Raw genomic sequence first — 57671 nt, forward strand, 5'->3', positions numbered from 1 at the left:
GCGCGATCCCGTTGCGACCACACGCGCAGCGCGCGCTCGGTCGACTCCGCCATCACCGCCCCGTCACGATCACTGCGCCAGAACGCCGCCCCCGCCCGCAACCAACGCCGTTCCACTGCCGGGGCGGGATGACGAAAGCGGTTCAAGTGGCCGGCCTGCGCAATCGCATGGCTGGCCTTTACCGCCATCACCCAATCACGGCCGGATGACGACGCCGAGCCATGGTGCGGGGCCAGGACGACGTCGGTAGGCGGTACGCCGCGGGCGACCAGTTGCCGCTCTTGGGCCACGCCAATGTCACCCGTCAACAGTAGCGAGTGGCTGGCGCCCTGCACGCGCAGCACGCAGCTATCGGCATTGCGGTCTGCCGGTGCGCCACTGCCGCCATCGGCCGGATGCAGAAATGTGAACCGCACGCCGTCGACTTCCCAAGCGTCATCGCGACGGCAGCGCAGCATGCGATCGGGCAACGTGGCTTGCGTGCCGGGCGAGGCCTTACCTGGCTCCGGCCACACGCTGGCGTCCCGCCGCACAAACGCCGCAACATCAAACGAGGCGTAGCTGCGCTGCACCGGCACTGCCGCCAGCACCGCACGCGCGCCGCCCACGTGGTCCTGGTCAGCGTGTGACAACACCAGCACGTCCAGCGCCCCAATGCCGCGTGCTTGCAGGAACGGCGCGACAACGCGCTCGCCTGCGTCGCTGCCGCCGTAATGCCGTGGCCCAGCATCAAACAGCAAGGTCTGGCTGGCGGTCTCAACCAGAATCGCGCTGCCCTGCCCCACATCCAACGCGCTCATCCGCCAATGGCCGGGTTCAGGACGGTCGGGCCGCCAGCACAACAAGGGCAGCATGCACACCCAGCCCAGGTGCCGCGCCGGCCAGCCCCGCACCTGCAACGCCCAGACCATGCCCGCCACCGCCCACAGCAGCCACGGCCAGGGCGCCGCCGCGACGGATACGCTTGCCCACTGCGCGCTGCCTACCCACGCGACCGGCACCATTGTGTAATCAAACGCCGCCAGCCCAATTTGCCCCACCCAGCCCGCAACGGCTTGCGCGCCCGGCACCACGGATAACGCCGCGCACAACAAGGCCAGCGGCGTCACGATGAACGTCACGGACGGAATCGCCACCGCGTTCGCCAGCGGCGACCCAACCGACACCTGATGCACCAGAAACGCCAGCAATGGCGTCAGCCCCAACGTGACGATCAACTGCAAACGCGTGGCCTGTTCCAAGCGGCTGGCCCAGCGCCTGTGCCAAGGGGCCTCGGCATCGAACGGCATGTCGGCAATGCGCAGCAGAATCGCCACCGCGCCGAACGACAACCAGAACCCCGGCGACATCGGCGCCCAGGGGTCCAGCGCCACCACCGCCGCCCCCGCACCCGCCAGCACCCTGCCCGCCGTCAACGGCAAGCGCGATAGCGCCGCCGCCAACACCACCGACAACATGAAAAACGTACGCCGCGCCGGCACGCCCCACCCCGCCAGCAGGCAATACAGCAAGGCCACCACGGCCGCCGCCGCGCCGCCCGCAATGCGCGACGGCGCAAACTCCGCCAACCCCGCGCCCCGCCATCGCGCCCGCCGCCACAACGCCGCCACCAGCACGCCCGCGATGCCCGCGATGGACGTCACGTGCATACCACTGATCGAGACCAAATGCGTAATGCCGCTGCGGTTGAAGATGCGCCAGTCATCGCGCGCCACCCCTGCCTGATCCCCGATCGCCAACGCAATCAACACCGGCGCATAGCGGTGTTCTCCCAAGGCCTTACGCAAACCCGCCCGCACATGATGCCGCGCGCGTTCGATGGCGATGCCCGCCGACGCCCAGGGCTGATCACCCAACAAGCGCGGTTGCCCCCGCACGGTGCCCACCGCACGCAGCCCACGCGCAAACATTCGCGCTTCGGCGTCCGGCCCTGCCGGGTTCAACACCCCGTGCGGCCGCCGCAACACCACGGCCATGCGCCAGACCTGACCCGGAACCAAAGCCGGCATGGCGGACGATGCGCCGGGCGGCGTCTGCCACGTGACTTGCACGCGCGAAGGAATGCCCGCGCGCGGCGGCTCCGCAAGTTCGCCGACGAAACGCTGATGCCGGTCATCGCCATCAGGCAGCTCCGCCACGCGCAGAATCAAGCGGGACACCTGGTCTTGATGCAAGTCTGACAACGCGTCATTCAGGCGAACATGTGCTTGAACACTGGCGTTGAGCGTGCTGCTGCTAAGACCCAGCAACAAAGAACAAAAGATGCGAACGGTGTCGCGGCTGCTGCGGACCCAAACCACGCACGCAACAGCACCTGAGCCGGTAATTAACAGCAAAGAAAAAAACCCAGGCAACGCCGGCAAGCACTGCACACCCGCCGCGCCCGCCACTAGCCCTAAGCAAAATGAACGGCCGGTGATGTCCTTCTCCTAAAGCCAGGAGCGTAGGACGAGGACAGGGCGAGCGGGTCATCCAGTGAATGGAATTGTCCACCTCGGCAAGCCGCAAGCGGGCCGAGCATTCCAATGATTCCCTAACCGCTCAGCCACGTTCGTCGATCAGCACTTCCCAAAAGGCCGCAGGTGCTCCCATCCAATGCCAGAAGCCACAACCGGGGAAACTGCCTTCCTTCACCAACCGGAGAAATTCACGAGCACGTTCGGCGCAGGCGGATGCCGACTGGCATCCCCCTCCTTCCCCGATCCACGCTGCACCGACGGGATAAAACGGCGCCTTCACATGCCGATTGGCAGTAATGGCGCGGCCTAAACGATGCTGCACGCTCGGACTCGAACCGTAGTAAACCTGGGGCGCATTCGTGTTCGCCGACGCGACAAACGAGTCAAAAGGATAGTTCGGAAAATTAGTCGGAATATCGTTTCCGCACATAGCTAATCCGACGCCCATATCGCGCAGCATTTTGGACAATTGCTCGGCATAAGCGACGGCTACGTCCACGCCTCCCGAGAAGAAGCCATCACCGCCTTCCGCATCCATCAGCAGGCCATCCAGTTTCAAGTCGCTAGCCAGTCGTACGCAAAGATCGGCTTCCGCGCGCGCATTGGCCACGCTTGCTCCATATGGCACGTGCCACCCCCAAACATCGATGCCCTGCTCGCGTAGCGCATCGCGAACGCTGAGAAACTCGGCCCGCTTAGCACCACGGACATTTTCGAATTCGGATTTGCCGTCGGCCACTTTGATCCACACGCTCGTCAATCCTGCCGCCTTTGCTTTATTGGCCATGGCTGCGGCGCCCAACTCTGCCTTAACAACTGGCGAGAGACGCCAGACAAACATGCTCCGACCTGTCAGCGTCTTCATGTCGCTCTCCTGGATAAGGCGAGCCCACACGCTACCGAATCGGCCTGCCCGCATCCATACTAAATATGAAGTATGTCCGCGGATTTAGATGCATCCGATACTTAGGCCCCCGTGGTTGTCTGAATCTCTATAGAAAAGCCAAAGGCGCGGACAATGACAGATCAACAAGACACATTGGATCATCTCGTCAATCACCGACGTGAGCAGCTTCGACAACTTGAGGCCGAGTCGGTTGATCAAGCGTCCGGCCTCCGTGACTTCCCCAGCGGCAGCGACCGAAAATGGGGCTTGGCGCTTTCGGGGGGCGGCATTCGTAGCGCCACCTTTAGCTTTGGAGTGCTACGCGCGTTGGCCGCGAACCGCCTTTTGCTGCACTTTGATCTACTCTCCACCGTATCGGGCGGCGGATATATAGGGGGCATGCTGGGGCGCCTGTTCGATCGCACCAACGCGCCCGCCGACGCAGTGAATGTACAAACCGCCATGGCGCGCGGCGAGTCAACATGGTTTGGCTGGTGGTTGCGCTCCAATGGAAACTACCTCGCGCCGGCAGGTGCAAAAGATCGTTTGTTTGCTATCGCACTGTACTTGCGTAATCTCATTGGCGTGCATTTTGAGTTTGCCTTGATTGGCCTGCTAGTAGGTCTGGTACTTGCCGCATTCAACCTACTGGTTTGGCAACGCCTCATGATTCTGGGATACCGTTACCCAGAAGAGCTGGATCTGATCGAAGTGATTGAACCTTGGTTTGCAACGCCTTGGATTCTCGCTCCATTAGTGCTGCTGTTCACGGCGAACTATGGTTTTGCATATTGGCAATTGCCTTGGGCAAGGTCCGCGAGTTTGCCCAAGGTCATTGTGCAGGCCATCGTCACCGCCGCGCTTCCTTGCGCTACGGCTCTGATCATCTGGAAATTCAACGGCGACGCAACGCCGATCGGGCAACCCACACGGAATCTCGTCGCGATCTCCACCGCAGCAATCGGTCTACTCATCTTCACCTCAACTTGGACAKCAAGGCGCGCGACCACAACATCGTCGACGCAGGAAACGCCCCAAAGCGCTCCGAAACGTTTGCATATCGATGAGGAAAGAAATCGATTGACCCGACGCTTGGCAGCGTCCCTACGCTGGCTGGCCATCGTGTTGGCTGCCGGCGCGATAGATCGTATCGCCTGGTGGATTGCGTTTGAATCCTTTGCCACACTCGACGTCGGCATCACGTTGGGCGTGACCGTCGCCGTACTTCGTACTGTCTTATCTATCGGTGCCACCACTCAATCTCCCAATTCCAAAACGGCGGCAAAGCTTATCGAAGCCGCCGCAAGATGGACCGGTATCGCGCTGACCATCATCCTGATCGTCTGGTGGGTAGCCGTCGTACAGAAGGTGGTGCTCGGCTCCATATTCATTCAAAAAATTGCTTCGACCGGTCCAACCCCGCTCGCTCGAGAATTGTTATTTGGCAATGCGTGGGTCTACCTGGGGGGTTTGGCGATTCCAATCCTGATCTATGCCCTGTGGACAGGGCGAAACCTGGAATTTCTTAACTTATCCTCGCTACACGCGTTCTATCGGGCACGGCTGGTACGAGCGTACCTGGGGGCAGCCAACGGGGGTCGCGTCGATCCCTGTGTCAACGCCCTCGACGATATTCCGCCTTCCGCACACACAACGACCAAGATCAAGAACGTCGGCGCAGTGCACCCAGACGACGATGTGCTGCTTTCTGATTACCAGCCACACAAACATGGAGGCCCTGTACACATCATCAACACCTGCGTGAATCAAACTGCCGACCCCGAAGGCAGGCTGTTCAATCGAGACAGGAAAGGGCTACTTCTCAGCGTCGTGGGCACTGGCATATCGCAGCTTAGTCAAGAAGGCTGGCGAAAAATATCAGGGATAGGCAAGCGCAGTCTGGGCACATGGCTAGCCGCCTCAGGCGCCGCCGTGGCTCCCGGGCTCGGCTATAAAACACAGCGGGGCCTTTCCTCTTTGCTCACGTTTGCCGGCATTCGATTGGGGTTTTGGTTGACCCAATCGGCACGTGACGAAACACCCGCTCCGTTGCTCAGCGTGGATAAGTCCAAGGGCCTTCTTGCCGAGACACTGGGCATTTTCAATGCAGACCGCGATAGCGATTGGTTCATCTCGGACGGGGGCCACTTCGAGAATACCGGCGCCTACGCTCTGCTTGCGGCTCGTTGCGAATTTATGGTCGTCGTGGATTGCGGTGCAGACCCCGACTATGAGTTTGGAGATATCGAGAATCTTGTGCGCAAGGCCAGAGTCGATCTCGGTACCGAAATCCGCTTTGAAAAGCCCATCCGAGCGGCCTGTGAGGTTTGGCACGATGTTCTGCAGTACTTTGGCGCGCTAAGTGAATTGGCCTCTACGGATCGCAATGCGTGTATTGCACTTGCCCGGGTAGCCTACCCCGGAGACACCAATGCGTCGGGTGTGATGGTCATAATCAAGCCAAACGTCTGCCAAGCACTACCAATGGACGTCAACAGCTACCGCCAGGAATATCCTGATTTTCCTCAGCAAAGCACGGCGAACCAGTTCTTCTCCGAGGCGCAGTGGGAAAGCTACTTTCAACTCGGCAAATTCCTCGCAGACAAACTGGCGCCCGACTTTATTCAGGCTGTGTTGAAACGCCCTGAAAAATACTTTGAAGTGGACACGCGCGCCTTCACGTCCTCCCCTGCTGCGCAGGCATCCCAGACGACACAAGCCAGACCGACGCGCATTCCTGCACGATTAGGCGTCGCTGCGGTCGGAGCAACGCTCGGCGCAGGCGCGGTCGCCACGATCGGGGTAACCGTATGGCAAGCGGCCGAAAGCGCGCGCGCGGCGGTGTCTGCTCGCCAGAAAGGCGAACGGGAGGGTATGAAAGAACTCGCCGATATCTGGGCAAAGGTTCCTCCCATTTTGGATACCGTAGATATGGGTCAACCTGGTCAGCAGGGGCAGGAACTAGAAGCCAATCTGCCGGAAGCGGACAGGGATTCAATTTCGACCCTGGCCGCGGCTCTCGTTCGTAACGCAGACAATCTATGTGGTAATGGCGATGCGCGATGGCTGCAAGAGTCACCGCTCGGCCTACGTATTGTTGGCGACACCCTAAAACTATGTCGACTGCAAGGCAAAAATCTGAGCTCGGCCTGCTTCGTGCTGCTTGCCTCCAACATCGGTCCCGTGCCAGCACCTTATATGTCGTGCCTCGCATCGCGCACCAAACTTCAGGATGCGCGCTACTGGGGCTACAACTATTCACCTGAAGGTACTTGGCAGAATCTTCATCCCTGCTCGTCTGGAAGAGCCAGGATGCTCAACCAAGAGAGAGTATTCTTGGCGACGGCGAAACAGGCATCCCAAGCAACGATCAATGAATCTTCGCTAAAAGATATTCGCGACACCGGTATGGGTTGTCGCTCAAACGAAGACGCCCGCCCCCGTGTCGAGGTCAGCAATCCGATAGGTAGCCCGAAGTCAGCTGAAGATTCCTCTTCGCCAACATTGACGCCCTCGATCGATTCCACTGCCACGCTGCCCAACGCCCCACTAAAGCGACTGAATCTGGACGAGCAGGTCGATACCCGGTCACTGGAGGAGGCAAAAAAAGAGGAAATATGCCGTGGCAAAACAGTCTTCATTCAGGTCTACGAATCGGCCGACCGGGACATAGCACGCTCCTTCCGCGCAGGATGGCGCAGTTTGGGTGCGAGCGTTCCGCCCATCGAAGACGTCATGGACACGGCGCGACGATCCGGTCGTGCGACTCCCATTCCCGTTCGTTCGAGCGTACTCCGTTACCACGACCCGGGAAGTGAAGCGTGCGCGCGACAGTTAGCTGCAAGCATTACAAAGGAATTCGGCGGTTCCTCGAATGAGACGTGGAAAGTCGAACCCCTTGCGGCTGGCTTACGAGGCAGCCGCGGGACAATTGAAGTTTGGTTAAGCCCATCTGATCCGCTGCTAAAAGAGCTCAAAGCGCAGCGGAAAATCAGCAGCACACACTGAGAAATCCGCTACAGGAGCATGATGTTATGGCCAGCATCAAATTCATTCCCAGCGCAGACGCGTCCGTCGTCAGCGAGCACTCCCGTTCAATCCTGAGTTCAATCCTGGATTCCGCCGGGCTGCCATCCTGCGTCATCACCAGCACCGTGCGCACGCCTGCTAGCCAAGCCCGCGCCATGTTCGTGAACATCGAGGCCGCAAGCATTCAGAAGCAGCTCGACCTGTACGGCCCCGCCGGGCAGACCGTCATTCGCGAATACCAGCGCCTGAAACCGTTGGGCCATGGCAGACAAGTGATACTCGGCGCGATGGAAGCAAAAATTCTTGAGCTCGGTCCAGGCAAGGTCAGCCGGCATTGTGCGGACCCGTCTGCACTGAACGTGATCGATATCGCCCCTTCGTCCATTGCCAATCGAACGCGCTTTCTCAATGCGCTTGAAAAGGCAAAGGCCGCGGGCGACATCTCGAAGTTCTATTCTCCCGCCAATGGCGACCCTGCGTTTCACATCGAAATCCCGCAATCACCGCAGGCATAGTCAGCGCGGCACTCACACAAGCGCCACCACGCCCCCGCCTTAAACCGGAAGCCAGGTCTTGCGGCTCAACGTGCGTGAATGCAGCGGTTCAAGCTGATTTTCCGCGAAGAAAGAAAACGACACATGCTTGTTGTCGATGTCGACAAGGCCGTAGTTTCTGCACGTTTGGCCTACCGTCACGGCGTCCTTCACCGCCACGCCCGACGACGTGGCCTCATGCAGGGGCCACCCGCCCGTGAAAAAGGCATCCGACTCATTGCGATGGATATCGCCGCTGAGCACCAGGGTTTTGCTCACGGCGGCCCTGCCGAGCAGCCAGCTCCAGTCTGCCGCGTACCCGATTTTGTAGTCGGCACAGACCGAGCCGCTTGCAAAGAGATGGACCGCATTTGGCTCCGCATCCATCGCCGCATCGAACGCAGCGCGTTGTGGGGCACCCAACAAGGTGCATATTTTCTTCGGCACGAGCCACGTGCCGGTGCGCCAGGTGCGAACATCCGCAAGATGCAGCATCACGTCATCCGATAGCCAGACGCTGGGCGTTTCCAGAACCGGCTGATTGACGTTCCAAAGCTCGGGCGCGGCATAGGATTCAGGAAACGAACCGGCGGCCAACCCTAGCCCTAGCGTCCGTCGATACGCCTCATGCAAAGCGGTGCTCATGCGAATCTTTGGCGCATGCTGGGGGTTCGCCGCGGCGACCGCTCCCAAGGCGTCATTCCAAAGAAAGTCATGGTCGTCCCACGTGGCCCAGACCGACCCTTTCGGCAAAGATTTCACCAGCGCTGAAAACTGGGGTTGGCTAAGCAATTCCCGGTATCGGCCAAAGGCATGTTTGGCAAAGTCGTTTTCGCTCATGTCTTTGGGATGCCCTGCCTGCTCGACGTGGATTCCAGGTACATACTGTCGCCCAGCAGAATCAAATGATCGGGTGCGTGCGCACCAATCCATTCCCAGACGGGTTGATCGCTGAACACATTGGTGGCGATACAGGATGCAAACGCGATGCGCATAACAGGTCCTTAAGGTGGCTGGTGCAAGGGCGGCCATGATCTTGCCCATACGGCCCTTGAAAGGCCCATACCCCATCTGGGGTATGGATGATTCGCGCACGGTATCTACCTGCCAAGCTAGACTGAAACTTCCGGGGACACCCAACACCTCAATGGAGTTTTCATGAAAAAGTCCATCTTCCCCTGTGCCGTTTCCTTACTCCCTTCGTTACTGCTTTACGGTGTTATTGCCACGGCGCAGACCGTGACGCCGATGAAAGGCCAATCGCCCGAAATGACTCAACAAGACGTGGCGGCATGCCAATCGCAGTCGGGCGTCACCAGCACCCCCAGCGAGCCCCAATCCGGCGGGCGCGCCCGGGGCGCCGCAACGGGTGCAGTGGCCGGGGCGGCCGTCGCCGGCGCGCGCACTAATCAACACGACGAGATCTCTGACCGCGTCGACGATGACCGCAAGCAGGACTACCGGCAAGACAAGGCGAAAAATGCCGCCGTGGCGGGCGCTGTGGTAGGCGGCTCCCGGCAGCGCCAGGATCGGCGCGAAGACGCAAAGACGAATGCAAACGCGTCGTCGGCTTACACCAGCTGCATGCAACAACGTGGCTACCAGGTCACGCAGTGAGTCACGGTAAATGACAGGCGACGCCCACACATAGACCGTAGCGCCGCATCCCGGGCGAAAGCCGCCATCTTGGGGCCACGCTCCCTCCGTTCCCACAGCGAAAGCCGTTCATGGAAAGGAATGGCCCAGTAGCCAGAAAGCGATACCATCTTGAACACCGCCAGGAGCCGGAGCACGAGATGGGAACAAGCAAGACGCGCCAACTGGGCGTGTTCATGACCGCTATTGACGAAGCCGCGTTCTTCCGTGCGCTTCAAGCGCGGTTGCCAGCCATACGCTGCATTGATGTTTCGCAACAGACGCACTCGGCAACACCCCGCTATCAGACGGATATTGCCGAGTGCGCGGGCCGCCTCGTCACGTTCGTCGATTCGAATCTGATTTCAGAACCCACCTTCCACGCAAGGTACGTGGTGCGCCACCCTGGCGGCGAGCAGTGGATATACGCCATGGTGGGCAGCGGGCTGATCAGTCTGCTGCGCGGCGTACGGGCAAACTATGCGCCGGATTGCCTGTTGAATGGAGAACTCCGCGCTTCCATCCCGACTGCCGACACCGCTTGCGCTGCGTTTGCGGACCTGGCTTTCGACACGGCGGCGCAGGCGCGCAAGGTGTATGCCGTGGACCGTGCCAGCGGCGAAACCGCACGCCGGGCCGAACGCAAACTGATTGCGTGGCCGGATGCCGCCGCACGCTTCGATGGCATCAATGGCCGCTATCTGACGAACCACACCGAAGCGTGGTTTGTGGCGCGTGCGGCAGGCTAGAGCACCGCGCGTGTGCCCCCTTCGTTTGACAAGCTCCGGCGCGCGCCAGAACATACACCAATCCTCCGGCGCGCGACGCCAAGACGCCTACATTCCAACGCATGACTGACGCTTCCACCGAACTCGCCCCCCGCGCCCAAGCCTCGCAAGACCTCTACGCCACCGTGCGCCGTGATGCGCCGCTGGTGCAGTGCCTGACGAATTTTGTGTCCATGAACATTGCCGCCAATGTGCTGCTGGCCATGGGTGCATCCCCCGCCATGGTGCATGCCACGGACGAAGCGCCGGAGTTCGCGCGCCTGGCCGGTGCGGTCGTGATCAACATCGGCACGTTGTCCGCGCCCTGGCTGGAAAGCATGTTGCTGACCGCCGCATCGGCCAACCAGGCCGGCATCCCCTGGGTGCTCGACCCGGTGGCTCATCACGCCACGGCCTTTCGCCGCAACGCCGTGCAGCAGTTGCTGGCGCTGCGCCCCGCCATCATCCGTGGCAACGCCTCGGAAATCATCGCGCTTTCCGGCGGCCAAAGCAGTGGCCGCGGCGTGGATGCGCGCGACGCGGTGGCGCAGGCGGAACAATCGGCCGACATCATTGCACGCGCTCATGGCACGGTCGTGGCCGTGACGGGTGAAACGGATTACGTCACCGACGGCACGCGTGGTGTGCACATCACAGGCGGGTCGGCGCTGATGCCGCGCGTGACCGCCACCGGCTGCGCGCTGACCGCATTGGTCGGCGCGTTTGCGGCGGTGGCGAAGGATGACCCATTCACCGCCGCTGTCGCCGCCCTGTCCTGCTTTGCGATTGCAGGCGAGCGCGCCGGCATGCTGGCCCAAGGCCCGGGATCATTCGCATGGCGATTCCTGGATGCGCTGGCGGCGCTGGAAGTGGAAAGCCTGACGCGGGAATCGCCGCTGCGCTAAGGCATCGACGCGTCGATGCAGGAATGCGTCGATGCGCTGATGCACCGCGCTGCGCTAAGGCATGGATCGCGGCAGCGGCTCCGCACTGCGGCCGTGTCACGCCCAGGTCACACACTGTCCCCAAAATCGATTTCCTTCATGACACGGAAGGAAAGACAGTGAAGCCACACGTACGAAAACTGTTTGCGGTATCCGCCAGCGTGCTGCTCCTGACCGGCCTGGCCGGTTGCGGCAACGATGATGATGACGATGACGACTCCGGCGCGGTCACGCCGCCCGCGGCCAGCGTGCCGCAAGGCGCGGCATTGGACGTTGCGATTCTGGCCACGACAGACCTGCACGCCAACGTGCTGGGGTACGACTACTACAAGCTGGCCGAAGACAAGAGCTACGGCGTGGATCGCACCGCGACGCTGATCGCCAACGCCCGCAAGCAGCACGCCAACACGCTGCTGTTTGACAACGGCGACACCATCCAAGGCACCGCGCTGTCCGACTACCAGGCGCTGGTCTCGCCCGTGCAGTGCTCGGACATGATTGCCGTCTATAAGCAGATGAAGCTGCTGGCCTATGACGCCGGCACGATGGGCAATCACGAATTCAATTACGGCCTGCCCTTTTTGTCGCAGATCACGAACGTGGACTTCGGCCTAGCCGGCATTGGCAAAGGCACGGCGCAGACCAACCCCGCAGGCGCGCGCGATTGCGCGGCGCCGGGCTTTCCGTTCGTGTCGGCCAACGTGGTGTCGGCCGCCAGCAAGCAACCCATCTTCAAACCCTGGGTGGTGCTGGACAAGACGTTCAAGGCCACGGACGCCAGCGGCAAGACCATCGATGTGCCGTTGAAGGTGGGCGTCATTGGCTTTGCGCCGCCGCCCATTCTGCAATGGGACAAGGCCAATCTGGAAGGCCATGTCGAGGTCACGGGCTGGAAGGAAACCGCGCAACGCTATGTGCCCGACATGAAGGCCGCGGGCGCGGACATCATCGTGGCGCTGGCGCATGGCGGCATCGACATGAAGACGGCGTATAGCCCGTCGATGGAAAACGGCGCGGGCTACCTGAGCCAGGTGCCGGGCATCGATGCACTGATCACCGGCCACCAGCACTTGCTGTTTCCCGACACCAGCACGACGTCTCAATTCGCGGGCCAGCCGGGCATTGATCTGGCCAAGGGCCTGATCAACGGCGTGCCTGCCGTGCAGGCCGGCCAATGGGGCAACAACCTGGGCCAGATCACGCTGAAGCTGGCGTATGACAAGGGCTGGCAGGTGCAGAAGGACGCCACGACGGTCGCGCGCATCTCGACGCGCCTGACCGCGCAAAGCGGCACCACGCCGGCCACCTACGTGGCGCCCGACGCCGCCGTGCAGCAGCTGGTGCAGGCCGAACACGCCGCCACCATCAACTACGTGAAGACGCCCATCGGCCAAAGCCAGTTCGACATGGCGACTTACTACGCGTTGACGGGCGATGTGTCGGCGTTGCAGATCGTGAACATGGCGCAGATCGACTACCTGACGGATTACATCGCGAAGAACAATCCGTCGTACGCCAACCTGCCTATTCTGTCGGCCGCCGCTCCTTTCAAGGGCGGGCGTAACGGCCCGGGCGACTTCACGTTCGTGAAGCAAGGCAATGTGGCGATCAACAATGCTGCCGACCTCTATCTGTATCCCAACACGCTGCAAGTGGTGCGCGTCACGGGCGACACCGTGCGCCAGTGGCTGGAGAAGACGGCTGAACAGTTCAAGCAGATCGACCCCGCCCAGGTCGCGCCGCAAGATCTGGTGGACACAAGCTTTCCCACGTTCAACTTCGACGTGCTGTACGCCGCGGGCAATGCGCTGAAGTACGAGATAGACGTCAGCCAACCCAAGGGCTCGCGCATTTCGGGGCTGACGTACCAAGGCGCACCGCTGGACCCGGCCGCGCAGTTCCTGGTCGTGACCAACAACTACCGCGCAAGCGGCGGCGGCGACTTCCCCGGCCTGGCCGGTGGCAAGGGCGACATCGTGCTGCAAGCGCCCGACGCCAGCCGTGATGTGCTGATCAGCTACATCAAGAAGAACCCGACGCTGGATCTGGCCACCTATGGCTTAGACCGCAGCTGGCGCTTCAAGCCGCTTGCCACGTTGGCCGGCCCGGTGGTGTTCTGGTCGGTGCCTGGCACCGTGGCGATGGCCGCCGCGCATGGCGTGACGAACGTGTCCGTGTACGACGCCACGCCGGACGCGACCACGCAGTTGTCGCGCTACGCGGTGGATCTCAGCCGGTAGCCCGACCTATCGGCGGGGCGGCGAGGAAGGCGGGGCGTTGCGGACAGGGCGTTGCGGGCTGCCCCCCTTCGCGGTCGAGGCGCCCCGCCCCGCCTTATGACCCAAGCTTGTAAGCATGGTCAATGCCGACACAGACAAATGACAGCTTTCGGTGCTTACAATAGCGCTGTTGCGCCGCAACATCCGCCGAATCTCCCCTAGTCCATTCATGTCTCACCCCTCTTCTACGCAGCACCGGCCCGCGCTGGTGCTGCTTGCTCTGGCTGTCGGCAGTTTCGCCATCGGAACCACCGAGTTCGCCACGATGAGCCTGCTGCCCTATTTCTCTCAATCGCTGGGCATTGATGCGCCCACCGCGGGCCACGTCATCAGCGCCTATGCGTTGGGGGTGGTCGTTGGCGCGCCCATTCTTGCTGTGCTGGGCGCCAGAATGCCGCGCCGCCGCTTGCTGATTGCGCTGATGGCGCTGTTCGCCGTCGGCAACGGCTTAAGCGCCATCGCCCCCAATTACCACTGGATGCTGTTCTTCCGCTTTCTTAGCGGCTTGCCGCATGGCGCGTACTTCGGCATTGCATCGCTGGTGGCCAGTTCGCTCGTGCCCGCCAACCGGCGCACGATGGCCGTGGGCCGGGTGTTTCTGGGGCTGACCGTCGCCACCATCGTGGGCGTGCCGCTGGCCAACTGGCTGGGCCAGGTGATTGGCTGGCGCTGGAGCTTCGGCCTCGTGTCGCTGCTGGCGGTGCTGACGATGATCAGCGTGGCCATCTACGCGCCCGACACGCCCGCCGACCACAAGGCCAGCCCGCTGCGCGAGCTGAGCGCCCTGGGCCGCGGCCAGGTCTGGATCACGCTGGCGATCGGCGCCGTGGGTTTTGGCGGCTTGTTCTCGGTCTACACGTATCTGGCCGACACGCTCACCGCCGTCACGCAGGTGTCGCCGTCGGTGGTGCCGTTCGTGCTCAGCGCGTTTGGCGTGGGCCTGACCGTGGGCAATATGGTGGTGCCGATCTTTGCCGATCGCGCCGTCATGCGCACGGCCGGCCTGCTGCTGGTGTGGTCGGCCGTGGTGCTGGCGCTGTTCCCGCTGATGGCGCACAACGTCTGGCTGATCACGCTGAACGTGTTCCTGGTGGGGGTGGGCGGCGCATTGGGCACCGTGCTGCAAACCCGGCTGATGGACGTCGCGGGCGATGCGCAAGGCCTGGCCGCGGCCCTGAACCACTCGGCCTTCAACACCGCCAACGCGTTGGGCCCGTTACTGGGCGGCCTGGCGATTGCCGCGGGCTATGGCTGGACGTCGACCGGCTGGGTCGGCAGCCTGCTGGCGCTGGCCAGCTTGCCCTTGTGGCTGTGGGCCGTCTTGCTGGAACGCCAGCATCGCGCCGCGCGTCGCAGCGGGCTGGTCGCCAGCACGGAATCGGCGCGCTGAGTTTGCGCGCAGTCTTAACACCCTGGCGGAACGCGCTGCCTGAGCGCGCTGCCTGAGCGCACTGCGCTCACGATCCCGCGGGGTGGGCTACGCCCGCCCTGCCCCCTACCGGTAATACACGCAGATCCGCTTGCCGCAGATCTCGTGCACGTCGATGGGCAATTCATACAAGGGGCTCAGCACCTCGGGCCGGATCAGTGCTTCCGGCGTGCCTTGATGCGCGATCTTGCCTTGCCGCATCGCCACGATGCGGTCGGCGTAGGTGGACGCAAAATTGATGTCGTGCAGCACCAGCACCACCGTCTTGCCCAGCTCATCCGCCGCGCGGCGCAGGGTGCCCATCATGGCCACCGCGTGCTTCATGTCCAGGCTGTTCAGCGGTTCGTCCAGCAGCACGTAGCGCGTGTCCTGGCATAGCACCATCGCCACAAACGCGCGCTGACGCTGTCCACCCGACATCTCATCCAGATAGCGGTCTGCCAGCGGTTCCAGGTTCAAATAAGCAATGGCGCGGTCGATATGGGTCTTGTCGTCCAGCGTGAGCCGGCCGCCCGTGTGCGGGTAGCGGCCAAACGCGACCAAGTCCTTCACCGTCAGCCGCAAGGGAAGATGGTTGTCTTGCCGCAAGATGGACAGGCGGCGTGCAAGCTCGCGGCTGTCGGCCTTCGTCACGTCCAGCCCATCCACCTGGATCTGGCCCGCCGATAGCGGCAGCAAGCGGCTGACCATCGACAGCAAGGTCGATTTACCCGCGCCGTTTGGCCCGATGATGGCGGTGACGCCATTGGCCGGCAATTGCAAGCTGACGCCATCAACGACCACGCTGTCGCCGTACTGCTTGCTGACTTCGGTTATTTCAATCATCGGCGCCCCTTGCGCAAAATCAGGACGAGGAACATCACGCCGCCTACGAATTCGATCACCACGCTGACCGTGGTGTTCAGGCCCAGCACGCGTTCCAGCAGCGTCTGGCCGCCCACCAGGAAGATGACGCTCAGCATCGTGGCGGCGGGAATGGTGTACTTGTGCTTGTCGGAACCCATCGCCTGATACGCCAGGTTGCTGACGAGCAGGCCGAAGAACGTCACCGGCCCCACCAGCGCGGTAGACACCGACACCAGCACGGCGATGGCGCCGAGCGTCAGCATCAAGCTGCGGCGATAGTCCACGCCCAGGTTCACGGCAATCTCGCGGCCCAGCGCCAGCACGTCGTAGCGATGGCGCATGCGCCAGATCACCAGCGTGGCCACGCAGACGGCGGCAAACGCAATCGGCAAGAGCGACACGCGCACCGAATTGAAGCTGGCGAACATGCGGTCTTGCAGCACCAGAAATTCGTTGGGGTCGATCAGCCGCACCATGAAATTGGACAGGCTGCGAAACAGCAGCCCGAAGATGATGCCCACCAGCATCATCAAATGCAGGCTGCGCACGGCGTCTGAAAACAACCAGCGAAACAGCAGGCACGCAAACGCCGTCATGGCGCAGACTTCCAACAGGAACGCCGCCACGGGGTGGTTCGCTGCCGTTGCGGCCTGGCCGAAGCCGAACACCACGACGGCCTGAATCAACAGGTACAGCGCGTCAAAACCCATGATGGCGGGCGTCAGGATGCGGTTGTGGGTAATCGTCTGGAACAGCACCGATGACACGGCCACGGCATACGCCACCAACAGCATCGTAATCAGCTTGCCGCCGCGAAATGGAATCACGAACGACCACTGGCCGTTGGCGCCCAAGGTCATGAACGCGGCCACGCACGCCAGCGCGGCGGCGGCCAGCCAGAACAAACGCATCGGTTGGGGCGGGGTTTTCGTCGCGCGCAGCGCGGAGGCGGCTTTCACAAGTTCAGCCAAGACGATTCCTCCGCAGGCGCAGCAGGCACAGGAACAAGATGCTGCCCAGCACGCCCACAACGGTGCCGATCGGAATTTCGTAGGGGTGTATCACCAGCCGGCCGATGATGTCGCAGGCCAGCACGAAGACGCCGCCCAGCCCCGCCACCCAGGGAATGGATCGACGCATGTTGTCGCCCAGAATCAGGCTGACGGCGTTGGGCACGATAAGGCCCAGAAAAGGAATGGCGCCCGCCGTCACCACCACCACGGCCGAGATGGCCGATACGATCAGCAGGCCCACCAGCGTCAGGCGCGCATGGTTCAGGCCCAGGTTGGACGCGAACTCGCGGCCCATGCCCGCCACCGTGTAGCGGTCGGCGGCGGCGTAGGCCGCGCAGGCCAGCGCGAAACCAATCCACAGCAATTCATAGCGCCCGCGCAACACGCCCGAGAAATCGCCCGTAGTCCAGGCGTGCAGCGATTGCAGCAGGTCAAAGCGAAAGGCCACGAAGGTGGTCATTGCATGAATGACGCCGCCCAGGATCAGCCCGATCAAGGGCACGATGAACGGCGTGCGCAGCGGCACGCGGCGCAAGAGCGCCAGGAACAGCAAGGTGCCGGCCAGCGCGAAGGCGGTGGCGGTGAGCATCTTGCCGATCACTGGCGTGTCGGGCGCCAGCAAGGTGACGACCAGGATGCCCAGCGTGGCGGACTCGACGGTGCCGGCCGTCGTGGGTTCGACGTAGCGGTTGCGCACCAGCATCTGCATGATCAGCCCGGCCACCGCCAGCGACATGCCGGCCAGCAGCAAGGCCAAGGTGCGTGGCACGCGGCTGACCATCATCAGGCGCCAGGCGCGTTCGGCGGCATCGCCCTCGCCCCACAACGCCGTCAATGACAGCTGCCCCGCGCCCAGGCTGACGCTGGCCGCGCACAACAGCACCAGCACCAGCAACACGACGGCCAGGCCGCCCCAACCGCTAATCGTCTGCCGCCAGCTCACGGGCGGCCTTCCCTCGCTTCCCACGTTTCCCGCACTCCGCTTACTTTCCTTGTGCCAACGCCGCAGTGATGTCGTCCACGTTCTGCTGCATCGCCGTCAGCCCGGCACTGCCCAGCAAATACCAGTTAAAGCCATTCAGATACACCACCCGCTTGTTCTTCCACGCCTTGGTCGGGCGCACCAGATCGTTGTCCAGCATGCGCTGGGCCGACACGCCTTCTCGGCCGATGGCGGCATCGCGGTCGATCACGAACAGCCAGTCGGGGTCGGTCTGGGCCATGAACTCGAACGAGATCGCCTGGCCGTGGTTCGACACGTTCAGGTCGGGTGCGGCGGGCTTGACGCCAAAGGCGTCGTGGATCACGCCAAAGCGCGAGCCGGGGCCATAGGCGCTCATCTTGCCGCCCGTGGTCAGCACGATCAACGCGGTGCCGGCCGAGCCGGCCTTGTCGTGCAGCGTCTTGATCGAAGCCTGCAAGGCCGCCAGCTTCTGCTTGGCCTCTGCCTCTTTGCCGTACAAGGCGGCCAGCGTTTCGGTGTTGCGCGTGACGCTGCCGACCAGATCTTTGGCGTCAACCGTCAGGTCGACCGTGGGCGCCAGCTTGGACAGCTCGTCGTACTTGGGCGCCGAGCGGCCTGCCACGAAGATCACCTGCGGCTGCGCGGCGTGGATCACTTCGTAGTTGGGTTCGAACATGGAACCCACTTTCAGATAACGCTCATCGGCGTACTGCGCCAATTGCGGCGGCCACTTGGCAACGGCAGGTACGCCCGTGGCTTCAACACCCAGCGCATGCATCGTGTCCAGCACGGCCAGGTCCATCACCACGGTCTTGGCGGGGTTGGCCGGCACGGCGGTTTCACCGCGCGCATGTTTGACAGGCACCGTGGTTTGCGCGGCGCAGACGGTCGTCGCGGCGCCCAAGGCCAGGGCGGCGGCAACTTGCAGCAACCCGCGGCGGCCACAGCCCGTTTTTCCTTGCTTCGTCATAGAAACCTCTTCGTGTTGCGGGGGACGCAAGCGCCCCCCTTTCCTGAAACTTAGAACTTCACGCCGACGCCCAGCCAGTAACGGCGGCCGTCTTCCACGTATGCGTAGTCGTCATACGTGACTTGCTTGTCGAACAGGTTGTAGATGCCGGCGTACACCGACACGGTCTTGTTCACCGCGTACGACGCGCCCATATCCACAAAGGTGTAGGACGGCGCCACCACCGACGACGACGAGGCGCCGGTTGTCGGCTGGCTTTCCTTGCCGCGATAGTTCACGCGCGCCCAGGCTTGCAGCGCGTCGGACGCTTCCCAGTTCACCGTGGTGGTGAACAGATGCTTGGGCAATTGGTTCAAGGGCTCGCCCTTGTACTGGCCCGACTTCTGTTCCGACTTGGTGAACGTGTAGCTGCTGGTCAACGACCAGTCACGCGCCAACGGCAGCTTCATGCTGGCTTCCACGCCGCGCGACACCGCCTTGTCCACGTTCATGTAGGTGGTGGGGTTGGAGCCAAACTGGTTGGGGCCTTCCGTGCACTGCGACAACGGGCAAGCCACGCGGGTGATCTTGTCCTTGAAGTCGTTGTTGAAGACGGTCAGGCCGGCGTTGAAGCCTTCGCCGTCGTCATACAGGATGCCGATTTCTTCAGTAACCGACTTCTCGGGTGTCAGGTCGGGGTTGCCATACATGTTGCCGCCGCGGCTGACCTGGCCCCAGCCCGCCACCGTCTGGCGCAGGTCCGGCGCACGGAAGCCCGTAGACACACCACCCTTCAACGTCCAGCGCTCCGCCATGTGCCACACGCCGTACAAACGCGGGCTGAAGTGCGTGCCGAAGTTCTCGTCTTCGTCCATGCGCAGGCCGGCGGTCAGCGCGAAGCTGTCGGTCAGGCGCCATTCGTCTTCGGCGAACAAGGCCCACTGGTAGCGGTCGATCTTGCTCGGGCCGCCCGACAACTGATTGCCGGTTTGATCGTTCAAGCGCTGGCTGAGATACGTGCCGCCCAAGGTCAACATGTGCGAACCCAACGGCAGCGTCCAGCTCGATTGCAGGTTCAGGTTCTTGACCTTCATTTGCCGCGAACGGTTGTCGAACTCTTCCTGCTGCACATAGCTGTCCGACACGGCCCAACCCCAGCGGCCGGTATGCGACAGCGCCCACTTGTTGCTGCGATAGTCCGTCTGGGCCGATGCCGGGCAGCCGTTACGCCCGCAGGCCTCGCCCGGCGCCAGCGGCGCAACCGTCTTGCCCAGCGTTTCCTGGATTTTCTGGCGCATCGTGGTGGCTTCCAGCACGATGTCGTGGTCGCGGTTCGGCGTGAGCGCAAGCTTGGCGGTCACGCTATCCGAATTGCGCTTGCGGAAGCCGTCGACGATGTTGTCTTCATCGCGCTGCGAGGCCTGACCGTAGATCTGCAAGCCCAGCAAATCATTCTTGATCGGGCCCGCCAGATAAAAATTGCCCTGGTAGATGTCGCCCGATTTGCTGCTTTCCTGAATGGTCGTATCCATGCGGATCTCGCCATGCCATTCCTTGGGCACCTTGCGCGTGATGATATTGATCACGCCGCCCATGGCATCCGAGCCATACAGCGACGACATCGGGCCGCGCACCACTTCAATGCGTTCGATGGCGGCAAGCGGCGGCGTCCAGCCGCCTTCGACGCCGGAAGAATCAGAGTTGGTACGGGTTTCGCGGGAGCTCTGGCGCTTGCCGTCGATCAAGATCAGCGTGTATTGCGGGCCCATGCCGCGCAGCGAAATGTCCTGACGGTCGCCGCCGCCGGTGATGATGACGCCCGGCACGTCGATCAACGCGTCATTCACGTCGCGGTAGAACTTCTTGTCCAGATCTTCGCGGGTGATCACGCTGATGGACGCCGGCGCATCTTGAATCTGCTGCTCGAAGCCGCTGGCCGTCACAACGACGGTTTCCAGGGTCTTGGCCGAACTGTCGTTTTGCGCCCAAACGGCCGCCGGGCTCATGCCCAAACCGGCCGCGCACAGGGCCGCCGCCAGTTGCGTACGCGACACCGTGACGCGCCCGCCCAAGGCCAGATCTTTGCTGCTCATGATTCCGCTTTCTCCCGTACCGGACCCTGCCGCACCCCACGTGCAACACCGGGCCCACCTCTTATTTCTTAATGAAAACTATTCTCATATTAGAATTGAGGCTGTCGGAATCCGGCAAATGCCTTTCCGCAACTTTTACTTTCTTCGCACTTCTTGACACTTGGAAGTTCGGCCATCAGCCAAACTGCCGGGTGCGGAACACAGATAACGGATGCTTTTCTCACACACAGCGGTTACGCGCCGCATCCTCCTGATCGACGACGATGTCGAGCTGGCTCAGATGCTGCGCGAATACCTCGAACCCAATCACTGCCTGCTGACACTGGCCCACACCGGCGCGCAGGGTCTTGCCCTGCTGGCGCAAGACGACTATGACCTGGTGCTGCTGGACCTGATGCTGCCCGACGGCAATGGCCTGGACCTGCTCAAGCAATACCGCGCGCGATCGCGCCGGCCCGTGATCATGTTCACGGCCCACGGCAGCGAGACCGACCGCGTGCTGGGGCTGGAGTTCGGCGCCGACGACTATCTGGCCAAGCCGTTCAGCCCACGCGAACTCAAGGCCCGTATCACTGCCGTGATGCGGCGCTTTGAAGAAGTGCCCGAGACCACCAAGCCCTGCCTGACGCTGGGCGCGTTGTCGCTGGACCCGGCGTCCGGCCGTGCACGATTGGGTCAGGAAGAAGTCCTGCTGACCGGGGCCGAACAGCGCATCCTGGAACTGCTGATGCGCGTGCCTGGCCAGGTGGTCGCGCGTGAGCAGATCGGCATGTACGCCTTGGGCCGCCGCCCCGAACGCTACGACCGCAGCATCGACACCCACATCAGCACCTTGCGCAAGAAGTTGCGCCTGGATGCGTCCGGCGACACGCTGTCGATCCGTAACCTGCGAGGGCTGGGCTACGTGCTGGCGGGCGCGGCAGCATGAGCTGGCCGCTGCCCACGCGGTCCCTTTTCTGGCGCGCCTTTCTGACCTTCTGGTGCGCCATGGCGATCATCCTGGTGTGCGGCATGCTGTTCACCGCCACGGTTGCCTGGTATCGCATCAACTCGCTGGATGGCTTGAACCCCGCCAGCCTGACCCAAGACGCCCGGCAGGTGGCGCGCATCCAGGGCAAGGAGGGCCTGACGCGCTGGGTCGAGGCCATGGATCAGCGCTATTCCGCGCTAAAGATCTACGTGCTGGACACGCGCGACACCGAAATTCTGGGCCGCACCCTGCCCACGCGCATGCACGATTGGTTGGGCGCCTATCGCGCGGCCTCGGACCCTGCCCCGCACGCGGACTACCCGCAACCCGATGCCGTCAGCGAACGCGTGTCGTGGTGGCAACCTCAATTGCTGGTGCTGCCGGATGGCTCAGAGCTGCTGATGCTGTTCCTGCCGTTCGACTCTTCGCACTGGGAAGTGTTGKGGCTATCTCCCGTGGCGCTGGCCTTGCTGCTGTTTGCGCTGGCCGTGACGGCGCCTTTTTGCTGGGCGTTGACGCGGCACGTCACCGCGCCACTGACGCAGCTGCGCCACGCCACCCAGGCCTTGGCGGCGGGCCGGCTGGATGCCCACACGCCGCCCAAGCTTGCCAGGCGCAAAGACGAACTGGGCTTGCTGGCGCGTGATTTCAACGCCATGGCCGACCGGCTCAAGGCCTTGGTCGATACGCGTGAACAGCTGCTGCACAACATCGCCCACGAATTGCGCTCGCCGCTGGCGCGCTTAAGGCTCGCGTCTGAACTTGCGCGGCGCAAAGACGAACGTCAAGACGTGCAGCTGGATCGCATTGAACGCGAATGTGAACGCCTGGATGCGCTGGTGGGCAATACCTTGCGGCTGGCTCGTCTGGGCGCGTTGCCCGAACCCAGCGATACGCTGGACCTGACCGCCATTGTGTCCGACGTGGTGGACGATGCGCGTTTCGAGGCCGACGCGCTGCACGTGCGCATCACCTGGGAGCCGCCCGCACCGGTCATGGTGACGGGCGAGCGCGACAGCTTGTCCAGCGCGATTGAAAACGTGCTGCGCAACGCCTTGCGCTTCGCCCCCGCGCACAGCGCCATCCGGGTGCGGCTGCTGATCAGCGCGCGTGAAGCCTGCCTGGAAATCGAAGACCGCGGGCCGGGCGTACCGGCGCAAGATCTGGAGTCGCTGTTCGAACCGTTCTACCGTGTGGCGTCGGACAAGAACACCGCGGGCTCCGGCGCGGGGCTCGGGCTGTCCATCGCCCAAGCCGCCATCGCCGCGCACAAGGGGCGGATATCGGCGCGCAACATGTCTCCGCAAGGCCTGAGCGTGCGGATGGAGCTGCCGCGCCAATCTTCGACCTAACCCCGGCAATTTAGAACGTGATGTTCGCCGACACCCACAAGCGGCGGCCTTCCAGCACCTGGCGGTACGAGTTGGCCCAGTTCGCATTGGCAGCGGGCTCGCTCGTGCCGATTTTGGTCGGCCCGTAGTTCACGAAGTTCTTGTCGAACAGGTTGAACACCGACGCCGACAGCGTCACGTTCTTGTTGACCACATACGAGCCGCCCATGCTGGCCAGCCAGTACGGGTTGTAGAACACCTGTTCCTTCTCCCAGTTCATGTCATTGAACTGCTTGGCGCGATACTCGCCGCGCACCCAGGCGTTGAACTGCTCGTTGATGCGCCAGTTCAGGCCCAGGTTCAAGCTGTGGCGAGGCTGCGAACCCAGCGGCTGGCCTTGCTTGGCGCCGGAGGTGACTTCGCTGGCGGTCAGCGTGTAATTGCCGTTGAACGACACGCCGCCATAAAGCGGAATCCGGCCGCCCAGCTCAAAGCCCTGGATGGTCGCGGTGTCGATGTTCACGCGCTGCGAGAAGTTCGCCACCGGTATGCCGTTGCGCTCCCATACGCCCAGGTCCAGGCAGCCCGGCGCGGGGCCGCCCACCGCCAGGCAGTTCGGCACGTTCTGGCTGTCGATCTTGTCTTTGAACTTGGTGTGGAAGGCGGTCAGATTGCCGGACAGGCCTTCGCCGTCGTCAAACAGCAAGCCCAGTTCCGACGAGGTGCTGCTTTCCGGCTTCAGCTGCGAATTGCCCAGCAGCGGCATGGTGCCTTGCGCGCCCAGGCCGATGATGCCGTCGGTCATCAGGTTGATGTCGGGCGTTTTGTAGCCCTTGCTGACGCCGCCCTTGACCGTCCACATCGGCGTGGCGTTCCACACCAGATAGCCGCGCGGACTCCACTTGCCGCCGAACTGTTCGTTGCGGTCGTAACGGGCGCCCGCCGTCAATGCCAGGTCATCGACAATGCGCCATTCGTCTTCCGCGAACAATGCCCATTGATACTGGCGCAGGTTCAGCGGCGCGGACACCAGCGTGTCTTTGAAGTGCTGCTCGCGCCACTGGCCGCCCAGCGTCAGGTTGTGCCGGTCGTTGAACAGCGGCATCGTCCACTTCGTGTCCAGCACCCAGTTGTCGTATTCCAGATCGCGCTTGTCGCCGTCCGTCGGCTTGCGGGGCGCGTTCATGGGATTGGTGCGGCCGATGGTTTCGGTGGTGTCGTACACAAAGCTCGTGTCCGAGCTGATGGAATTGCCGTATCGGCCCAGATGCGTCAAGGCATAGCGCTGACGGTTGAACTTCATTTCGGGTTCGTAGCCGCCGCCTTGGCGGTTGGGCGCAATACTGGTGTTCAGCGTGCCGAGTTCGCCATTGGCGTTGTCATACGTCTGCCAGTAGCTGTCCACGTCCAGCAGAACGTCGTGATTGCGGTTCGGCGTCAGCGACAGGCGCAGCCCAACGTTCTGCTGCGTGCTGTCGCCAAGGCCGGAGAAGCTGGCGATGTCGCCGGTGTAGTTGCCGCTGTTGTACTCGGCCTGATTGACGGGGTAGCTGCCGTTGGCGCTCAGGCGGCGATAGTGGCCGCCGCGCAAGGTCAGGCCCAGCTTGTCGGTCTTGATGGGGCCGCTCAGGTAGAACGCCGCGCCGTAGTTGTTGCCGAAGGTGTTGTCGCCCTGCGCCGTGCCGTCCAGCGTGATCTGGCCCATCCAATCCTGGCTGACCTTGCGCGTGATGATGTTGATGACCCCGCCCATCGCATCCGACCCATACAGGGTGGACATGGGGCCACGCACCACCTCGATGCGCTCGATGGCGGCCATCGGCGGAATGAAGTTGGTGTCCACGTCGCCAAAGCCATTGGGGCGCGCGCCCGAGCTGTTCTGGCTCATGCGCTTGCCGTCCACCAGCACCAGCGTGTAGTCGCTGGGCAAGCCGCGGATGCTGATGTTCATGCCGCCCGCCTTGCCGCCCCGCTCGACCGTCACGCCTTCCACGTCCGACACCGCATCGGCCAGATTGTGAAAGGGCTTGGTCTCCAGCTGCTCTCGCGTGATCACCGAAATGGATGCGGGCGCGTTCTTGATGTCCTGCTCGAAGCCGGAGGCGGTCACCACGACCGTGTCCATTTGCGCAACACCCATGGTGTCTTCCTGGGCGCCCGGGACGGGTTGCGCATGCGCGGCGCCGATCGTTGCCAGCGCCAGCGTCAGGGGCAAAGTCAGGGGCAAAGCCAGCGGCAATAGACGGAAGGAATGGGAAGGTGAACGACGAGCTCGAACGGAGCCGTGGATGCTGTGAAGAGTCGACATAGGGAATCAAAGGGAACCGCCCGAACAGGGCGGCGCGCATTGCGCTGATTGATAATTTCAATGAACGGCAATGATATTCATTCCTAATATGTCATTCAACTTTTTGTCAGCATTTATTCAGTTTTTAGACAGCTTTGAGAAAAATCTTAGAAATGTGATGCATCCGCACGACAACTGACGTTATCGCGCAGGCAACATTCAGGGACGGATTTCAGTCGTCAGCGAGAATGGCGGCCGGCAAACGCGGCAACACCCGCATGGCGTTCGCGGTGGTGGCGTGCGCCACCTGGGCGGCCGTGATGCCGCGCAGCTCAGCCAGCACCTGGGCGATGCGGGCCAACTCCCCCGGCCGGTTGCGGCGTTGCGGGGGGTGCAGCCAGGCGGGCGGAATGTCTGGCGCATCGGTTTCCAGCACCAGATGCGACAAGTCGACGTCCACCGCGTGGCGGCGGATCTGCAAGGCGCGCTCGTAGGTCATGGCGCCGCCCATGCCCAACGCAAACCCCAGATCAATAAAGGCCTGCGCCTGCTGGGCGCTGCCGTTAAAGGCATGCGCGATGCCGCCGATGCGGCCATGGCGGCGCAGATACTTCAGCAGAATGTCTTGCGAGCGGCGCACATGCAGCAGCACCGGCAGCTTGAATTCGGCGGCCATCGCCAACTGTGCGGCGTAAAAGCGTTCCTGCTTTTCGCGGGGTTCGCCCGAAGATATCTCGGGCACGAAGAAGTCCAGGCCGATCTCGCCAATGGCGACAAAGCGCGGATCGCCTAGCGACGCTTTGATGGCGTCGCGCAGCGCGTCCAAATCGGAATCAGCGGCGCGCTGCACGTAAAGGGGATGGATGCCCAGCGCGTAGGCGCCGCCTGCCACTTCGGCCGCCATGTTTCGCACGATGTCGAAATTGGCGCGTTCGATGGCGGGGATGACGATGGATTGGACGCCGGCCTCGCAGGCATGGTCGGCCACCTGCTGGCGGTCGGCATCGAACTCTGCAGCGTCCAGATGACAGTGGGTGTCGATCAGCATGGGCGTGGCCTCCTGTTGCGGATTATCCACCCGCATCCCTTATCCCGATACCAGGCGGCCGTTTTCCATCAGCAATTGGCGGTCGGCACGGCCAGCCAGCTCCTGGTCGTGGGTGACGATGGCGAACGCCGTACCCGATTCCTGATTCACCTGGGTCAAGAGTTCGAACATCTTGTGCGCGGTGTTGCGGTCCAGGTTGCCCGTGGGTTCGTCGGCCAGCACGCAGACCGGGCGCGTCACCAGCGCGCGCGCAAGCGCTACCCGCTGGCGTTCACCACCCGACAGCTGACCCGGGAAATGGTCTTGGCGCGCGGCCAGGCCCACCAGCGCCAGTACCTCGCGCGCGGCCTCGCGGGCCTTGTCACGGTTCTCGCGGCGCACGATAAGCGGCATCGCCACATTGTCCAGCGCCGAAAATTCCGCCAGCAGATGGTGGAACTGATAGACAAAGCCCAGGCTGCTGTTGCGCACGGCGCTCTTCTTGGCTTCGGACAGGCCGACTGCCAATTGGCCATCCACCGACACCGAGCCGCTGGTCGGCACGTCGAGCAAGCCCAGGATATGCAGCAAGGTGCTCTTGCCCGAACCTGATGCACCCACGATGGCAACCATCTCGCCACGCGCGACGGACAGGCTGACATTGCTGAGCACTTCGATGCGGGCGGGGCCCTCGTCGTAGACCTTGACGATGTTCTCGGCCTGCAGCGCAGGAGTCAGGGCGTCAGCGTTTTGAATCTTAATCATGGCGCAGCACCTGAGCCGGTTGCAGACGCGAGGCGCGCCAGCTGGGATACAGCGTTGCCAGCAGCGACAACACCAGTGACGTCAGGCCAATCGTGATGATGTCGCCCACTTGCGGATCAGACGGCAAGGCGCTGATGAAATAGACCTCGCGCGGCAGGAAATGCACGCCCAGCAGACGCTCGATGAACGGCACGATCACGTCCACGTTGTAGGCAATGACGATACCGCCCGCCACCCCCAGCAACGTGCCGATCACGCCAATCAGCGCGCCTTGCACCAGGAAGATGCGCGCCACTTCGCCCGGCCCCGCGCCCAAGGTGCGCAAGATGGCGATGTCCGATTGCTTGTCCTTCACGGCCATGACCAGCGACGACAGCAGGTTGAACGCCGCCACCGCCACGATCAGCGCCAGGATCAGGAACATCATGCGTTTTTCGGTTTGCACGGCGGCGAACCAGGTGCGGTTGTTGCGCGACCAGTCGCTGGCCATCACGTAGGGCGGCAGCACTTTTTTCAGTTCGTTGGCCACTTCGGGGGCCTTCTGCATGTCGGCGATACGCAGGCGCACGCCGGCCGTGCCGTTTTCGCGGAACACGCGCGCGGCGTCTTCGTTGTCAACGAACGCCAGCGACGAATCATATTCATAGTGGCCCGACGAGAACACGCCAACCACGGTGAACTGGCGCATGCGCGGCGCGAAACCGGCGGGGCTGATCGAGCCTTGCGGGGCCATCATCAGCAGCGTGTCGCCCAGCTTCACGCCCAGGCCGTCGGCCAGTTCGTTGCCCAGCACCACGCCGAAGCCGCCCGCCTTCAGGTCGGTCAGCTTGCCCGACACCATCTGGCGCGGCAGGTCAGATACGTTGCCTTCCGTGGCAGGGTCAATGCCCCGCACCTGCACGCCTCGCAACGCTTGCCCGCGCACCAGCATGCCCTGCGCGGCCACGAATGGCGCGCCGGCCTTGACCTCGGGATTTTTCTTGGCGGCGTCAGAGAACTGCTGCCACTGCTCCAGCACCCGTTCGGGCAAGGCCCCGGGTATATAGAGTTCGATGTGCGGCAGCACCGACAACATGCGGTCGCGCACTTCTTTTTGGAACCCGTTCATCACGGACAGCACGACGATCAGGGCGGCGACGCCCAGCGCGATACCGGCCATGGAGCTGGCGGCGATGAAGGAGATGAAGCGATCGCGGCGCCCGCGTCGCTGGCGGATTCGGGCCAACCCGGCATAGCGGGCGCCTATCCATAGTTCGTAGGGTATTTTCAGCACGTGCGCATTATGGCATTAACGGCCCGACAATCGCGCCGCGAATGTGCGGTTCCACGACCAGCCGTTTCAACCTATGGCAGGCGCTGGCACGCCTTAGTTCCCGGGCTTCTTTCGCGCCCCTTTCGCGGCGTCCTTCCCCAATACGTTGCGTGCCTGCGTCCCCGCCCCCGCCCGGACTACAATCCCCGCCATGCTGATCGTCATTCCGGGCGCCTTGCCCGCCCTACCCGTGGCCGCCGAACTGGCCAAACTCCTGCCCGAACGCGCGCCCACCCTGCACAGCTGGCTGCAAGCGGGCGCCGCCCGCCCGGCCGCTTTCGATGCGCGCGCCCACGGCTGTACCGCCTTTGAGTCCTGGCAGTTGAACCGCGCCGGCTACACCGCCGAACCCGGTCTGCTGCAAGGCGCGGGCCTGGGGCCGCTGCTCGCGGCCGGTCAAGCCCCGGCGGGCGATTCTGCGGCAGGCGATCCTGCGGCGGGCGACCCTGCGGCGGGCGCTCCCGCGGCGGGCGCCCCCGTCTGGCTCGCCGAACTGGTGCACCTGGCCTTGGGGGCCGATCAGGCCAACCTGCTGGACCCGGACCAGATGGACCTGCGCCCCGAGGAAACCGCTGCCCTGCTCGACACCGCTCGTTCGCTGTTCGACGGCACCGGTTTCACGGTCCAGGCCTTGTCGCCGCAGCGTTGGCGGCTGACGCTGCCCGACGGGCTGCGGCCGCAGACGGCATCGCCCCACGTCGTGGCCGGCCACCGGCTGAATGAGTGGTGGCGCCAGGATGCCGACATGCGTCCGTGGCGCCGGTTGCTGAATGAAATACAGATGGCGTGGCACGAACACCCCGTCAACGACGACCGCGCCGCCCGCGGGCTGCCCCCCGTCAACGCCTTGTGGCTATATGGCGGCGGCAGGCCCTGGCCCATCGCGCCGGCCGGCCCTGAACGGGTGCTGACCGGGCTTGACGCCCCGCAACGCGCAGGCGACTGGTCCGCCTGGCTGGACGCGTTGGCTGAACTGGACGCGCAGCACCTGCGTCCGTTGGCCGGCAAGCAGGGCGTACCGGATACGCCCACTGACCTGCTGCTGTTGGGCGACGACCGCCAAGTCGCCCTGACCCTGAAACCGCGTGGGGGCCTGCTTGGCTTGCTGCCCGCGCCCAAGAAAAACTGGAGCGCCTGGTGGTCTCACCCCGCTTAACGATACGCCCCGCTGACCTGGACGCCTGCCACGTTCTGGAAGCCTCGGGCATTCATCCCCTGCTGGCCCGCCTGTGGGCCTCGCGCGGCGTCACCCATCCCGACCAGACCAAGCTCGCCTGGCCGTCGCTGCTGCCGCCCGCTGGCCTGACGCATTCGGCGCATGCCGCCGGCGTCCTGGCCGACGCCATCCAGGCCGGCAAGAAGCTGCTGATCGTGGCCGACTATGACTGCGACGGCGCCACCGCCTGCGCGGTCGGCCTGCGCGCGCTGTCCGCCATGGGCGCGGATGTTGACTTCCTGGTGCCCAACCGCTTCGAGACCGGCTACGGCCTGTCGCCTGCCGTGGTGGACCTGGCCGTCACGCACCGCAGTGGCAAGCCCGACATCATCATCACCGTCGACAACGGCATCGCCAGCGTGGACGGCGTGGCCGCCGCCAACGCGGCCGGCATCGGCGTAGTCATTACCGACCACCACTTGCCGGGCGACACCCTGCCCGACGCCCTGGCCATCGTGAACCCGAACCAGCCCGGCTGCGGCTTCCCGTCCAAGAACCTGGCGGGCGTCGGCGTCATCTTCTACATGATGCTGGCCTTGCGCGCCGAGCTGCGCCGCCGTGGCGTCTATGCCGCCGACGGCGGCCCGCGCCTGGATGCGCTGTCTGATCTGGTGGCGCTGGGCACGGTCGCCGACGTGGTCAAGCTGGACGCGAACAACCGTCTGCTCGTCACCCAAGGCCTGCAACGCATGCGCAGCGGCCGTCTGCAACCGGGGCTGCGTGCGCTGTTCGCCGTGGCCGGCCGCGAGCCGCGCAGCGCCAACGGTTTCGACCTGGGCTTCGCGCTGGGGCCGCGCATCAACGCGGCGGGCCGTCTGGCCGACATGAGTCTGGGCATCGCCTGCCTGACCACCGACGACGAAGCCCAAGCGCTGGAAATGGCGCGCGAACTCGACAACATCAACCGCGAACGCCGCACCATCGAAGCCGAGATGCGCGAACAGGCGCTGGCCGCCATGGAAGAACCCAACGCGTCAGCGGGCGCCACGGTCTGCGTGTTTGACCCCGGCTGGCACCAGGGCGTGGTGGGCTTGGTGGCGTCGCGCTTGAAGGAGAAATTCTGGCGTCCCACGCTGGCCTTCGCCCCCGCGGGCGACGACGAAATCCGGGGTTCCGGCCGCTCGATTCCCGACGTGCATTTGCGCGACGCGCTGGATCTCGTGTCCAAGCGCCATCCCAACCTGATCCGCAAGTTCGGCGGCCACGCCATGGCAGCCGGCCTGACGCTGGGCCGCGAAGATTTTCCCGCTTTCGCCCCCGCGTTTGACGCGGCCGTGCGTGAGCTGACCGGGCGCGACACCTTCGAACCCGTCATCGAAACCGACGGTTCGCTGGAGTCCGGTTACGCCAATGCTGAAGTGGCCGGCATGCTGCAACAACAGGTGTGGGGCGCGGGCTTTGCCGCGCCGTTGTTCCTGGATGAGTTCACCGTGCGCAACCAGCGCCTGGTCGGTGAAAAGCACTTGAAGCTGTCACTGGAACGCGGCCATCAACGCTTTGACGCCATCTGGTTCGGCCATGATCAGTCGCTGCCCGAACACATTCAGGCCGCGTACCGGCTGGAGCAAAACGTGTGGAACGGGATGGTGTCGGTGCAATTGGTGATTGAACACGCGGGGTGAAAACAAAACGGCGGGGGCTCGTAAAAGCCGCCGCCGGTGTTTTCCAACTGGCCCGAAGCATGACTCCGGGCCGCCCCGTTATTTATTCACCAGCTTGGCTGGCTGCGCCAGCGCCACCAGCGCGCCCACCACCAGGCAGCCTGACAGCATGTACAAGCCGGTGTTCGTCGTGCCGGTCATGTCCTTTAACCAGCCCACCAGATACGGGCTGACAAAGCCCGCCAGGTTGCCCACCGAGTTGATCAGCGCAATGCCGGCCGCCGCCGCCGTGCCACCCAGCAAGGCCGTGGGCAGGCTCCAGAACAGGGGCAGCACCGTGCAGATGCCGATGTTGGCCACCGTCAGCGCCAAAATCGCCAGCACCGTATTGCCGCTCCAGACGGCCGAGAAGAACAGCCCCACCGCGCCGAACAGCGCGGGCAGCGCCACGTGCCAGCGGCGTTCACGCAGCCGATCCGAATTGCGGGAAATCAAGATCATCCCGATCACGGCGAACAGGTTGGGAATTGCCGTCAATAAGCCAATCGCCAGCGGGCTTTGCACGCCCGTACTCTTGATCAGGCTCGGCATCCAGAAGCCCACCCCATACAACCCCATCACGAATGAAAAGTAGATCAGCGCCATCGCCCACACGCGCGGACGCGTCAGCGCGGCGCGAATCGGGGGGTCTTCCTTTTGCTGCTCTTCGGCCGCGATATTGCGGATCAGCACGGCTTTCTCGTTGGCGGTCAGCCACTTGGCTTTGTTGATGCGGTCATCCAGATAGATCAGCACCAGCACCCCGATCAACACCGACGGAATGCCTTCCAGCAGGAACAGCCACTGCCAGCCCGACAAGCCGTGGTCGCCATGGAACGTGGACATGATCCAGCCCGAGATCGGGCCGCCGATCAGCCCGGACATCGGCACCGCCGTCATGAAGAACGTCGTAATGCGCCCGCGCCGTGCAGCCGGATACCAATAGGTCAGATACAGGATGATGCCGGGGAAGAACCCGGCTTCGGCTGCGCCCAGCAGGAAGCGCAACGCGTAGAACATATGCACACTGGTCACGAACATCATGCAGGCGGAAATGATGCCCCACGTGATCATGATGCGCGCGATCCAGATTCGCGCGCCAACCTTATGCAGAATGATGTTGCTGGGAATTTCGAAGATGAAGTAGCCGATGAAGAAAATGCCTGCGCCCAGCCCGTACACCGTTTCGCTGAACTGAAGCTCCTGCAGCATTTGCAGTTTGGCGAAGCCCACGTTCACGCGGTCCAGGTAGGCCACGACGTAGCACACCACCAACAGCGGCACCAGCCGCCAGCCTACCTTGCGGTAGATGCGGTCCTCCTCACTCGCCGGGATCGCCGGCGTGACCCCGGGGGTCATCGTGTTTTCCATCTATGTCTCCTGTCCTCTAGCGGGATAGGCCGGCTGCGTGCCGGCATCTTGCGGCCCCCGCCCCTGATCGGGGACGCAATGGCCGCTGTGTCTAGCCTAGAACCCACGGGTTGACAAAAAACTGAACAACTAAGGCTGATTCGCATCATCCCCACGCAAACCCCTAGAGACCAATCCGTCCCTCTTCTTGCAACACGCGCCCGCGTAGTTGTTCCATCCACGGTAAAATGCCAGGTTTCGCACAAAAGTCATCAGGAATCATCATGGAAGCCGAACGTCAGAACCAGCTCGCAGCCCGCCTCGCCGATTACGCGGAGCGCGAACAGGCTCTACGGAGGTATCTTTGACTACGATGCCAAAGCTGAACGCCTGCACGTTGTAAACGCCGAGCTCGAAGACCCGGCCGTCTGGAACGACCCCAAGCACGCCCAAGACCTGGGCCGTGAAAAGAAAGCCCTGGAAGACGTGGTGGAAACGCTCACCGGTCTGAGCACGGGCCTGGCCGACGCCAATGAATTGTTCGAACTGGCCGCGGCCGACGACGACGATTCCACGCTCGAAGCCATTGAACAAGACGCCGACGGTTTCCAGGCAAAGCTGGAAAACCTTGAATTCCGCCGCATGTTCTCGAACCCGGCCGACCCGTTGAACTGCTTCCTGGACATCCAGGCTGGCGCCGGCGGCACGGAAGCGCAGGACTGGGCGTCGATGCTGTTGCGCCAGTACCTGAAGTACGCCGAGCGCAAGGGCTTCAAGGTTGAAGTGCTGGAAGAATCCGAAGGCGACGTCGCGGGCATCAAGTCGGCCACCATCAAGATGGAAGGCGAATACGCCTTCGGCTACCTGCGCACCGAAACCGGCGTGCACCGCCTGGTCCGCAAGAGCCCGTTCGACTCCTCCGGCGGCCGCCACACGTCGTTCGCCAGCGTGTTCGTGTACCCGGAAGTGGACGAATCGTTCGAAGTTGAAGTGAACCCCGCCGACCTGCGCGTGGACACCTACCGCGCGTCAGGCGCGGGCGGCCAGCACATCAACAAGACCGACTCCGCCGTGCGCCTGACGCACATCCCGACGGGCATCGTCGTGCAGTGCCAGAACGACCGTTCGCAGCACCGCAACCGCGCCGAAGCCATGCAGATGCTGAAGTCCAAGCTCTACGAACTGGAAATGCGCAACCGCATGGCCGAACAGCAGAAGCTGGAAGACTCCAAGACCGATGTGGGCTGGGGCCACCAGATTCGTTCCTACGTGCTGGACCAGAGCCGCATCAAGGACTTGCGCACGAACGTTGAAATTTCCAACACGCAGAAAGTGCTGGACGGCGACCTGGACCCCTTCATCCAGGCCAGCCTGAAGCAAGGCGTCTAAGTTCCGCGATTTTTCCCCTCACCGTACCCAGAGGTCCACGAATGTCTGACACCATCGCAATCCTTACCGGCGCCTCGCGCGGCATCGGCGCCGCCATGGCGCGCGGCCTGGCCAAACCGGGCACGCGCCTGATCACGCTGGCGCGCCGCGAAGACCCCGAGCTGGCCGCCTATGCGCGGTCGCAGGATGTGCAGCTGGAACAATTGTCCGTGGACCTCTCGGACTTGAAGGCGGCTGAAACCGCGGCCGAACGCATCTGCTCGGCCCTGCCGCGCGACGCCAAACGCTATCTGCTCATCAACAATGCGGGCACGGTGCACCCCGTGACCGGCACCGACGCCCTGATCGACAGCGCGGCCATCACCGCCGCCTTCAATCTGAACGTCACCGCCGTCATGCTGCTGACCGCGCGCTTTTTGGCCGCCGTCGAAGACCTGAAGGCCGACCGCCGCGTGCTGAACATTTCCTCCGGCGCGGGCCGCAACCCGAACGCCGGCTGGGGCGTTTACTGCGCCACCAAGGCCGCGCTCGATATGTACTCGCGCGTGGTCAAGCAGGAACAAGGCGCCGACGGCGCGCGCATCGTTGCGCTGGCCCCCGGCATTGTCGACACCGACATGCAGGTCGCCATCCGTTCCAGCGACCCGGAAAGCTTCCCGGCCCTGGCCAAGTTCCAGGACTTCCACGCCACGGGCAAGCTGTCTTCGCCCGCCAATGTGGCCACCCGCATCCTCGCCTACCTGGATCGCGAAGATTTCGGCACGACCGAAATCGACGACATCCGCAATTACGACTGATCCCCCGACCATGACCGACCACTCGACCACTCCGGCCCCCGCCCAGGATGAAAACCGCTTGATCGCCGAACGGCGCGCCAAGCTGGCCAAACTGCGCGAAACCGGGGTCGCGTACCCCAACGATTTCGTTCCGGACGCCCGCGCCGCCGCGCTGCACGACAAGTACGACGGTGAAGAACAGGAAGCCCTGGCCGCCGCCGCCGTTACCGTCAAGGTCGCCGGCCGCATGATGCTCAAGCGCGTCATGGGCAAGGCCAGCTTCGCCACGCTGCAAGACAGCACCGGCCGCATCCAGATCTACCTGGACCGTGGCACGCTGGGCGAAGACAACTACGCCGCGTTCAAGCAATGGGACATCGGCGACATCATCGCGATCGAAGGGTCGGTCTTCAAGACCAACAAGGGCGAACTGTCGGTGCACGCCGCCACGGCTCGCCTGCTGTCGAAGTCGCTGCGCCCGCTGCCGGACAAGTTCCACGGCGTAGCCGACCAGGAACTGCGCTACCGCCAGCGCTACGTTGACCTGATCATGACGGACACCACGCGCCGCACGTTCGAAGCGCGCAGCAAGGCCGTGGGCAGCATCCGCCAGTTCATGCTGAACGCCGGCTTCCTCGAAGTCGAAACGCCCATGCTGCACCCGATTCCGGGCGGCGCTGCGGCCAAGCCGTTCGTCACGCACCACAATGCGCTGGACATGGAAATGTACCTGCGCATCGCGCCCGAGCTCTACCTGAAGCGCCTGATCGTCGGCGGCTTTGAACGCGTGTTCGAAGTCAACCGCAACTTCCGCAACGAAGGCGTCAGCCCGCGTCACAACCCTGAATTCACGATGATGGAGTTCTATGCAGCCTTTGCGGAATACCGCTGGCTCATGGACTTCACCGAAGAGCTGATCCGCCAGGCCGCCATTTCGGCCACCGGCAGCGCCGTGCTGACTTATCAGGAACGCGAACTGGACCTGTCCAAGCCGTTCGACCGCCTGACCATCTGCGAAGCCATTCTGAAGTACGCGCCGGGCTACACCCAGGAACAACTGGACGACGCCACCTTCGTGCGCGCCGAGCTGAAGAAGCTGGGCGCGGACGCTGACGGCCCCGTGCTGTCGCGCGCCGGCCTGGGCGCGCTGCAACTGGCGCTGTTCGAAGAGACGGCCGAAGCCAAGCTCTGGAACCCGACCTACATCATCGACTACCCGGTCGAAGTGTCGCCGCTGGCGCGCGCTTCCGACACGCGCGAAGGCATCACCGAACGCTTCGAACTGTTCATGACGGGCCGCGAAATCGCCAACGGTTTCTCGGAGTTGAACGATCCCGAAGACCAGGCCGAACGCTTCCGCTCGCAAGTCGAAGCCAAGGACGCCGGCGACGAAGAAGCCATGTTCTACGACGCAGACTACATCCGCGCGCTGGAATACGGCATGCCTCCGACGGGCGGCTGCGGCATTGGCATCGACCGCCTGGTCATGCTGCTGACCGACAGCCCCAGCATCCGTGACGTCATCCTCTTCCCGCACCTGCGCCGTGAAGACTAAAGGCCGCAAGGCCACGGCGGCATCATGATCTTCAAGATCCTGATGCTGCTGCTGGTGGTGGCGGGGCTGGTCTACTGGATCAAGCAACCCCGCCGCATCCAGCCGGGCTCGCAGGGCGCGTCTTATGCGCCCGTGCGAGCGCGACGTCCGGTCTTCATTGCGCTGTGCATCGCCGCCGCGATCTCGGCCGTGGCGGCGCTGATGACCGCCCTGCTGTGGATGGGCGGCGTGGCGGGCGGCGTCACCGGTGGCGGCTATCACGGCGAAGCCGATTACCTGCTGACGGTGTCCGGGTCGCTACTGGCGCTGGCTGTCGCCTGCGCCGTCGGCGCCTTCCTCAAGCGCCGGGGCTAAGCCGCCGTTATGCCGCAACGGGCCACGCCCCCGCTCCCGCGGGCAAAGCCGGCAGCGACGCCAACAACATCGCATCAATGAACTCGGCAGGCGCAAGACGCCCGCCGGGCTTGTACCACTGCACCGTCAGGTTCATTGCCCCCAGCACGCAGCGCTTGATGACGCGTGCATCCCCCTGGAGCAGCCCCGCGTCCACCGCGCCCGCCACCGCTGACTGCCACATGGCTTCGTAGTGGTCGCTTAGCGCTTTCACGGCCGCCTGGCTGGGTGCGGACAAGCTGCGCCATTCGTACACCAGCGCGTTCATCGCATCGCCACCCGCGCCTTGCAGCATGCTCCACATGTGCACGCGGAACAGCGCCGCCAGACGATCGGCCGGGGCGTGGTATCGCGCCAGCGCGCGCTCGCCGCCATCGATCACTTCCTGAATGCCGTTGTTCATCACCGCCACCAGAATTTCTTCCTTGCTGCGGAAATGGTGAAACAAGCTGCCGGATTGCAGCCCGACCGCGCGCGCCAGTTCGCGCACCGTGGTGCGCTCATAGCCGTGCTTGCAAAAGAGCCGCCCCGCCGTCAGCACCAGTTCGCGGCGGCGTTCGGAATCGGTGCCTTCGTCGCGCGGCACGGCGGCCACGGTCTTGGTCATGACGCGTCACAGCCTCTGGATAATCGTCGCGGTGGCCATGCCATGGCCGATGCACATCAGCTGCATGCCGATCTCGCCTTCCGTTGCTTCAAGCCCTGTCAGCATCTTGGCCATCAGCCCCGCGCCCGTCGCGCCCAGCGGGTGCCCATGCGCAATCGCGCCGCCCCAGGGATTCACGCGCGACGGCTTGGCGTCCAGCTCGCGCTGCCACGCCAGCACAACGCTGGCGAAGGCTTCGTTGATTTCGATCCAATCGATGTCTTCCAGGCTGAGTCCCGCGCGCGCCAACGCCAGCCGCGTGGCGGGAATCACGCCCGTCAGCTGCATCACCGGGTCAGACCCAACCACCACGCGCGCCAGGAATCGCGCACGCGGACGCAGCCCATCAGCAAGCGCGCAATCGCGGTCGGCCAGCAACACCGCCGCAGCGCCATCCGCCAACTGGCTGGCATTCGCTGCGGTGACGCCGCCCTGCCCCACTGGCCGCATGGCGGGCGCCATGGCGGCCATGCGCGCGGGGTCCGTTTTCTCGCGGATGCCTTCGTCGCGGTGCGCGGCCTCTTGCGGACCCGGCAGCAATTCCGCATGCCACCCGGCACGCGCGGCGGCCCAAGCGCGCGCATGGCTTTCGCGCGCCCACTCGTCCATCGCGGCTTGCGACAGCTGCCAGTGGTCGGCGATGCGTTCCGCGCTTTCAATCTGATGGATCAACGGATAGCGTTCCAGCAGCGCCGGGTTCAGCGATTCAAATCCCTTGAACTCGCCCTGCCCTAGTGTCACGTCCAGGAACATCGGCACGCGGCTCATGCTCTCGACACCGCCCGCCACCACGTAGCGCATATCGCCCGCCGCGATGGCCTGCGCGCCGAAGTGCACCGCCTGTTGGCTGGAGCCGCACATGCGGTTCAACGACACGCCCGGCACGCTTTCCGGCAAGCCGGACAGCATGGCGGCCAACCGCCCGATGTTGGCGCCCTGCTCGCCCGCCTGGCTGACGCAGCCCGCAATCAGATCTTCAACGCGGTCAGCCGGCAAGCCCGCACGCGCCAGCAAACCGTTCACGGTCTGCGCCAACAACGTATCGGGCCGGGTATCGGCCCACCATCCGCCGCGGCGGCCGAATGGCGTGCGCACCGCTTCCACGATCACGGCTTCATTCATGCCATCGTCTCCTCAACGTAGAGCGTTTCGATTTCTTTCGCATACGTGCGATAGATGCTGGCGCGGCGCACCTTCATCGTCGCCGTCACCTCGCCGTCGTCATGATCCAGTTCTTTGGTCAGCAGGTGAAAGCGCTTGATCTGCGCCACCGGGGCCAGCCCGGCATTGGCGCGCGACACTTCCTGCTGCACCAGCTCGCGCACCTGCGCCGATTCGGCCAGCGACCGGAAATGCGTGAACGCAATGCGGCGCGACTCCGCCCACTTGCCCACCGTATCGAACTCCAGCTGGATCAGGGCGGACACGAACTTGCGCCCATCCGCAATCACGATGCATTCCTTCACATAGGGGCTGCCCTTGACCGCGTTCTCGATTTCAGAAGGCGTCAGATTCTTCCCGCCCGCCGTGATCATGATGTCTTTCAGGCGGTCCACGATGCGCACGCGGCCATCCAATTCAGCCACCACGTCACCCGTATGCAACCAGCCATCGCGCACGGTATCGGCCGTGGCGTCGGCATTTTTGTAATAGCCCTGGAAAACCATGTCGCCACGCACCAGCAGTTCGCCCGCGTCGCCCATTTTCCAGTCGACACCCAGAATTGGCTCGCCCACCGTGCCCACCTTCACACGGTCAGGGTGCTGGCCAAAGATCATGCCCGCGGACTCCGTCAGCCCATACACCTCTAGCAGCGGCACCCCCAGATTGCGAAAGTACCGCACCACGTCGGGCGGAATGGGTGCCGCGCCCGTCATTGCCACACGCGCGCGCCGCAAGCCGATGAAGTTCTGCAAAGCGCGCAGCACCAGCCAGTACCACAGCGCATGCGTCAGCCGTTCACCCACGTTGTACTGCGCGGGCGACTTTTCCAGAAACGGCGCGCAGCGCACCAGCGCCTGCCGGTACAGCCATTGCTGTAGCCGGCCCGCTTCCTGCATCTTGATCGAGATCGACGCGTGCAGCTTTTCCCAAATGCGCGGCACGCCCAGGAAGATCGTGGGCGCCACTTCACGCAGGTCTTCCTGCACGGTGCGGATCGACTCCCCAAAATTCACCTGCGACCCCAGATACAACGGCACAAAGGTCGACAGCATCTGCTCGGCCACGTGGCACAGCGGCAGGTAAGACAGATGCACGCTGTGCGCATCCATCGACAACCGGTCCGCGATGCCCGGGGCCACGCCGCGCATATTGCGAAAGCTCAGCATCGCGCCCTTGGGCTTGCCGGTGGAACCCGACGTATAGATCATCAGCCCGGTTTCATCCAGGCCCTGCGCATCCAGCGCGGTGTTCAGCGCAGCAAGCTCGGCGGCCTCGCGCGCCGCGCCATCGGCTTCGATCTCGGCAAAGGTCACGATGCGTTCGCGCTCGGCCGGCGCATACGACCGCAGCCCCTTGGTTTCCATCATCACGATGCGGCGCAAGCGCGGCAGGCGGCTGGCCACTTGCAGCACCTTGTCGGTTTGCTCCTGGTCTTCGCATACGACGAGCTCGACGTCCGCATGCTCCAGCACATAGCCCATTTCTTCGGCGGGGCTGGTGGAATACACGCCCACCGCCACGCCGCCCACGGTGCCCGCCCCCAGCTGCGTCAGCAGCCATTCCACGCGGTTCTCGGACACGATGGCCACGCGGCCGCCGGGGCTCAGGCCCAAGGCGCGCAGCCCCATCCCCACGCGGCAGGCACGCTGCCAATATCCCGCCCAGGTCAGCGGCTTCCAGATGCCAAAATCCTTTTGCCGGATGGCAATGCCGGCGGGCTGCCGCCGCGCCTGCTCGCGCAGCATCTGCGGCAAGGTCAGCTCGGGCCAGACGGCAAGGTCGATGGGGGCAATCATGGTCTTATCCTTCATGACAGCCAGCGCTTGCGGCGCTTGTAGTGCTTGATGTCGCGAAAGCCGCGCGCCTCGCCCGTGCCGCCCACACCCAGATAGAACTCGCGCACGTCCGGGTCGGCGGCGAGCTTGTCGGCAGACCCGTCGATCACCACCTTGCCCGTTTCCATGATGTAGCCGTAATGCGCCACGGCCAGCGCCACCGAGGCGTTCTGTTCAACCAGCAACATCGACACGCCCTGCTCGGCGTTGATGCGCGCGATGATGGAAAAAATGCTCTCCACCAGCATCGGCGACAAACCCAGCGACGGTTCATCCAACAGCATCAGCCGAGGCTGCGCAATMAGCGCCCGGCCAATGGCAAGCATCTGCTGTTCGCCCCCGGACAAATACCCGGCCAGCCCGCGCCGCCGCTCGAACAGGCGCGGGAAATACCCGTAGACCAGATCGAAGTCCACGCGTGCCCCCGGCCTGCCCGTCAGCGCGTAGGTGGCCGCCACCAGGTTCTCTTCCACGGTCAGGTCTTCGAACACGCGCCGCCCTTCCATCACATGCGCCAGCCCCGCGCGCACCAGGTTTTGCGGCTTGGCGCCCGCCGTGTCGCCGCCGTTGTAGACGATGTGCCCGCGCACGAGCGCCCCGTCTTCCAGGTCCAACAAGCCGGACACGGCCTTCAAGGTTGTGGATTTGCCTGCGCCGTTGCTGCCCAACAGCGCCACGATGCTGCCGGCAGGCACCGACAGGGACAGGCCGCGCAACACCTGCACCGCCTTGTTGTAGACGACTTCGATATTGTTGATGTCCAGCACCGCTGCGAGCGGCGCCGTCGTCGTCTGTTGCGCGTCATGTCCCAGGTTCACAGTGGCCTCACTTCAACACGATCCAATCGGACGCCGGCACCATCTGCTTTTGCTTCACGTCAGCGCGATAGATCCGGCCCACCGGAATGGAATTGCCCTTGATTGTGATCGGCACGCCGATCAGCCCGCCCGTGTCAAAGTCCTTGATGCCGTCCAACGCGGCCTTCATGTTGGCGCTGGTCAGTTCCTTGCCGGCGTCCAGCGTACGCTTGGCCACCTCTGAAAACAGCATCGCCGCCAGGAAGCCCTGCATATAGCCCGTGCTTTGATACTGCGGACGCATTTCGCGAATCTTCTTCAGCATCGGCGCGTCGCCTTCGGTGTCGTAGTAGTAGCGGTACGGCATCACGCCCATGAAGCCTTCGGCGTCTTCACCCATCTGCATCACCGTGGAGTTGTCCATGGTCCAGAACGTGCCCATGTAGCGCGTCTTGAGACCCATGCGCTTGCCCTGCCCCACGAATTCGGGAATGGGCGCCAGCACATAGCCGTGGAAGATCGTGAAGTCAGGGTCAGCGCGGCGCAGCTTGATGACTTCAGTGGATACATCAACGCTGCCCGGCGGCGTCATGATCTCGGTGGCGACTTTCAGCCCGAGCTTTTCAGCCACCGCGCGCGAACTCGCGATGGGGTCGCGGCCGAACTCGGTATCGGAATACACGAACGCGACTTTCGCGCCCGGCTGTTCCTTGGCGATGTAGCGCAGCAGAATGCCGAACATCTCGGTGTAGTCCGGCCCCAGCATGAACTGCGCGGGATACTTGGCCGGGTCGTTCAGCTCAGTCGCGAACGATGCGCCCGTCATCAGGATGTCGCCCGTGCGGTTCAGTTCGGCGTTGATGGTCTTCGAAAAACCGGTCGAGTCCCCGTAGTAGAAATTCACCTTGTTCTGGCTGGTGATCTTCTTGAACGCGGCTACCGACGCATCCACCTTGTAGGCCGTGTCCTCAGGCACGTAGCGCAGCTTGCGGCCCTTGATGCCGCCCTGGTCGTTGATGATCTTCACGTAGTCGGTGATGCCCGCGTGAATGCCCTGGCCCGCGAAGGCGAACACGCCGCTTAGCGGAATTGACCCGCCCAGCACCAGGTCGTCCGCGGCCTGCGCCGCGGGCGCCGCCGCCAATGCCGCCGCCAGGCCCAATGGGGCCAACAACTTCGATAAACCGCTGCCTATCCGGATGCGCTTCATGATGTGTCTCCTTGGGTCTTATGGGTATTGCAGTCGGCCAGTCAGCGCTCAGGTCCGGAAAGGCCACAGGTGGAAGAAGCGGCGCACTCGCCGCCAGATTTCCGCGAGCCCATGCGGCTCGAAGATCAGAAAGCCCACAATCAGCAGGCCGAAAACAATGGTGCGCACGGGCGACACCAGCCGCAGCGCATCGCCGCCCACCGGCAGCCAGCCCACGATCAGCTTCAACAATTCCGGCACCATCGTCATGAAGATGGCGCCCAGGATGGAGCCCAATATCGACCCCATGCCGCCTACGATGATCGCGGCCAGAAAGAAGATCGACATGATCAGCGGAAAGCTCTCGGGCGTGACGACGCGAAAGAAATACGCCCACAGGCCGCCCGCCACCCCCGCGTAAAACGACGACAAGCCAAACGACAGCAGCTTGTAGTGCAGCAGCCGGATGCCCAGCACTTCGGCCGAGATATCGCGGTCACGGATGGCGATAAAGGCGCGCCCGATGCGCGTGCGGAACAGGTTGGCTGCGCCCAGCACCATCAGCACCGTCACAGGCACAATCAGCCAATAGATCTTGAACGAGGTGTCCAGGTCCACCCCCAACAGCCGTGCTGGCGGCACTTGCAAGCCGCTCGTGCCGCCCGTGAATTGCCAGTTGGCGAAAATGAAATGCGCGATGAACGAGGCGGCAATCGTGGCAATGGCCAGGTACAGCCCCTTCACCCGCAGCGAGGGAATGCCGACCAGCAGCCCGCCCAGCATCGCCACCACGCCGCCGCCCAGCAGATTGACCAGCACCGGTGTCCCCAGGCGCAGCTCCATCACGGCCACGGTGTATGCGCCCAAGCCCATGAAGGCCGCCTGCCCCAGGCTGACCAGCCCGGTGTAGCCCGTCAGAATATTCAGCCCGGTCGCGCTGGCGATGTTGATCGCCACCAGGCAGGCCAGGTACAGCCAGTACGCGTCGGCCACGAACGGGAACAGCACGAGGGACGCCGCCAGCAACGCCAGCCACACATGCTGCGTGCGCGTATCGAATAGCGCTTCGTCGGCCAGGTACGTCTGCTTTGCAGTGGCGATGCGCATGGGTCAGAGCCTCTCGATTTCACGGGTGCCGAACAGGCCGTAGGGCCTGACCATCAGCACCACTACCAATACGATGAACGTGGCCAGCAGCTTGAACTCGCCGCCCAGGTACGCCCCCGCCCACGCCTCCAGCAAGCCGATGAACACGCCGCCCACCAAGGCGCCCGCCACGCTATCCAGCCCGCCCACGATCACGACCACCAGCACCGACAAGCCAAACACGCCCATCGATGACGAGATGCCGCCAATCGCACCCACGATCACGCCCGACACCGCCGCCAACGCACCCGCCGCCACCCAGGCCAACGAGAACACGCGCGGCACGTTGATGCCCATCGCATACGCCGCGCCTTGGTCAGACGCCGTCGCGCGCAAGGCCACGCCGCCGCGCCAGTAGCGAAACACCACCAGCACCAGCAAGGCCAGCACCACCGCCACCCAGAATCCGTAGAACACCTTGGGCGCCACAAAGGCTTCGCCCACCATCACGGGTGAGCGCGGCATGAACTCGGGCAAGCGGCGTTGGTCGGCAGTCCAGATCAGTTCCACCACGCCCACCAGAATGGACGCCAGCCCCACCGTCACCATGAATACCGAAATCGGCGCTTCGCCCAACATGGGCCGTATCGTCAACCGCTCGACCAGCGCGCCCAAGGCGCCTGACACCACCACGGCGCCCACGATCGCCAGCCAGATCGGCCATTCCATGCCGGTGGCAAAGGCATAGAACACATAGGCGCCCAGCATCAGGAATTCGCCGATGGCGATGTTCACCACGCGCGTCGCCTTGTAGACGATCACGAACGCCAGCGCCGCCAGCGCATACAAGCCGCCGCTGCCCAAGCCGGCCAGCGTGACTTCCAGAAAGAACAGCATGTCCATCAGGCAGCCTCCCGCAAGCGGCGGCGCAGGTCGCCCACATCACCCGCTCCCAGATATGCCTTGATGACTTCCGGGTTCGCTTGGACCTGGCTGGGCGTGCCATCGGCAATGACCTGCCCAAAGTTCAGCACGACCACGTGGTCCGACAGGTCCATCACCATGCCCATGTCGTGCTCCACCATCAGCACCGTCACGCCCCACTCAGAACGCGCGTCCAGGATGAAGCGCGCCATGTCGTCGGTTTCTTCGCGATTCATGCCGGCTACCGGCTCGTCCAGCATCAGCACTTTGGGGTTCATGGCCAGCGCGCGCGCCAGTTCCACGCGCTTTTGCAGCCCATACGACAAGGCCGCGACGGGTGCGTGGCGGATGTGGTCGATTTCAAGAAAATCGATGATGCGTTCTTCGATGTCGGCCCGCAGCGCCATCTCTTCGCGGCGCGCGCGGCCCAGGTAGAACAAGGCGTCCAGCACATTGGTGCGCAGATGCGCGTGGCGGCCCAGCTTGATGTTGTCCAGCACCGTCATGCCGCGAAACAGCGCAATGTTCTGAAAGCTGCGCGCCAAGCCCAGCTTGGCGCGTGCAGGCGCCGCGACACGCGTAATGTCGCGCCCTTCAAAGCGGATCTGCCCGGCGGCGGGTTTATAGAACCCGGAAATGGTGTTGAACAGCGAGGTCTTGCCGGCGCCATTGGGGCCGATGACCGTGGTGATGGAACCCGGCGCCACGCGAAAGCCCACGCCCGTCAGCGCTTTGACCCCGCCAAACGCCAAGGTAACCCCATCCACCTCCAGCAAGGGAGGTTGCTCGGACTGATCCACCATTTGTCTCCTCGCTGAATGATCGCGAAGTTTTTTTGCCGCCTTGGGCGGACATTTTTTAAGACGATGAATCAGGCGACCCGCGAGCCAGGAGATGCAACGAACCTGTCTTTACCTTTGCCTGTTCAGCGCCGGAAAATCGTTCATGCGGTACTGCGATGCGTTACGCTAAGCGTGCTCAAAACAAAACCAAGCAAGCGCTCGGTTCAGACCATAGCATCGCGGTTTTTGGATCGACAGTTGGTACTTACCCGATAACGGAGACACGCCATGACCCAAGGACTTCCCACGTTTCAGACGGTGCTGCTGGAGGCCGAAGGCACTCTTGCGACCGTCACGCTGAACCGCGCCGACACGCTCAACGCCATTGATGTCGCCATGGCGCGCGACCTGCAACGCGCCGCCCAATGGCTGGAAACCCGCAAGGAAATTCGCGTGGTGCGTTTGCGCGCGTCGGGCAAAGCCTTCTGCGCGGGCGGCGACATCAGCATGTTCACGGGCGCGCCGGATGACGTGCGCAACACGCTCTTGGACTTGTTCACGCCGCTGAATGATTTCATCTCGCGCATCGGCCGCATGAACAAGGTCTGGCTGGCCGAAGTGCATGGTGTGGCGGCGGGCGCGGGGTTGTCGCTGGTGCTGGCGTGCGACCTGGCCATCGCCGATGCGGGCACGCGCTTCATGACCGCCTATCTCAAACTTGGCGCCACGCCGGACGCCGGCATGACGCACGGGCTGGCACGCGTACTGGGTCCCAAGCGCGCGCTGGACTTGCTGCTGCGCCACGACGCCTTCACCGCCAGCGACGCGCAGGCCTGGGGCATCATCACGCGCGTGGCGCCTGCGGGAGAACTCAGCGTTGCGGCAGAACAATATGCGGTGGACCTTGCCCGCCACGCGCCGCATGGCATCGCCGGCGCGAAGGACCTGCTGCGCTCGGCTGCGCACGCCACATTGGAAACCCAGCTGGCGGACGAGACCGCGCGCTTTCTGGATTCCGCGCGGCGCGCCGACTTCGCGGAAGGCGTGCAAGCGTTCCGGGAAAAACGGGCGCCGGCGTTCAAGGGTGAATAAGGAATCGGAACGGCCGATGAAGGCCGATCATCATCGATCACCTCTCACCCGGGTAATAGCCAGATCAGATCAGCCCGGCGCGCTTTTCCACGGCTTGCGCCCAGCGCCGCGCCACCGTCGGCGACGTTGCGCACGTGGCCGACTCCGTCACCACGCGCACGGCGCGTTCCAGCAGCTGGATATCCGCTTCATGCTGACGCGCCACATGCGGGTCTTCAAAGAAGATCACGCGCTGGCATTGATGCTCCAGCACCAGCTCGGCAATCTGCGCGTCGCCGCCCAGCGGCCCGCTCAGGTAACGATGCACCCACGGCGTATCCTTCGGCCAGCCGCGCGACCACGCCAGCTCGTTCAGGCGCCCGCCGGTGGTGCCGGTGGCGACACGCCGCGCAAACTGCGACAGCACATCAAAGTGCTCGCTGGCGAACGCCACCATCTCGTCTTTGAGCGCATCGTGGGCGATCATCGCCAGCGTCTGGCCCGCAAAATTAAAGAGGCGCGATGCCGACGCATCGGGCGCGAGCCCGGCATGCACACGTTCGACTTCCATCCATTCGATGGCGCCCGCCAGCGTCGAGATAAACGGCCGGCCATGCGTGATGCACTGACGCTTCAGCGCCAACGCTTCGGGGAAAATCGACGACGGGTCCACCGGATCAATCAGATAGATGGCGCCATCAAACGGCGCCTGCCCATCGCGGCCTTCGGTGACGCGCGCCACCAGCTTCATCAAGCCGCCTTCGCGCCCATACGGGTAGCGCACCAGGCCGCTATAGCCTTGCAGCATGCCTTCGCGCACGATGGCGTCGTGCGTGCGGCCAACGGTGTGCAGCTGCACACCCATCTCGCGAATGGTGGACGAACAGGCCCGCAACCAGGTGAACAGCGCGGCATCGGGAGTTTCGTGGTGCAGTCGATTGGCGGCCAGGCCAAAACGCAATTGGGCAGCGGGCATCGGTAGACTCAGGCAAATAGGAACACAACAATCGGACCCCTGATAATACCGTGGCCATGAAGGCCGCGGCATCGCAGGCGCCAAAACAAAACGCTCCCCGTAGGGAGCGTTTTTGCCAGCGGGTCAGTCCGCTTCGTCGATCCAGGCCATCTGAATGGCTTCCAGGATCTTCTCGCCACAGTGGGCGGGGTCATCGCTGAAATCCGGCAAGGCCATGACCCATTCGCGCAGCTGCGTGAAACGCAGCGTCTTCGGGTCCACGTCAGGGTGCGTGTCGACCAGCGCGGCCGCAATCTCGTAGGTATCGGTCCACTTCATCAATGGCCCTCTTTCGCGTGGTTGATGGTGTACTTGGGAATCTCGACCGTCAGGTCGGTATCGGTCACCAGCGCCTGGCACGACAAGCGCGACGTCGGCGTCAGGCCCCAGGCCTTGTCCAGCAAATCTTCTTCGTCGTCCGTCGCGTCTTCCAGCGCGGAATAGCCTTGCTTGATCACCACGTGACAGGTCGTGCACGCGCACGACAACTCGCACGCGTGTTCGATGTCGATGTGGTTATCCAGCAGAACGCGGCAGATCGACACGCCCTTGGGCGCGTCTTCGATCACGGCGCCTTCGGGGCAGTAATCGGGATGAGGCAATACAGTCAGTTTCGGCATAACTTCTAATCAGGCGATCTCATCAAGTTTGCGGCCCGCCAATGCGGCGCGGATGCTGCGATCCATCCGCCGCGCGGCGAAGTCATCGGTCGCGGCCGACAAGGCCTGCACGGCGTCTTTCACCGTGTCCACGTCCTGCGCATTTTGTGCGTCGATGGCGGCTTGCAGGCATTCGTCCACCTGCTTGCGCTCGTCGGCTTCCAGCAAGTCGCCGTCAACCGCCAGGGCGGCCTGAACGGATTCGACCAGTTGGCGCGCGTCCACCTGCTGCTCGCGCAACATGCGTGCGCGGGCATCGGTATCGGCCTGCGCCACGCTGTCGGCCAGCATCTGCGCGATCTCGTCGTCGGTCAGGCCGTACGACGGTTTGACTGACACCGCAGCTTCCACGCCAGTGCTCTGCTCGCGCGCGGTGACGCTCAGCAGGCCATCCGCATCCACCTGGAAGGTCACGCGAATGCGCGCGGCGCCCGCCACCATCGGGGGGATGCCACGCAATTCAAAACGTGCGAGCGAACGCGAGTCCGCCACAAGATCACGCTCGCCCTGCACCACGTGGATGCTCATGGCCGTTTGGCCATCCTTGAACGTCGTGAACTCTTGGGCACGCGCCACCGGAATCGTGCTGTTGCGCGGAATCACCCGCTCAACCAGGCCGCCCATGGTTTCGAGCCCCAGTGACAGCGGAATCACGTCCAGCAGCAGCCAGTCTTCGCCCGGCGCGCGGTTACCCGCCAGCAGATTGGCCTGCAAGGCCGCCCCCAGCGCCACGACTTGATCCGGGTCCAGATCGGTCAATGGCTCGGTGCCAAACACCTTGCCAACCGCGGCGCGCACAACGGGCATGCGCGTTGCGCCGCCCACCATCACGACGCCACGCACATCGGCGGGTTTCAACGTCGCATCGCGCAACGCGCGGCGTGCGCAATCCAGCGTGCGCTCGATCAGCGGCTGCGCCAGCGTTTCAAATTCAGCGCGCGTCAGGGTCAGATTCACATCTCGGCCGTCAGACAAAGCCAGCTTCAACGTGGCAGTCTCGGCGTCCGACAAAGCTTCACGCGCGGTGCGAGCGGCCATCAGCAACCCGCGGCGATCCGCCGGCGAGAACTCGCCCGCCGCCAGCTTGGCCACGGCGTGATCAGCGATCAGCGCATCAAAGTCATCACCACCCAGCGCGGTGTCGCCGCCGGTGGAGATCACTTCGAACACGCCCTGCGTCAGACGCAAAATCGAAATGTCGAACGTGCCGCCGCCCAAGTCGTACACGGCGTACACACCTTCGGACGCGTGATCCAAACCGTAGGCAATAGCCGCAGCCGTGGGCTCGTTCAGCAGGCGCAGTACGTTCAGGCCGGCCAAACGCGCCGCATCGCGCGTCGCTTGCCGCTGAGCATCGTCAAAGTATGCCGGCACGGTGATCACCGCGCCCACCAGGTCGTCGCCCAGCACGTCTTCAGCGCGCTGGCGCAGCACCGCTAGAATCTGCGCGGACACCTCGACCGGGCTCAGATCACCCTGCGCCGTGCGGATACGCACCATGCCGGGCGCATCCACGAATTCGTAGGGGGCACGCGTGGCGCGCGCCTCTTCCAACGAACGGCCCATGAATCGCTTCACGGACACAACGGTATTCAAGGGGTCTTCGGCTTGCTGAGCCAGAGGCTCGCGGCCCGTGGTGACTTTCCCGCCGGGGAAATAACGCACCGCCGACGGCAGCAAGGCATAGCCCTGCGCGTCAGGCAACACTTCGGCCACGCTGCTGCGCACCGCCGCGACGAGAGAATTGGTAGTGCCCAGATCGATCCCGACCGCCAGCTTGCGCTGGTGCGGCGCGGGCGATTCACCGGGCTCGGATATCTGCAATAAGGCCATGATTCTATTTTTCTGGTCAGTAGGCGGCGAAGTCCTGGCGCCCGTCTCCGGGGCGCCCCAACGCAGCGTAGGGCTATCCAGCGGGCTGGGCGTGCGCCAGCTCTTCAGCCAGCTTTTCCACGAACATCCATTCCCGCACCTTGAGCCCGGCAGTCGCGTAGTCGCGTTCGGTATCCAGCAGCCGGGTCAGCGTGGCGCGCATCGCAACGCGCGCCTCTTCCAACTCCGATTGCAGGGCGGCCAACGCGGCAGCGTCGTCTCGCGCATCGTCCAGCATCTCGCGCCAGGTCATTTGCTGCATCAGGAAAGCGGTGTCCATGGACGTGTTGCTTTCGGTCTGCAAATCAACGCCTGCCTGCTCGCACAGGTAACGCGCCCGCAGCAACGGGTCGCGCAGCACACGGTAAGCCTCGTTCGCACGCGCCGCCCATTGCATGGCGACGCGGCGTTCCGCGGGGCTGGCCGTGGCAAAACGGTCGGGATGCACTTGCGCGGCGACAGCGCGCCACGACGATTCCAACGCTTGCGCGTCCAGGTCGAAGCGTGCCGGTAAGCCGAACAGGCTGAAGTGGTCGTCTCCAGCCAAGACTTACACCGTGAACGACTCGCCGCAGCCGCAGGTCGCCTTCTCGTTGGGGTTGCGGAACTTGAAACCTTCGTTCAGGCCTTCGCGGGCGTAATCCAGCTCGGTGCCATCCAGGTAAGCCAGGCTCTTGGGGTCGATGAAGACCTTTACGCCAAAGCTCTCGAACACGGCGTCTTCCGGCGCCGAGTCGTCCACGTATTCCAACTTGTAGGCCATGCCGGAGCAGCCCGTCGTCCTAACGCCGAGCCGCAAGCCGATACCCTTTCCGCGCTTTTGCAAGTAGCGGCCGATATGGGTGGCAGCCTGTTGGGTCAGGGTAACGGACATGATCAGCCTGCCACCGCTTCGGCCGGAACCGAGTGCTTTTCTTTGTAGTTCTGCACCGCGGCCTTGATCGCGTCTTCGGCCAGGATGGAACAGTGAACCTTCACCGGCGGCAGAGCCAACTCTTCAGCAATCTGCGTGTTGCGGATGTTCATGGCTTGGTCCAGCGTCTTGCCCTTGACCCATTCGGTCACGAGCGAGCTGGACGCAATGGCCGAACCGCAGCCATAGGTCTTGAAGCGCGCGTCTTCGATCACGCCAGCTTCGTTCACCTTGATCTGCAGCTTCATCACGTCGCCACAGGCGGGCGCGCCGACCATGCCGGTACCAACCGACTCGTCCGACTTGTCAAACGAACCGACGTTGCGCGGGTTTTCGTAGTGATCCAGGACTTTAGTGCTGTAAGACATATTAGTTCTCCACGTATTTCTTGGCGCGGGCGCTTAGTGCGCGGCCCACTGCACGGTGTTCAGGTCGATGCCTTCCTTGGCCATTTCCCACAGCGGCGACATATCGCGCAGCTTGCCAACACGGCTCTTGAGAAGTTCGATCGCGTAATCCACTTCCTTTTCGGTCGTGAAACGGCCCAGGGTGAAGCGGATCGAGCTGTGCGCCAGCTCGTCGTTGCGGCCCAGTGCGCGCAGCACATAGGAAGGTTCCAGGCTGGCCGAGGTGCAGGCCGAACCGCTGGAGACGGCTAGTTCCTTGATCGCCATGATCAGGGACTCGCCTTCGACATAGTTGAAGCTGACGTTCAGGTTATGCGGCACGCGCTGGTCCATGTCGCCATTCAGATAGACCTCTTCGATCTGCGACAGGCCATTCCAAAGACGATCACGCAACATGCGGATGCGTTCGTTCTCGGTGCCCATTTCTTCGCGGGCCAGGCGGAAAGCTTCGCCCATGCCGACGATCTGATGGGTGGCCAGCGTGCCAGAACGGAAACCACGCTCATGGCCACCGCCGTGCATTTGCGCTTCGATGCGGATGCGCGGCTTGCGGCGCACGTACAACGCGCCGATACCCTTGGGGCCGTAAGTCTTGTGCGCCGAGAACGACATCAGGTCGACCTTCAGCTTTTGCAGATCGATTTCCACCTTGCCGGTCGCCTGAGCGGCGTCCACGTGGAAGATGATCCCTTTCTCGCGGCAGATCTCGCCCAAGGTCTCGATGTCCTGGACAACGCCGATCTCGTTGTTGACCATCATCACCGACACCAGCACGGTGTCAGGGCGCAGCGCAGCCTTGAAGACGTCCAGATCAATCAGGCCATCATCTTTCACATTCAGATACGTGACTTCGAAGCCTTGGCGCTCGAGCTCGCGACAGGTGTCCAACACCGCCTTGTGCTCGGTCTTCACTGTGATGATGTGCTTGCCGCGCTCGGCGTAGAAGTTCGCGGCACCCTTGATGGCCAGGTTGTTGGATTCCGTTGCGCCGGAAGTCCAGACAATTTCACGCGGGTCAGCATTGACCAGCTTGGCGACTTCTTCGCGGGCGCGCTCAACGGCTTCTTCGGATTCCCAGCCAAACGAGTGGCTGCGCGATGCCGGATTGCCGAAATTCTCGTACAGCCAGGGCACCATCTTGTCCACGACGCGGGGGTCGACGGGTGTCGTGGCCGAATAGTCAAAATAAATCGGGCGGGTGGTCATATCTACAACTCCTGATACTGCTTATACGGTGGCATTGGCGGCAACGGTCGTGGTCGGGGCATTGGCGGCGGCGGCGTTCGCCCCACCCACCCGATTCACACGTACCGCGCAGGCCTGCGCTTGATTGCTGGCTTCCTGCAATTGGCGCACGCGCTGCTGATCAACGAGATCTTGCAGGGACACCGAATCCAGGTAATCGACCATCTTGCGATTCAATGTGGCCCAGAGCTCGTGCGTCATGCACTTGCCCGGCTTGCCGTCATTGCCGCTCGTACAGTCCCGTTTGCCGCCACAGCTGGTGGCGTCCAAAGGTTCATCAACCGCAAAGATGATGTCGGCAACGGTAACGTTGCGCGCAAGACGCGCAAGCGAGTAACCGCCGCCCGGACCACGCACGCTATCCACGAGTTCGTGGCGACGCAGTTTTCCGAACAGCTGTTCCAGATAGGAAAGCGAAATATTCTGACGCTGGCTGATGGCCGCAAGAGTGACCGGGCCGCTATGCTGCCGCATAGCCAGATCGATCATGGCAGTCACGGCGAAACGCCCTTTGGTAGTTAGCCGCATGGTGGGTTCCCTGTGATTCGGCAATGGCCGCCAGCGAATCCAGCGGTCAATACCCGAGTAATTGGGTCAAGTATAGCCTATTCCCGACTAATTTGGTATGGCTCCCGGCTAGAAAAAACCGCGCAGTTGCGCGGTTTTTTCACTGCCCCAGTACGCCGAGAGCCGCACTACAGGCGGCTCTACGGAAAAGCGATCAAGCTGCTTGGTACTGAGTAGCGCGCTTACGGACCAGTTCAAGAACACCCTGACAGGCGTCCTCCAGGTAGTCGAGCACCTTGCCGAAACCATCGGCGCCGCCGTAGTACGGATCAGGCACGGTGGCCTCCTCGAACTCGTTGGCGAAGCGCATCAGCAGCATCAATTTGTGCTGATAGGTTTTGGGGCACTGCTGCTGCATGGCGGACAGATTGTCCCAGTCCATGGCGAGGATAAGATCAAAATCGCGGAAATCTTCCGCGGTGACCTGACGCGCCTCACAGTGCGTGATCTCGTAGCCGCGCTTACGCGCCGCAGCCTGCGCCCGGGCATCAGGCGCCTCGCCGATGTGAAACGCGTGCGTGCCCGCAGAGTCGATGCGAACGACGTCGCCCAAACCCGCGTCGTTCACCAAATGGCGAAACACGCCCTCTGCGCTCGGCGAGCGACAGATATTGCCCATGCAAACGAAAAGTACCTTGGTCATCATGGGAGTAAGTGTGCGGGAAAACCCGAGATAAGGCAAGCTTTTTTTGCAAATCCCCGATTGGATCAGAGCAAATACATCAGCTTAATTTACCTTTAAAAATCAGTATCTTACTGATTTATTAACACCCAAACTCTTAGCTTGATATCCCATAAATTACAAGGTTTATGAAAGCCTGATTGCAGTGCAGTAGTTTTTACAACAGTTCAGCTAGCTGTCAGCAATCAGACACATTCAGAAACGCCAATTCCCTCACACGGCGCCATCCAAAAGCACCCTCTGCTTCAATGCAGTCAGGGCGTCGCGGGCGGCGGCGGCCTGCTCGAACTCCAGGTTCCGCGCGTGATCCATCATCAACTTTTCCAAACGCTTGAGCTCTCGCGCCAAGGCTTTTTCGTCTTTGAGGAACTCTGCGGGAACCGCCGCTTCCAGGGCGTCGTGCTGCACCGGCGCAACAATGCCGTCGATCAGCTCGCGCACCGCCTTCTGCACGCCACGCGCCGTGATGCCGTTATCAATGTTGAATTGCAGCTGCTTGGCGCGGCGGCGGCTGGTTTCCTCCATGGCTCGCTGCATGGAATCCGTGATGCGGTCCGCATACAGGATCGCGTGCCCGTTCAAATTGCGGGCCGCACGGCCAATGGTCTGAATCAAGCTGCGCTCTGAACGCAGGAAACCTTCCTTATCCGCATCCAGGATCGCCACCAGCGACACCTCGGGGATATCCAGGCCTTCGCGCAGCAGGTTGATCCCCACCAGCACGTCGAAAGTCCCCAGTCGCAGGTCGCGCAGAATTTCCACGCGCTCGACGGTGTCGATGTCCGAGTGCAGATACCGGACCTTCACGCCATGCTCGCTGAGGAAGTCCGTCAGATCTTCCGCCATGCGCTTGGTCAGCGTTGTGACCAGCACCCGCTCGCCCAGCGACACACGGGCCTTGATCTGGCCCAGCAAGTMATCAACCTGCGTGCGGGCAGGCAGCACCTCAACCAGCGGATCAACGAGACCCGTGGGCCGCACGACCTGCTCGACCACGTTATCTGTATGTTCTTTCTCGTAGGCGGCCGGGGTCGCCGACACGAACACGCACTGACGCATGCGGGCTTCGAACTCTTCAAGCTTGAGCGGCCGGTTATCCAAGGCGGATGGGAGACGGAATCCGTACTGAACCAGCGTTTCCTTACGCGATCGGTCACCGCGGTACATGCCGCTCAGTTGGCCGATCGTGACGTGGCTTTCGTCGATGAACATCAGCGCATCGGACGGCAGGTAGTCGATCAACGTGGGCGGAGGCTCGCCCGCCGCCGCGCCCGACAAATGCCGCGAGTAGTTCTCGATGCCCTTGCAGAAGCCTAGCTCTTGAAGCATTTCCAGGTCGAAACGGGTGCGCTGTTCCAGGCGTTGCGCTTCAACAAGATGCCCGTCATCGACGAAGCGCTTCACGCGATCACGCAGCTCTTCTTTGATGGTTTCGATGGCGCGCAGGACCGTATCGCGCGGCGTCACGTAATGCGAGCCCGGGTAAACCGTAAAGCGCGGCAGCTTTTGGCGAATGCGGCCCGTCAGCGGGTCGAAAAGCTCCAGGCTTTCGATCTCGTCATCAAACAGCGTCAGACGCAGCGCCAATTCGGCGCTTTCCGCCGGGAAAATGTCGATGGTTTCGCCACGAACCCGGAACACGCCGCGCGTGAACTCGGCGTCGTTGCGCGTGTATTGCATGGCCACCAGGCGCGCCAGAATCTCGCGGCGGGAAATCTGATCGCCGCTACGCAGGATCAGCACCATCGCGTGGTAATCGCCCGGGTTACCAATACCGTAGATGCAGGAGACCGTACCCACGATGATCGTGTCGCGGCGCTCCAGCAGGCTCTTCGTGGCCGACAGCCGCATCTGCTCGATATGCTCATTGATGGACGAGTCCTTTTCAATAAACAGATCGCGCGTCGGCACGTAGGCCTCGGGCTGGTAATAGTCGTAATACGACACAAAATACTCAACCGCGTTCTTCGGAAAGAACTCACGCATTTCTGCATAAAGCTGCGCGGCCAGCGTCTTATTAGGGGCCAGCACCAACGCGGGTCGCCCCATGCGGGCGATTACATTGGCCATGGTGTAGGTTTTGCCCGACCCCGTCACGCCCAAAAGCGTCTGGAACATGAGGCCATCTTCGACCCCTTGGGTCAGGCCTTCGATGGCTGCAGGCTGGTCACCTGCCGGCGGATAGGGTTGGTAAAGCTGAAACGGGCTATCCGGAAATTCGACAAATCCAGGTTTCACTTCCCCGCCTGGCATGGCCGCAGCCGATGCCGGCGCCGCCGTCAGATCCGCAGCGAGATCATCGGTCAGATCTCCCGCGCTGCTCGGGTCTATTGGGCTCTTGGGCATGCTAGACTGTTCCAGGGTAAACCCCCCATTATCCACAGCACATCGTACTGCGTCCACCCATCCTCATCAGAGTCCCATGAGCAACCTTTTCGATTCCGTCGAACTCGCGCCGCGCGACCCCATTCTTGGTCTGAACGAACAATACAACGCGGATACGCGTCCCGGAAAAGTCAATCTGGGCGTGGGCGTGTACTACGACGATCAGGGTCGTATCCCCTTGCTGGCCGCCGTTCGCAAAGCTGAAACCGCCCGCATTGAAGCAGCTGCCGCCCGCGGCTACCTGCCGATCGAAGGCATTGCCGGATACAACCAGGGTGCGCAAGCGCTGCTGCTGGGCAAGGACTCCGCGCTTGCCGCTGCCGGCCGCGTGCTGACCACCCAAGCGCTGGGCGGCACCGGCGCACTGAAGATCGGCGCCGACTTCCTGCATCACCTGCTGCCGGGCTCCAAGGTCCTGATCAGCAACCCCAGCTGGGAAAACCACCGCGCGCTGTTCGAACGCGCCGGGTTTGAAGTTGGCACGTACTCGTACTACGACGCCACCACCCGCGGCCTGAACTTCGACGCCATGCTGGCCGACTTGAAGGCCGCCCCGGCCAAGACCGTCGTCGTGCTGCACGCTTGCTGCCACAACCCGACTGGCGTGGACCCCACCGCCGATCAGTGGAAGCAGATCGCCGCCGTGGTCAAAGAAAACAACCTGGTCCCGTTCCTCGACATCGCCTACCAAGGCTTTGGCGAAGGCCTGAAGGAAGACGCTGCAGTCGTGCGCCTGTTCGCCGACCTGGACATGACCATGTTCATCAGCTCGTCGTTCTCGAAGTCGTTCTCGCTGTACGGCGAGCGCGTTGGTGCCCTGACGGTTGTGGCTGGCAGCAAGGACGAAGCCGTCCGCGTGCTGAGCCAACTGAAGCGTGTCATTCGCACCAACTACTCGAACCCGCCCACCCACGGCGGCACGGTGGTGTCCACGGTCCTGAACTCGCCCGAACTGTTTGCGATGTGGGAAGAAGAACTGGCCGGCATGCGTGACCGCATCCGCCTTATGCGCAAGCAACTGGTCGAAAAGATCAAGGAACATGGCGGCAAGCAGGACTTCAGCTTCGTGCTGGAACAACGCGGCATGTTCTCGTACTCGGGCCTGACCTCGGCCCAAGTTGATCGCCTGCGCGAAGAGCACGGCGTCTATGCTGTGTCCAGCGGCCGCATCTGCGTTGCCGCCCTGAACAGCGGCAACATCGACAAGGTCGCGGCCGGCATCGCAGCCGTCCTGTAAGCGTCGAATCGGAGCGGGCCGGACGGCCTGCACCCCAAAGAACGGAGCCCTTCGGGCTCCGTTTTGTTTCGGACGCCGCCCGCGGCTTGCATTTTTGCGCTGCGTCCCCCAGAATGGCGCTGTATATATGTACAGTCCGCTCGCACCGGATCATCGCCATGGCCAGCAAACTTACAGATCGCCAGCAACAAATTCTGGACCTCATCCGGCAAACCGTTACGCGCACCGGCTTCCCGCCGACGCGTGCCGAAATTGCCCAGGCTTTGGGTTTTCGCTCACCTAACGCAGCGGAAGATCACCTCAAAGCGCTGGCCCGCAAGGGCGCCATTGAGCTTACCGCCGGCGCATCGCGCGGCAT

The 57671-nt window shown here is 63.2% G+C and carries 50 protein-coding genes (2 of these 50 running past the window's edge); 18 read left to right on the top strand and 32 right to left on the bottom strand.

What is annotated here, in order from left to right:
* Both AC1DB0_RS02890 and AC1DB0_RS02895 read right to left on the bottom strand, forming a co-directional pair.
* On the bottom strand, positions 1–2363 hold the 5' portion of the coding sequence (locus tag AC1DB0_RS02890) for a DNA internalization-related competence protein ComEC/Rec2 (RefSeq protein WP_476756610.1). The gene continues 25 nt to the left of window position 1, outside the view; the window shows 2363 of its 2388 coding nt (coding positions 1–2363); its start codon is at positions 2361–2363; its stop codon lies off the left edge, out of view.
* 178 nt (positions 2364–2541) lie between these two features.
* On the bottom strand, positions 2542–3324 hold the full coding sequence (locus AC1DB0_RS02895) for a hypothetical protein (RefSeq protein WP_476756609.1): 783 nt from the start codon (positions 3322–3324) through the stop codon (positions 2542–2544).
* Positions 3325–3477: 153 nt separating this feature from the next.
* Here AC1DB0_RS02895 and AC1DB0_RS02900 point away from each other — a divergent pair, with 153 nt between their 5' ends.
* Both AC1DB0_RS02900 and AC1DB0_RS02905 read left to right on the top strand, forming a co-directional pair.
* Positions 3478–7353: a patatin-like phospholipase family protein gene (locus AC1DB0_RS02900; protein WP_476758594.1), complete on the top strand. Its 3876-nt coding sequence runs from the start codon at positions 3478–3480 to the stop codon at positions 7351–7353.
* A 26-nt stretch (positions 7354–7379) separates the two neighbouring features.
* Complete coding sequence (locus AC1DB0_RS02905) at positions 7380–7889, top strand: hypothetical protein (RefSeq protein ID WP_447982016.1); 510 nt, start codon at positions 7380–7382, stop codon at positions 7887–7889.
* A gap of 39 nt (positions 7890–7928) precedes the next feature.
* Here AC1DB0_RS02905 and AC1DB0_RS02910 read toward each other — a convergent pair whose 3' ends face one another.
* Positions 7929–8747 carry an alkaline phosphatase D family protein gene (locus AC1DB0_RS02910; RefSeq protein ID WP_476756607.1) on the bottom strand — a complete coding sequence of 273 codons (819 nt, stop codon included), beginning with the start codon at positions 8745–8747 and terminating at the stop codon, positions 7929–7931.
* Between the two features lie 429 nt (positions 8748–9176).
* On the opposite strand from AC1DB0_RS02910, the gene AC1DB0_RS02915 reads away from it, so the two are divergent.
* The 5 genes from AC1DB0_RS02915 to AC1DB0_RS02935 all read left to right on the top strand — a co-directional run bounded on the left by AC1DB0_RS02915 (position 9177) and on the right by AC1DB0_RS02935 (position 14922).
* Positions 9177–9524, top strand: coding sequence for a hypothetical protein (locus AC1DB0_RS02915; protein WP_476758595.1), 348 nt, complete (start codon positions 9177–9179; stop codon positions 9522–9524).
* 179 nt (positions 9525–9703) lie between these two features.
* Positions 9704–10291, top strand: coding sequence for a hypothetical protein (locus tag AC1DB0_RS02920; protein WP_476756606.1), 588 nt, complete (start codon positions 9704–9706; stop codon positions 10289–10291).
* A gap of 101 nt (positions 10292–10392) precedes the next feature.
* Positions 10393–11214 (top strand): hydroxyethylthiazole kinase, encoded by an 822-nt coding sequence (gene thiM, locus AC1DB0_RS02925; protein ID WP_476756605.1) that lies wholly within the window; start codon positions 10393–10395, stop codon positions 11212–11214.
* 158 nt (positions 11215–11372) lie between these two features.
* Complete coding sequence (locus AC1DB0_RS02930; RefSeq protein ID WP_476756604.1) at positions 11373–13493, top strand: bifunctional 2',3'-cyclic-nucleotide 2'-phosphodiesterase/3'-nucleotidase; 2121 nt, start codon at positions 11373–11375, stop codon at positions 13491–13493.
* 208 nt (positions 13494–13701) lie between these two features.
* A complete protein-coding gene (locus AC1DB0_RS02935) occupies positions 13702–14922 on the top strand; it encodes an MFS transporter (RefSeq protein WP_054425204.1) in 1221 nt (406 codons plus the stop codon).
* A gap of 105 nt (positions 14923–15027) precedes the next feature.
* On the opposite strand, the gene AC1DB0_RS02940 is transcribed toward AC1DB0_RS02935, so the two are convergent.
* The 5 genes from AC1DB0_RS02940 to AC1DB0_RS02960 are packed head-to-tail and all read right to left on the bottom strand — an operon-like array spanning position 15028 to position 20826.
* Complete coding sequence (locus AC1DB0_RS02940) at positions 15028–15786, bottom strand: iron ABC transporter ATP-binding protein (RefSeq protein WP_476756603.1); 759 nt, start codon at positions 15784–15786, stop codon at positions 15028–15030.
* A complete protein-coding gene (locus tag AC1DB0_RS02945) occupies positions 15783–16718 on the bottom strand; it encodes an iron chelate uptake ABC transporter family permease subunit (RefSeq protein WP_441371069.1) in 936 nt (311 codons plus the stop codon). Before AC1DB0_RS02945 ends, AC1DB0_RS02940 begins: the two co-directional genes overlap by 4 nt.
* A 52-nt stretch (positions 16719–16770) precedes the next feature.
* On the bottom strand, positions 16771–17763 hold the full coding sequence (locus AC1DB0_RS02950) for an ABC transporter permease (protein WP_175169267.1): 993 nt from the start codon (positions 17761–17763) through the stop codon (positions 16771–16773).
* A gap of 40 nt (positions 17764–17803) precedes the next feature.
* Complete coding sequence (locus AC1DB0_RS02955) at positions 17804–18754, bottom strand: siderophore ABC transporter substrate-binding protein (protein ID WP_476756602.1); 951 nt, start codon at positions 18752–18754, stop codon at positions 17804–17806.
* 50 nt (positions 18755–18804) lie between these two features.
* Positions 18805–20826 (bottom strand): ligand-gated channel protein, encoded by a 2022-nt coding sequence (locus AC1DB0_RS02960; protein ID WP_054425199.1) that lies wholly within the window; start codon positions 20824–20826, stop codon positions 18805–18807.
* Positions 20827–21037: 211 nt separating this feature from the next.
* Here AC1DB0_RS02960 and AC1DB0_RS02965 point away from each other — a divergent pair, with 211 nt between their 5' ends.
* Both AC1DB0_RS02965 and AC1DB0_RS02970 read left to right on the top strand, forming a co-directional pair.
* Positions 21038–21754 carry a response regulator transcription factor gene (locus AC1DB0_RS02965; protein ID WP_054425197.1) on the top strand — a complete coding sequence of 239 codons (717 nt, stop codon included), beginning with the start codon at positions 21038–21040 and terminating at the stop codon, positions 21752–21754.
* A complete protein-coding gene (locus AC1DB0_RS02970; protein ID WP_476758596.1) occupies positions 21751–23148 on the top strand; it encodes a sensor histidine kinase in 1398 nt (465 codons plus the stop codon). Before AC1DB0_RS02965 ends, AC1DB0_RS02970 begins: the two co-directional genes overlap by 4 nt.
* Positions 23149–23158: 10 nt before the next feature.
* Here AC1DB0_RS02970 and AC1DB0_RS02975 read toward each other — a convergent pair whose 3' ends face one another.
* The 4 genes from AC1DB0_RS02975 to AC1DB0_RS02990 all read right to left on the bottom strand — a co-directional run bounded on the left by AC1DB0_RS02975 (position 23159) and on the right by AC1DB0_RS02990 (position 28431).
* Positions 23159–25435 (bottom strand): TonB-dependent receptor domain-containing protein, encoded by a 2277-nt coding sequence (locus AC1DB0_RS02975; protein WP_476756601.1) that lies wholly within the window; start codon positions 25433–25435, stop codon positions 23159–23161.
* Positions 25436–25646: 211 nt separating this feature from the next.
* Positions 25647–26462, bottom strand: coding sequence for a TatD family hydrolase (locus tag AC1DB0_RS02980; RefSeq protein ID WP_476756600.1), 816 nt, complete (start codon positions 26460–26462; stop codon positions 25647–25649).
* A gap of 39 nt (positions 26463–26501) precedes the next feature.
* Positions 26502–27206, bottom strand: coding sequence for a lipoprotein-releasing ABC transporter ATP-binding protein LolD (gene lolD, locus AC1DB0_RS02985; RefSeq protein ID WP_054425190.1), 705 nt, complete (start codon positions 27204–27206; stop codon positions 26502–26504).
* Entirely contained in the window at positions 27199–28431 is a 1233-nt protein-coding gene (locus AC1DB0_RS02990) for a lipoprotein-releasing ABC transporter permease subunit (RefSeq protein WP_245636394.1), read from the bottom strand. The genes lolD and AC1DB0_RS02990 overlap by 8 nt, the downstream gene beginning before the upstream one ends.
* Before the next feature lie 238 nt (positions 28432–28669).
* On the opposite strand from AC1DB0_RS02990, the gene AC1DB0_RS02995 reads away from it, so the two are divergent.
* Both AC1DB0_RS02995 and recJ read left to right on the top strand, forming a co-directional pair.
* The gene (locus AC1DB0_RS02995; RefSeq protein WP_476756599.1) at positions 28670–29674 is read left to right on the top strand and encodes a hypothetical protein; all 1005 of its coding nucleotides are present in this window, start codon (positions 28670–28672) and stop codon (positions 29672–29674) included.
* A complete protein-coding gene (gene recJ, locus AC1DB0_RS03000; RefSeq protein ID WP_476756598.1) occupies positions 29656–31356 on the top strand; it encodes a single-stranded-DNA-specific exonuclease RecJ in 1701 nt (566 codons plus the stop codon). Before AC1DB0_RS02995 ends, recJ begins: the two co-directional genes overlap by 19 nt.
* Positions 31357–31434: 78 nt before the next feature.
* On the opposite strand, the gene AC1DB0_RS03005 is transcribed toward recJ, so the two are convergent.
* Positions 31435–32745, bottom strand: a complete 1311-nt coding sequence (locus AC1DB0_RS03005; protein WP_054425182.1) for an MFS transporter — start codon at positions 32743–32745, stop codon at positions 31435–31437.
* Positions 32746–33008: 263 nt separating this feature from the next.
* On the opposite strand from AC1DB0_RS03005, the gene prfB reads away from it, so the two are divergent.
* The 4 genes from prfB to AC1DB0_RS03025 all read left to right on the top strand — a co-directional run bounded on the left by prfB (position 33009) and on the right by AC1DB0_RS03025 (position 36798).
* Positions 33009–34113 (top strand): peptide chain release factor 2 gene (gene prfB / locus AC1DB0_RS03010; protein ID WP_476758597.1). Its coding sequence is split into 2 segments (ribosomal slippage): positions 33009–33089 and positions 33091–34113, totalling 1104 coding nucleotides; the frame shifts between segments, so codons are not numbered across the junction.
* Between the two features lie 41 nt (positions 34114–34154).
* Positions 34155–34910 (top strand): SDR family oxidoreductase, encoded by a 756-nt coding sequence (locus tag AC1DB0_RS03015; RefSeq protein ID WP_054425178.1) that lies wholly within the window; start codon positions 34155–34157, stop codon positions 34908–34910.
* Positions 34911–34920: 10 nt separating this feature from the next.
* Entirely contained in the window at positions 34921–36444 is a 1524-nt protein-coding gene (gene lysS, locus AC1DB0_RS03020) for a lysine--tRNA ligase (protein WP_476756596.1), read from the top strand.
* Positions 36445–36468: 24 nt separating this feature from the next.
* Entirely contained in the window at positions 36469–36798 is a 330-nt protein-coding gene (locus AC1DB0_RS03025) for a preprotein translocase subunit TatB (protein WP_175169273.1), read from the top strand.
* A gap of 7 nt (positions 36799–36805) precedes the next feature.
* Here AC1DB0_RS03025 and AC1DB0_RS03030 read toward each other — a convergent pair whose 3' ends face one another.
* Genes AC1DB0_RS03030 through AC1DB0_RS03065 form a run of 8 tightly spaced genes read right to left on the bottom strand, consistent with a single transcriptional unit; the run spans position 36806 to position 45281 of the window.
* On the bottom strand, positions 36806–37444 hold the full coding sequence (locus tag AC1DB0_RS03030; RefSeq protein ID WP_054425172.1) for a TetR/AcrR family transcriptional regulator: 639 nt from the start codon (positions 37442–37444) through the stop codon (positions 36806–36808).
* Between the two features lie 6 nt (positions 37445–37450).
* The gene (locus AC1DB0_RS03035; protein WP_476756595.1) at positions 37451–38605 is read right to left on the bottom strand and encodes a thiolase family protein; all 1155 of its coding nucleotides are present in this window, start codon (positions 38603–38605) and stop codon (positions 37451–37453) included.
* Positions 38602–40458, bottom strand: a complete 1857-nt coding sequence (locus tag AC1DB0_RS03040; protein ID WP_476756594.1) for an AMP-dependent synthetase/ligase — start codon at positions 40456–40458, stop codon at positions 38602–38604. The genes AC1DB0_RS03035 and AC1DB0_RS03040 overlap by 4 nt, the downstream gene beginning before the upstream one ends.
* Positions 40455–41249 carry an ABC transporter ATP-binding protein gene (locus AC1DB0_RS03045; protein ID WP_054425593.1) on the bottom strand — a complete coding sequence of 265 codons (795 nt, stop codon included), beginning with the start codon at positions 41247–41249 and terminating at the stop codon, positions 40455–40457. Before AC1DB0_RS03045 ends, AC1DB0_RS03040 begins: the two co-directional genes overlap by 4 nt.
* A 58-nt stretch (positions 41250–41307) precedes the next feature.
* A complete protein-coding gene (locus AC1DB0_RS03050) occupies positions 41308–42489 on the bottom strand; it encodes an ABC transporter substrate-binding protein (protein WP_346550433.1) in 1182 nt (393 codons plus the stop codon).
* A 48-nt stretch (positions 42490–42537) separates the two neighbouring features.
* The gene (locus tag AC1DB0_RS03055) at positions 42538–43575 is read right to left on the bottom strand and encodes a branched-chain amino acid ABC transporter permease (protein ID WP_427948588.1); all 1038 of its coding nucleotides are present in this window, start codon (positions 43573–43575) and stop codon (positions 42538–42540) included.
* Between the two features lie 3 nt (positions 43576–43578).
* Positions 43579–44457 (bottom strand): branched-chain amino acid ABC transporter permease, encoded by an 879-nt coding sequence (locus tag AC1DB0_RS03060; protein WP_054425163.1) that lies wholly within the window; start codon positions 44455–44457, stop codon positions 43579–43581.
* Positions 44457–45281, bottom strand: coding sequence for an ABC transporter ATP-binding protein (locus AC1DB0_RS03065; RefSeq protein ID WP_054425161.1), 825 nt, complete (start codon positions 45279–45281; stop codon positions 44457–44459). The genes AC1DB0_RS03060 and AC1DB0_RS03065 overlap by 1 nt, the downstream gene beginning before the upstream one ends.
* Before the next feature lie 267 nt (positions 45282–45548).
* On the opposite strand from AC1DB0_RS03065, the gene AC1DB0_RS03070 reads away from it, so the two are divergent.
* The gene (locus AC1DB0_RS03070) at positions 45549–46352 is read left to right on the top strand and encodes an enoyl-CoA hydratase/isomerase family protein (RefSeq protein WP_447982026.1); all 804 of its coding nucleotides are present in this window, start codon (positions 45549–45551) and stop codon (positions 46350–46352) included.
* Positions 46353–46416: 64 nt separating this feature from the next.
* Here AC1DB0_RS03070 and AC1DB0_RS03075 read toward each other — a convergent pair whose 3' ends face one another.
* From AC1DB0_RS03075 to uvrB, 11 genes are all read right to left on the bottom strand, one after another.
* A complete protein-coding gene (locus AC1DB0_RS03075) occupies positions 46417–47307 on the bottom strand; it encodes a methylglyoxal synthase (protein ID WP_342065884.1) in 891 nt (296 codons plus the stop codon).
* A gap of 123 nt (positions 47308–47430) precedes the next feature.
* Positions 47431–47625 carry a Fe-S cluster assembly protein IscX gene (iscX, locus tag AC1DB0_RS03080; protein WP_054425153.1) on the bottom strand — a complete coding sequence of 65 codons (195 nt, stop codon included), beginning with the start codon at positions 47623–47625 and terminating at the stop codon, positions 47431–47433.
* Entirely contained in the window at positions 47625–47966 is a 342-nt protein-coding gene (gene fdx, locus AC1DB0_RS03085; RefSeq protein ID WP_006225293.1) for an ISC system 2Fe-2S type ferredoxin, read from the bottom strand. The genes iscX and fdx overlap by 1 nt, the downstream gene beginning before the upstream one ends.
* Positions 47967–47975: 9 nt before the next feature.
* Complete coding sequence (hscA, locus tag AC1DB0_RS03090; RefSeq protein WP_346550435.1) at positions 47976–49838, bottom strand: Fe-S protein assembly chaperone HscA; 1863 nt, start codon at positions 49836–49838, stop codon at positions 47976–47978.
* Positions 49839–49911: 73 nt separating this feature from the next.
* Entirely contained in the window at positions 49912–50424 is a 513-nt protein-coding gene (gene hscB / locus AC1DB0_RS03095) for a Fe-S protein assembly co-chaperone HscB (protein ID WP_054425149.1), read from the bottom strand.
* Between the two features lie 3 nt (positions 50425–50427).
* The gene (gene iscA, locus AC1DB0_RS03100; RefSeq protein WP_006225296.1) at positions 50428–50751 is read right to left on the bottom strand and encodes an iron-sulfur cluster assembly protein IscA; all 324 of its coding nucleotides are present in this window, start codon (positions 50749–50751) and stop codon (positions 50428–50430) included.
* A 2-nt stretch (positions 50752–50753) separates the two neighbouring features.
* A complete protein-coding gene (iscU, locus tag AC1DB0_RS03105; protein ID WP_006225297.1) occupies positions 50754–51158 on the bottom strand; it encodes a Fe-S cluster assembly scaffold IscU in 405 nt (134 codons plus the stop codon).
* A 33-nt stretch (positions 51159–51191) separates the two neighbouring features.
* Positions 51192–52403, bottom strand: coding sequence for an IscS subfamily cysteine desulfurase (locus tag AC1DB0_RS03110; protein WP_054425147.1), 1212 nt, complete (start codon positions 52401–52403; stop codon positions 51192–51194).
* Between the two features lie 21 nt (positions 52404–52424).
* A complete protein-coding gene (gene iscR / locus AC1DB0_RS03115) occupies positions 52425–52970 on the bottom strand; it encodes a Fe-S cluster assembly transcriptional regulator IscR (protein ID WP_175169279.1) in 546 nt (181 codons plus the stop codon).
* A gap of 193 nt (positions 52971–53163) precedes the next feature.
* Positions 53164–53655, bottom strand: a complete 492-nt coding sequence (locus AC1DB0_RS03120) for a low molecular weight protein-tyrosine-phosphatase (RefSeq protein ID WP_006225301.1) — start codon at positions 53653–53655, stop codon at positions 53164–53166.
* A 249-nt stretch (positions 53656–53904) separates the two neighbouring features.
* Positions 53905–56037, bottom strand: a complete 2133-nt coding sequence (uvrB, locus tag AC1DB0_RS03125; RefSeq protein ID WP_476758598.1) for an excinuclease ABC subunit UvrB — start codon at positions 56035–56037, stop codon at positions 53905–53907.
* A 76-nt stretch (positions 56038–56113) separates the two neighbouring features.
* On the opposite strand from uvrB, the gene AC1DB0_RS03130 reads away from it, so the two are divergent.
* Both AC1DB0_RS03130 and lexA read left to right on the top strand, forming a co-directional pair.
* Positions 56114–57313, top strand: a complete 1200-nt coding sequence (locus AC1DB0_RS03130) for an amino acid aminotransferase (protein WP_054425142.1) — start codon at positions 56114–56116, stop codon at positions 57311–57313.
* A gap of 158 nt (positions 57314–57471) precedes the next feature.
* Positions 57472–57671 carry the 5' end (the start) of a transcriptional repressor LexA gene (lexA, locus tag AC1DB0_RS03135; RefSeq protein ID WP_054425136.1) on the top strand. 451 nt of this gene lie beyond the right edge of the window, so the window shows 200 of its 651 coding nt (coding positions 1–200); it begins with the start codon at positions 57472–57474; the stop codon falls past the right edge of the window.

It is taken from the genome of Achromobacter sp. 10T422, from assembly GCF_056394065.1.

Coding starts and splice junctions, on each gene's coding strand:
- thiM (WP_476756605.1), top strand. CDS start 10,393: ATGACTGACGCTTCCACCGAACTCGCCCCCCGCGCCCAAGCCTCGCAA.
- iscU (WP_006225297.1), bottom strand. CDS start 51,158: ATGTCTTACAGCACTAAAGTCCTGGATCACTACGAAAACCCGCGCAAC.
- iscA (WP_006225296.1), bottom strand. CDS start 50,751: ATGTCCGTTACCCTGACCCAACAGGCTGCCACCCATATCGGCCGCTAC.
- AC1DB0_RS02905 (WP_447982016.1), top strand. CDS start 7,380: ATGGCCAGCATCAAATTCATTCCCAGCGCAGACGCGTCCGTCGTCAGC.
- AC1DB0_RS02895 (WP_476756609.1), bottom strand. CDS start 3,324: ATGAAGACGCTGACAGGTCGGAGCATGTTTGTCTGGCGTCTCTCGCCA.
- AC1DB0_RS03075 (WP_342065884.1), bottom strand. CDS start 47,307: ATGCCCGCTGCCCAATTGCGTTTTGGCCTGGCCGCCAATCGACTGCAC.
- AC1DB0_RS03025 (WP_175169273.1), top strand. CDS start 36,469: ATGATCTTCAAGATCCTGATGCTGCTGCTGGTGGTGGCGGGGCTGGTC.
- iscR (WP_175169279.1), bottom strand. CDS start 52,970: ATGCGGCTAACTACCAAAGGGCGTTTCGCCGTGACTGCCATGATCGAT.
- AC1DB0_RS03030 (WP_054425172.1), bottom strand. CDS start 37,444: ATGACCAAGACCGTGGCCGCCGTGCCGCGCGACGAAGGCACCGATTCC.
- AC1DB0_RS03110 (WP_054425147.1), bottom strand. CDS start 52,403: ATGACCACCCGCCCGATTTATTTTGACTATTCGGCCACGACACCCGTC.
- AC1DB0_RS02920 (WP_476756606.1), top strand. CDS start 9,704: ATGGGAACAAGCAAGACGCGCCAACTGGGCGTGTTCATGACCGCTATT.
- AC1DB0_RS03005 (WP_054425182.1), bottom strand. CDS start 32,745: ATGGAAAACACGATGACCCCCGGGGTCACGCCGGCGATCCCGGCGAGT.
- AC1DB0_RS03060 (WP_054425163.1), bottom strand. CDS start 44,457: ATGGACATGCTGTTCTTTCTGGAAGTCACGCTGGCCGGCTTGGGCAGC.
- hscA (WP_346550435.1), bottom strand. CDS start 49,838: ATGGCCTTATTGCAGATATCCGAGCCCGGTGAATCGCCCGCGCCGCAC.
- AC1DB0_RS03040 (WP_476756594.1), bottom strand. CDS start 40,458: ATGAAGGATAAGACCATGATTGCCCCCATCGACCTTGCCGTCTGGCCC.
- AC1DB0_RS03120 (WP_006225301.1), bottom strand. CDS start 53,655: ATGATGACCAAGGTACTTTTCGTTTGCATGGGCAATATCTGTCGCTCG.
- AC1DB0_RS02910 (WP_476756607.1), bottom strand. CDS start 8,747: ATGAGCGAAAACGACTTTGCCAAACATGCCTTTGGCCGATACCGGGAA.
- iscX (WP_054425153.1), bottom strand. CDS start 47,625: ATGAAGTGGACCGATACCTACGAGATTGCGGCCGCGCTGGTCGACACG.
- AC1DB0_RS02940 (WP_476756603.1), bottom strand. CDS start 15,786: ATGATTGAAATAACCGAAGTCAGCAAGCAGTACGGCGACAGCGTGGTC.
- fdx (WP_006225293.1), bottom strand. CDS start 47,966: ATGCCGAAACTGACTGTATTGCCTCATCCCGATTACTGCCCCGAAGGC.
- AC1DB0_RS02960 (WP_054425199.1), bottom strand. CDS start 20,826: ATGAGCAGCAAAGATCTGGCCTTGGGCGGGCGCGTCACGGTGTCGCGT.
- AC1DB0_RS03065 (WP_054425161.1), bottom strand. CDS start 45,281: ATGGTGGATCAGTCCGAGCAACCTCCCTTGCTGGAGGTGGATGGGGTT.
- AC1DB0_RS03070 (WP_447982026.1), top strand. CDS start 45,549: ATGACCCAAGGACTTCCCACGTTTCAGACGGTGCTGCTGGAGGCCGAA.
- AC1DB0_RS02915 (WP_476758595.1), top strand. CDS start 9,177: ATGACTCAACAAGACGTGGCGGCATGCCAATCGCAGTCGGGCGTCACC.
- AC1DB0_RS02935 (WP_054425204.1), top strand. CDS start 13,702: ATGTCTCACCCCTCTTCTACGCAGCACCGGCCCGCGCTGGTGCTGCTT.
- AC1DB0_RS02980 (WP_476756600.1), bottom strand. CDS start 26,462: ATGCTGATCGACACCCACTGTCATCTGGACGCTGCAGAGTTCGATGCC.
- AC1DB0_RS03050 (WP_346550433.1), bottom strand. CDS start 42,489: ATGAAGCGCATCCGGATAGGCAGCGGTTTATCGAAGTTGTTGGCCCCA.
- AC1DB0_RS03015 (WP_054425178.1), top strand. CDS start 34,155: ATGTCTGACACCATCGCAATCCTTACCGGCGCCTCGCGCGGCATCGGC.
- AC1DB0_RS03035 (WP_476756595.1), bottom strand. CDS start 38,605: ATGAATGAAGCCGTGATCGTGGAAGCGGTGCGCACGCCATTCGGCCGC.
- AC1DB0_RS02955 (WP_476756602.1), bottom strand. CDS start 18,754: ATGACGAAGCAAGGAAAAACGGGCTGTGGCCGCCGCGGGTTGCTGCAA.
- AC1DB0_RS03130 (WP_054425142.1), top strand. CDS start 56,114: ATGAGCAACCTTTTCGATTCCGTCGAACTCGCGCCGCGCGACCCCATT.
- lysS (WP_476756596.1), top strand. CDS start 34,921: ATGACCGACCACTCGACCACTCCGGCCCCCGCCCAGGATGAAAACCGC.
- AC1DB0_RS02965 (WP_054425197.1), top strand. CDS start 21,038: ATGCTTTTCTCACACACAGCGGTTACGCGCCGCATCCTCCTGATCGAC.
- AC1DB0_RS02945 (WP_441371069.1), bottom strand. CDS start 16,718: ATGCGTTTGTTCTGGCTGGCCGCCGCCGCGCTGGCGTGCGTGGCCGCG.
- lolD (WP_054425190.1), bottom strand. CDS start 27,206: ATGATTAAGATTCAAAACGCTGACGCCCTGACTCCTGCGCTGCAGGCC.
- AC1DB0_RS03055 (WP_427948588.1), bottom strand. CDS start 43,575: ATGCGCATCGCCACTGCAAAGCAGACGTACCTGGCCGACGAAGCGCTA.
- AC1DB0_RS02975 (WP_476756601.1), bottom strand. CDS start 25,435: ATGTCGACTCTTCACAGCATCCACGGCTCCGTTCGAGCTCGTCGTTCA.
- AC1DB0_RS02995 (WP_476756599.1), top strand. CDS start 28,670: ATGCTGATCGTCATTCCGGGCGCCTTGCCCGCCCTACCCGTGGCCGCC.